The sequence below is a fragment of the Metabacillus idriensis genome (genome assembly GCF_050483325.1).
In the GTDB taxonomy this organism is placed as follows: domain Bacteria; phylum Bacillota; class Bacilli; order Bacillales; family Bacillaceae; genus Bacillus_P; species Bacillus_P idriensis_A.
Genome location: NZ_JBCMYF010000031.1, coordinates 1 through 57,671, shown reverse-complemented (window position 1 = coordinate 57,671; position 57,671 = coordinate 1). Strand labels below are relative to the sequence as shown.

At 42.3% G+C, this 57,671-nt stretch carries 44 protein-coding genes and 3 pseudogenes (1 of these 47 running past the window's edge); 32 read left to right on the top strand and 15 right to left on the bottom strand.

Going from position 1 to position 57,671, the window contains the following annotated elements; translation table 11 throughout:
* The 7 genes from ABEQ24_RS17590 to ABEQ24_RS17560 form a co-directional block, all read left to right on the top strand.
* On the top strand, positions 1-1,074 hold the 3' portion of the coding sequence (locus ABEQ24_RS17590; protein WP_430008007.1) for a glycosyltransferase family 4 protein. 168 nt of this gene lie to the left of the window's left edge; 1,074 of the gene's 1,242 nt are visible here — the last part of the coding sequence; its start codon lies beyond the left edge, outside the window; the stop codon is at positions 1,072-1,074.
* Between the two features lie 105 nt (positions 1,075-1,179).
* Positions 1,180-2,559 (top strand): sugar phosphate nucleotidyltransferase, encoded by a 1,380-nt coding sequence (locus ABEQ24_RS17585; RefSeq protein ID WP_430008006.1) that lies wholly within the window; start codon positions 1,180-1,182, stop codon positions 2,557-2,559.
* A gap of 3 nt (positions 2,560-2,562) precedes the next feature.
* Entirely contained in the window at positions 2,563-3,654 is a 1,092-nt protein-coding gene (locus tag ABEQ24_RS17580; RefSeq protein ID WP_430008005.1) for a glycosyltransferase, read from the top strand.
* 1 nt (position 3,655) lies between these two features.
* Positions 3,656-4,636, top strand: coding sequence for a UDP-glucose 4-epimerase GalE (galE, locus tag ABEQ24_RS17575; protein WP_430008004.1), 981 nt, complete (start codon positions 3,656-3,658; stop codon positions 4,634-4,636).
* A 77-nt stretch (positions 4,637-4,713) separates the two neighbouring features.
* Positions 4,714-6,447: a phospho-sugar mutase gene (locus ABEQ24_RS17570; RefSeq protein WP_430008003.1), complete on the top strand. Its 1,734-nt coding sequence runs from the start codon at positions 4,714-4,716 to the stop codon at positions 6,445-6,447.
* Positions 6,448-6,491: 44 nt separating this feature from the next.
* Entirely contained in the window at positions 6,492-7,442 is a 951-nt protein-coding gene (gene manA / locus ABEQ24_RS17565) for a mannose-6-phosphate isomerase, class I (protein WP_430008002.1), read from the top strand.
* A 206-nt stretch (positions 7,443-7,648) separates the two neighbouring features.
* Positions 7,649-8,086, top strand: coding sequence for a hypothetical protein (locus ABEQ24_RS17560; RefSeq protein WP_430008001.1), 438 nt, complete (start codon positions 7,649-7,651; stop codon positions 8,084-8,086).
* A 372-nt stretch (positions 8,087-8,458) separates the two neighbouring features.
* Here the strand turns inward: ABEQ24_RS17560 and ABEQ24_RS17555 are convergent, their stop codons facing one another.
* From ABEQ24_RS17555 to ABEQ24_RS17530, 6 genes and pseudogenes are all read right to left on the bottom strand, one after another.
* Positions 8,459-8,914, bottom strand: a complete 456-nt coding sequence (locus tag ABEQ24_RS17555) for a DUF4274 domain-containing protein (RefSeq protein ID WP_430008000.1) — start codon at positions 8,912-8,914, stop codon at positions 8,459-8,461.
* A gap of 342 nt (positions 8,915-9,256) precedes the next feature.
* Positions 9,257-9,718, bottom strand: coding sequence for a YrhA family protein (locus ABEQ24_RS17550; RefSeq protein WP_430007999.1), 462 nt, complete (start codon positions 9,716-9,718; stop codon positions 9,257-9,259).
* A 2-nt stretch (positions 9,719-9,720) separates the two neighbouring features.
* A complete protein-coding gene (locus ABEQ24_RS17545; RefSeq protein ID WP_430007998.1) occupies positions 9,721-10,251 on the bottom strand; it encodes an HNH endonuclease signature motif containing protein in 531 nt (176 codons plus the stop codon).
* 41 nt (positions 10,252-10,292) lie between these two features.
* Positions 10,293-10,433 (bottom strand): annotated as a pseudogene (locus ABEQ24_RS17540) (hypothetical protein); the annotation flags it as partial.
* Positions 10,434-10,523: 90 nt separating this feature from the next.
* The gene (locus ABEQ24_RS17535) at positions 10,524-11,033 is read right to left on the bottom strand and encodes an ankyrin repeat domain-containing protein (protein WP_430007997.1); all 510 of its coding nucleotides are present in this window, start codon (positions 11,031-11,033) and stop codon (positions 10,524-10,526) included.
* 22 nt (positions 11,034-11,055) lie between these two features.
* Entirely contained in the window at positions 11,056-13,029 is a 1,974-nt protein-coding gene (locus tag ABEQ24_RS17530) for a T7SS effector LXG polymorphic toxin (RefSeq protein ID WP_430008065.1), read from the bottom strand.
* A 646-nt stretch (positions 13,030-13,675) separates the two neighbouring features.
* On the opposite strand from ABEQ24_RS17530, the gene ABEQ24_RS17525 reads away from it, so the two are divergent.
* Positions 13,676-16,408 carry a cell wall-binding repeat-containing protein gene (locus ABEQ24_RS17525; protein ID WP_430007996.1) on the top strand — a complete coding sequence of 911 codons (2,733 nt, stop codon included), beginning with the start codon at positions 13,676-13,678 and terminating at the stop codon, positions 16,406-16,408.
* 462 nt (positions 16,409-16,870) lie between these two features.
* Here ABEQ24_RS17525 and ABEQ24_RS17520 read toward each other — a convergent pair.
* Positions 16,871-17,026, bottom strand: a pseudogene (locus ABEQ24_RS17520) (YrhA family protein); the annotation flags it as partial.
* A gap of 205 nt (positions 17,027-17,231) precedes the next feature.
* Here ABEQ24_RS17520 and ABEQ24_RS17515 point away from each other — a divergent pair.
* The 5 genes from ABEQ24_RS17515 to ABEQ24_RS17495 are packed head-to-tail and all read left to right on the top strand — an operon-like array spanning position 17,232 to position 25,332.
* Positions 17,232-20,453 carry a dynamin family protein gene (locus tag ABEQ24_RS17515; RefSeq protein ID WP_430007995.1) on the top strand — a complete coding sequence of 1,074 codons (3,222 nt, stop codon included), beginning with the start codon at positions 17,232-17,234 and terminating at the stop codon, positions 20,451-20,453.
* Positions 20,454-20,456: 3 nt separating this feature from the next.
* Positions 20,457-22,358: a dynamin family protein gene (locus ABEQ24_RS17510; RefSeq protein WP_430007994.1), complete on the top strand. Its 1,902-nt coding sequence runs from the start codon at positions 20,457-20,459 to the stop codon at positions 22,356-22,358.
* On the top strand, positions 22,355-24,151 hold the full coding sequence (locus tag ABEQ24_RS17505; RefSeq protein WP_430007993.1) for a dynamin family protein: 1,797 nt from the start codon (positions 22,355-22,357) through the stop codon (positions 24,149-24,151). Before ABEQ24_RS17510 ends, ABEQ24_RS17505 begins: the two co-directional genes overlap by 4 nt.
* Positions 24,129-24,518: a hypothetical protein gene (locus ABEQ24_RS17500; protein ID WP_430007992.1), complete on the top strand. Its 390-nt coding sequence runs from the start codon at positions 24,129-24,131 to the stop codon at positions 24,516-24,518. Before ABEQ24_RS17505 ends, ABEQ24_RS17500 begins: the two co-directional genes overlap by 23 nt.
* Before the next feature lie 22 nt (positions 24,519-24,540).
* Positions 24,541-25,332: a hypothetical protein gene (locus ABEQ24_RS17495; RefSeq protein ID WP_430007991.1), complete on the top strand. Its 792-nt coding sequence runs from the start codon at positions 24,541-24,543 to the stop codon at positions 25,330-25,332.
* A gap of 307 nt (positions 25,333-25,639) precedes the next feature.
* On the opposite strand, the gene ABEQ24_RS17490 is transcribed toward ABEQ24_RS17495, so the two are convergent.
* The 7 genes and pseudogenes from ABEQ24_RS17490 to ABEQ24_RS17460 form a co-directional block, all read right to left on the bottom strand.
* Positions 25,640-26,077 carry an SMI1/KNR4 family protein gene (locus ABEQ24_RS17490; protein ID WP_430007990.1) on the bottom strand — a complete coding sequence of 146 codons (438 nt, stop codon included), beginning with the start codon at positions 26,075-26,077 and terminating at the stop codon, positions 25,640-25,642.
* Positions 26,077-26,166 (bottom strand): annotated as a pseudogene (locus ABEQ24_RS17485) (hypothetical protein); the annotation flags it as partial. The gene ABEQ24_RS17490 and the pseudogene ABEQ24_RS17485, both read right to left, overlap by 1 nt.
* 347 nt (positions 26,167-26,513) lie before the next feature.
* Positions 26,514-27,533 carry a LacI family DNA-binding transcriptional regulator gene (locus ABEQ24_RS17480; protein ID WP_430007989.1) on the bottom strand — a complete coding sequence of 340 codons (1,020 nt, stop codon included), beginning with the start codon at positions 27,531-27,533 and terminating at the stop codon, positions 26,514-26,516.
* Between the two features lie 31 nt (positions 27,534-27,564).
* Positions 27,565-28,248, bottom strand: a complete 684-nt coding sequence (locus tag ABEQ24_RS17475; protein WP_430007988.1) for a DUF624 domain-containing protein — start codon at positions 28,246-28,248, stop codon at positions 27,565-27,567.
* 12 nt (positions 28,249-28,260) lie between these two features.
* A complete protein-coding gene (locus ABEQ24_RS17470; RefSeq protein WP_430007987.1) occupies positions 28,261-29,106 on the bottom strand; it encodes a carbohydrate ABC transporter permease in 846 nt (281 codons plus the stop codon).
* Between the two features lie 22 nt (positions 29,107-29,128).
* Complete coding sequence (locus ABEQ24_RS17465) at positions 29,129-30,067, bottom strand: carbohydrate ABC transporter permease (RefSeq protein ID WP_430007986.1); 939 nt, start codon at positions 30,065-30,067, stop codon at positions 29,129-29,131.
* A 60-nt stretch (positions 30,068-30,127) separates the two neighbouring features.
* A complete protein-coding gene (locus ABEQ24_RS17460) occupies positions 30,128-31,387 on the bottom strand; it encodes an ABC transporter substrate-binding protein (RefSeq protein ID WP_430007985.1) in 1,260 nt (419 codons plus the stop codon).
* A gap of 225 nt (positions 31,388-31,612) precedes the next feature.
* On the opposite strand from ABEQ24_RS17460, the gene ABEQ24_RS17455 reads away from it, so the two are divergent.
* The 18 genes from ABEQ24_RS17455 (at position 31,613) to ABEQ24_RS17370 (ending at position 52,666) form a co-directional block, all read left to right on the top strand.
* A complete protein-coding gene (locus ABEQ24_RS17455) occupies positions 31,613-32,560 on the top strand; it encodes an MTP-1 family protein (protein ID WP_430007984.1) in 948 nt (315 codons plus the stop codon).
* A 29-nt stretch (positions 32,561-32,589) separates the two neighbouring features.
* Positions 32,590-33,660 (top strand): BtaManbiosPhlase, encoded by a 1,071-nt coding sequence (locus ABEQ24_RS17450; RefSeq protein ID WP_430007983.1) that lies wholly within the window; start codon positions 32,590-32,592, stop codon positions 33,658-33,660.
* A 64-nt stretch (positions 33,661-33,724) separates the two neighbouring features.
* A complete protein-coding gene (gene manA, locus ABEQ24_RS17445) occupies positions 33,725-34,675 on the top strand; it encodes a mannose-6-phosphate isomerase, class I (protein WP_430007982.1) in 951 nt (316 codons plus the stop codon).
* A gap of 253 nt (positions 34,676-34,928) precedes the next feature.
* Positions 34,929-35,954 (top strand): LacI family DNA-binding transcriptional regulator, encoded by a 1,026-nt coding sequence (locus ABEQ24_RS17440; protein ID WP_430007981.1) that lies wholly within the window; start codon positions 34,929-34,931, stop codon positions 35,952-35,954.
* A gap of 104 nt (positions 35,955-36,058) precedes the next feature.
* A complete protein-coding gene (locus ABEQ24_RS17435) occupies positions 36,059-37,375 on the top strand; it encodes an extracellular solute-binding protein (RefSeq protein ID WP_430007980.1) in 1,317 nt (438 codons plus the stop codon).
* 74 nt (positions 37,376-37,449) lie between these two features.
* Positions 37,450-38,370 carry a carbohydrate ABC transporter permease gene (locus ABEQ24_RS17430; RefSeq protein ID WP_430007979.1) on the top strand — a complete coding sequence of 307 codons (921 nt, stop codon included), beginning with the start codon at positions 37,450-37,452 and terminating at the stop codon, positions 38,368-38,370.
* 5 nt (positions 38,371-38,375) lie between these two features.
* Entirely contained in the window at positions 38,376-39,230 is an 855-nt protein-coding gene (locus ABEQ24_RS17425) for a carbohydrate ABC transporter permease (RefSeq protein ID WP_070875339.1), read from the top strand.
* Positions 39,227-40,474, top strand: coding sequence for a CehA/McbA family metallohydrolase (locus ABEQ24_RS17420; RefSeq protein WP_430007978.1), 1,248 nt, complete (start codon positions 39,227-39,229; stop codon positions 40,472-40,474). The genes ABEQ24_RS17425 and ABEQ24_RS17420 overlap by 4 nt, the downstream gene beginning before the upstream one ends.
* 30 nt (positions 40,475-40,504) lie before the next feature.
* The gene (locus tag ABEQ24_RS17415) at positions 40,505-41,467 is read left to right on the top strand and encodes an aldo/keto reductase (RefSeq protein WP_430007977.1); all 963 of its coding nucleotides are present in this window, start codon (positions 40,505-40,507) and stop codon (positions 41,465-41,467) included.
* Positions 41,468-41,487: 20 nt separating this feature from the next.
* Positions 41,488-42,252 carry a sugar phosphate isomerase/epimerase family protein gene (locus tag ABEQ24_RS17410; protein WP_430007976.1) on the top strand — a complete coding sequence of 255 codons (765 nt, stop codon included), beginning with the start codon at positions 41,488-41,490 and terminating at the stop codon, positions 42,250-42,252.
* 7 nt (positions 42,253-42,259) lie between these two features.
* The gene (locus tag ABEQ24_RS17405; RefSeq protein ID WP_430007975.1) at positions 42,260-44,377 is read left to right on the top strand and encodes a DUF5054 domain-containing protein; all 2,118 of its coding nucleotides are present in this window, start codon (positions 42,260-42,262) and stop codon (positions 44,375-44,377) included.
* A 16-nt stretch (positions 44,378-44,393) separates the two neighbouring features.
* Positions 44,394-45,416 (top strand): inositol 2-dehydrogenase, encoded by a 1,023-nt coding sequence (gene iolG / locus ABEQ24_RS17400; RefSeq protein ID WP_430007974.1) that lies wholly within the window; start codon positions 44,394-44,396, stop codon positions 45,414-45,416.
* 17 nt (positions 45,417-45,433) lie between these two features.
* A complete protein-coding gene (gene iolD / locus ABEQ24_RS17395; protein WP_430007973.1) occupies positions 45,434-47,299 on the top strand; it encodes a 3D-(3,5/4)-trihydroxycyclohexane-1,2-dione acylhydrolase (decyclizing) in 1,866 nt (621 codons plus the stop codon).
* A gap of 20 nt (positions 47,300-47,319) precedes the next feature.
* Positions 47,320-48,231 carry a myo-inosose-2 dehydratase gene (gene iolE / locus ABEQ24_RS17390; protein WP_430007972.1) on the top strand — a complete coding sequence of 304 codons (912 nt, stop codon included), beginning with the start codon at positions 47,320-47,322 and terminating at the stop codon, positions 48,229-48,231.
* A gap of 16 nt (positions 48,232-48,247) precedes the next feature.
* A complete protein-coding gene (iolB, locus tag ABEQ24_RS17385) occupies positions 48,248-49,054 on the top strand; it encodes a 5-deoxy-glucuronate isomerase (RefSeq protein ID WP_430007971.1) in 807 nt (268 codons plus the stop codon).
* Between the two features lie 17 nt (positions 49,055-49,071).
* On the top strand, positions 49,072-50,076 hold the full coding sequence (gene iolC / locus ABEQ24_RS17380; protein ID WP_430007970.1) for a 5-dehydro-2-deoxygluconokinase: 1,005 nt from the start codon (positions 49,072-49,074) through the stop codon (positions 50,074-50,076).
* A 16-nt stretch (positions 50,077-50,092) separates the two neighbouring features.
* A complete protein-coding gene (locus ABEQ24_RS17375; RefSeq protein ID WP_430007969.1) occupies positions 50,093-51,556 on the top strand; it encodes a CoA-acylating methylmalonate-semialdehyde dehydrogenase in 1,464 nt (487 codons plus the stop codon).
* A 216-nt stretch (positions 51,557-51,772) separates the two neighbouring features.
* Entirely contained in the window at positions 51,773-52,666 is an 894-nt protein-coding gene (locus tag ABEQ24_RS17370; RefSeq protein WP_430007968.1) for an ROK family protein, read from the top strand.
* 73 nt (positions 52,667-52,739) lie between these two features.
* On the opposite strand, the gene ABEQ24_RS17365 is transcribed toward ABEQ24_RS17370, so the two are convergent.
* A complete protein-coding gene (locus ABEQ24_RS17365; protein ID WP_430007967.1) occupies positions 52,740-56,792 on the bottom strand; it encodes an Ig-like domain-containing protein in 4,053 nt (1,350 codons plus the stop codon).
* Between the two features lie 218 nt (positions 56,793-57,010).
* Here ABEQ24_RS17365 and ABEQ24_RS17360 point away from each other — a divergent pair, with 218 nt between their 5' ends.
* The gene (locus ABEQ24_RS17360) at positions 57,011-57,280 is read left to right on the top strand and encodes an excalibur calcium-binding domain-containing protein (protein ID WP_430007966.1); all 270 of its coding nucleotides are present in this window, start codon (positions 57,011-57,013) and stop codon (positions 57,278-57,280) included.
* The last annotated feature ends 391 nt before the right edge of the window (positions 57,281-57,671 follow it).

The following is a 57,671-nucleotide window of genomic DNA, read 5'->3' as shown; positions in this document are numbered from 1 at the left end:
GAGGACTATTTTGAGAACATAAAAATCATTCGTATTCGCTTACCAAAAGTTGATAAAAAGTCCAAGTTAAGCCGGATGAAATATATATTCTCATATTTTGCTTTAGCTAACATAGCTTTACTTAAAGAAAAAAGCGTAGATGTAATTTACACAATTTCCCAACCTCCTGTTTTGGGAGGTCTGATTGGCACCATTGGGAAATTTCTAAAGCGTTCGAAGCATATTTATAATATCCAAGATTTTAATCCCGAGCAAGCAGCTGCCATTAGCTATACCAACAAAGAGTCCATATTTAAAATAGCTAAGAAAATTGATATGTTAAATTGTAGTTATTCGGACAAAGTTATCTTGGTCGGTAATGATATGAGTGAAACACTTAACCACCGGTTTTCCGGTAAAAGAGTACCTGATCATGTAGTTATCAATAACTGGACCAACGAAGAAGATATCATTCCATTGGAAAACAATGAACCTGAGATTCAACAGTTCATACAGAAAAACGGATTGTTAGGCAAGTTTATTGTAATGTACTCTGGCAATATAGGGTTGTATTACGATTTAGAGAATATTATTAAGGTTACTGAACACTTTAAAGAAAATAATGAAATCGCCTTTGTATTTATTGGGGAAGGGGCCGTTAAGGGTGATATGCAGTCGTTTGTTCAGCAAAAAGAAATCTCGAATGTTCACTTCTTACCTTACCAGCCAAAGGATTTTATAAAGTACTCCTTGAATGCAGCAGATGTCCATTTAGTGGTAAATCAAAAAGGAATCAAAGGAGTTTCAGTTCCTAGTAAGATTTATGGTGTAATGGCATCAGGGAAACCAATTTTAGGTGTCTTAGAGCAAGGTAGTGAGGCGTATATGCTTATTACTAAAAGTAATTGTGGTGTGGTAGTTGAGCCGAAAGAATATGAAGAAATTATTCAGGCTATACAAAATCTCTATGAGATGAACCGTAATGATCTGAAGGAAATTGGTCTAAATGGCAGAGACTATTTAGATCAACACCTAAAGAGAGAAATATCAATCAATAAATATCGCAAAGTCTTAAAAGAGGTATCTGAATCCTGATTGGACATTAGTCAAGGATGCTGTTAATACATTAAAACATAATATAGTGTAACATTATAGAGGTCAGGCTTTGCAAATGCCTGATTTTTTTATGGAGGAATTTTTATGAAACTAGTACTACTCTCAGGCGGCTCAGGCAAACGCCTTTGGCCCCTGTCAAATGACACACGCTCCAAACAGTTTTTAAAAGTGCTGGAGGACCAGGAAGGTACACGCCAATCTATGGTGCAGCGTGTATGGAATCAGTTGGAGACCGTTGGATTATCTGATTCTGCTGTGATTGCAACATCAAAGACTCAAACTGAAATGATTTATACTCAATTGGGTACGGATGTACCGTTAATTATTGAACCGGAACGAAGAGACACTTTCCCTGCGATTGCTCTTGCCGGTTCTTTTTTATTTTCTGAGAAGCATACGGACTTGGATGAGACGGTGATTGTGCTGCCGGTTGATCCGTATGTACATGACAACTTCTTTGAACGAGTAAAGGTATTGGACAATGTATTGCAAAGCTCCGGTGCTGACTTGGCATTGATGGGAGTAAAACCTACGTATCCTTCTTCTAAATACGGCTATATTGTGCCCGAAAGTGAAGAGGATGGTTTTTATCATGTTGAGCGTTTCACGGAAAAGCCGAGTGAGGAAAAGGCTGTAACGTTGATCGAGCAGCACGCTCTCTGGAACTGCGGTGTATTTGCATTTAAACTGCGCTATCTGATTGACATTCTTGAGGCGAAGCAGCTGCCGATTACGTACGATGTTCTTTCTGCTCACTACAGTGATCTGCCAAAAATCAGCTTCGATTATGAAGTTGTAGAGAAGGCCAAGCACATTGTTGCTGTTCCGTATGAAGGATACTGGAAGGATCTTGGTACCTGGAATACCCTTACTGAAGAAATGGCTACTGCCCAAATCGGAAAAGGGATTATTTCGAATGATTCAGAGAACACACATCTAGTAAATGAATTAGAAATTCCTGTTACAGTCGTTGGATTATCAGATGTGGTGGTTGCTGCCAGCCCCGACGGAATTCTGGTTGCAGATAAAGCATCAAGTCCGAAAATTAAGGATTTGATTGGAGTTTTTAATAACCCTCCTATGTACGAAGAGCGAATCTGGGGCTGGTCGAAGGTTCTGGATTATGCAAAATATGAAAACGAAGAAATGGTGACGAAACGCATTTGCATTAATGCTGGAAAAAATTCGACTTACCATTATCATAATCTGAGGAACGAAGTATGGACGATTGTCCGCGGTGAAGGAGAACTTGTTCTAAACGACAGCATCCGCCGCGTAAAAGCAGGAGACATCATTCATATTCCTGTTGGGAAAAAGCATGCAATTCGTGCCATTAAAGAGCTCGAGTTCATTGAAGTGCAGACAGGAAAAGAAGTGGTCGATACTGACTTTATCCGGTTGTATGCTGACTGGGAAGAAATTCTTCTTCACTACTACAGCTCACAGGCACAGGTTATTGTCTAAACGATGAAGACCATTGTTTATTATATTTCTGAATATGGCTATGGACATGCCACCCGTTCCATAGCCCTTATTCGGGAGCTGATGAACCAGAGTGAAGTAAGAGTTGTGATCTGCAACTCCTTCGCCATGGATTTTATAAAGGATTCTGTGCACGAGTGTGGTGAAAGGATTGTTTATCATCGTGTTTCGACGGATGTTGGTTATATCCTGAAGGAACAGTCTTTAGATATCGATACAGCTGCTCTTAGTGAAGCGTGCAGATACTATTTAAAAACTCTTCCAGGCGTTGTTTCTGCAGAAGCTGCGTTTTTACGAGACTATGACGTTGACCTTATTATCTCTGATATTTCCCCGCTTGCTTTTGAAGTGGCTGAACGCTTGCAGGTACCGTCACTGGGGATATCAAATTTCACCTGGCATACGGCTTATAAGAATGTCATCAATCAAGAGCTGTTGGCGGCTTTTGCTGACAGTTATGATAAGATGGATTATTTTTTCTCATTAGCAGGAAGTGCTGAGCCTCAGTGGGGCGTTAAAGACAATCAGTCATTTGGCTTTTTTAGCAGGAGAGTAAATAAAGCAGAAGTTACAAAGATACGTGATTCTCTCGATCCTAGAGGCGGTAAGCATCTTGTATTTCTGCCAATTGGGATGAAAATTAATTTGGGTGATATCACGAACCTTCCCCTTTGGGAGCGAGAGAATTGTGTTTTCGTAGTATCGAGCAATATGACGATTGACCATCCGAATGTACATAAAATCCCTTCATCCTATACAGAGGTTCAAAACTATGTGGCAGCGGCTGATTTAGTCATTTCAAAAGCGGGATGGGGAACAATCAGCGAAGCGGCTGGAAACGGTACTTCACTGACTATCATTAACCGTCCGGGTATGGAGGAAGACCAAAATACCATTGCATTTTTGAAGGATCACCGTTTTTGCTCGTTGATTACTTGGGAAGATTTGTATGATTTAAACATAGAGGAACACATTAAAAAAGAGAGACTTGAACACCTGAATGAAGTCGGTCTGCTGGCTGAGGGTGTAATAGATATTCTTGAGACAGAAGCGAACGCTGAAAAGGAGGGGCTGTAGCATGATCTTAGTCATCGGGGGAGCAGGCTATATCGGGAGTCATGTAGTAATAGAACTGCTGAAAACAAAAGAGGTGGTTATTCTTGATAATCTTTCGACCGGACATCGATGGGCAGTGGACGAAAGAGCTGTTTTCGTAGAAGGTGATCTCGGCAATAAAGAAGACTTGAATGCTCTTTTCTCTCAGTATCAAATCGAGGCTGTTATGCATTTTGCTGCAAGCAGCTTAGTGGGTGAGTCGGTAACCAATCCAATGAAGTATTATATGAATAATGTTTCTTCCACACTCACGTTGCTTCAAACAATGCTGGAGTTTGGAATCAACAAATTTATCTTTTCATCAACAGCAGCTACGTATGGTATTCCGAATGTAGACATGATTACGGAAGAGACTGTGACAAATCCTATTAACCCATACGGCCAGTCGAAATTGATGGTGGAACATATTCTTTCTGATCTTGCTAAATCGAATGATCTGAAATATGTTGTACTGCGTTACTTTAATGCAGCGGGTGCCTATGAGTCAGGAGAGATTGGTGAAGAGCACGATCCGGAAACGCACCTTATTCCAATAATCCTGCAGCACCTGCTTGGACAAAGAGAAAGCATCTCTATTTTCGGTTCAGATTATGAGACAGAGGATGGCACGTGCATTCGCGATTATATTCACGTAACAGACCTGGCCAATGCTCATATCCTAGCACTGGAAGCGCTGCTTGAAGGAAAGAAAGAGACGGCTACTTATAACCTTGGCAATGGTCTTGGCTATTCGGTTAAAGAAGTAGTTGAAATGTGTGAGAACGTAACTGGTAAAAAGGCAAATGTTGTAATGGCTGACCGAAGAGCTGGTGATCCGGCGAGGCTTGTTGCATCTTCGGACAAGATATACGAAGAGCTTGGATGGAAAACAGACTACTCTCTGGAAAAAATCATTTCAACCGCCTGGAACTGGCATATAACAAGAGTGCCGGTAAAGGGCTAAATCTTTTAAGGCTGCATCCTACCGATGCAGCCTTATTTACTTGTGTCCAAAATTGATAAATGTGAGGCAATGAACCAATGAAATGGAACGAACAACTAGAAAAATGGCTGGCTTTTGATCAATTAGAGGAAGACTTGAAAACGTCTCTTCTTCAAATCCAGCATGACCCTAAACGAGCAGAAGATTCCTTTTATAAGAATGCAGAATTCGGAACCGGCGGCATCCGGGGAGAGCTTGGTCCTGGTACGAATCGATTAAACACGTATACCATCCGCAAAGCAACAGAAGGGCTCGCCAAGTATATTGAGGATCAGGGTGAGCTTGCAAAAACAAGAGGAGTTGTCGTTGCGTATGACTCACGGCACAAATCTCCTGAGTTTGCTTTGGAAGTAGCGAAAACTCTGGGCCATCACGGCATTACAACTTATGTCTTTGATGAGCTGCGTCCTACACCTGAGCTTTCTTTCGCCGTTCGCTATTTGAATGCTTTTGCTGGGATTGTCATCACTGCTAGCCATAATCCACCTGAATATAACGGGTTTAAAGTGTATGGAGAGGACGGCGGTCAGATTCCTCCCGGAGCAGTTGATCAGATCAGTGCATACATTGATGCCATTGAAAATGAGCTGCTGATCCCTGTTTCAGATGAGCAAACCTTGCTTGATAAGGGATTACTGGTTTATATCGGTGAAAAGGTTGATACTGCCTACCTAGAGCAGCTGAAAACGATTCAGCTGAATGAAACAGCAGGAAGCGACTTAAAGATAGTGTTTTCTCCTTTGCACGGAACGGCTAACAAGCTTGTGAGAAGAGGATTGGAGGCCTTCGGTTTCGAACATGTAACAATTGTAAAAGAACAGGAGCTTCCTGATCCAGACTTTTCAACGGTTACTTCTCCGAATCCAGAAGAGCATGAGGCGTTTGAGCTGGCGATTCAGTATGGCAAAGAGATTGATGCCGACATCCTTATTGGGACAGATCCTGATGCCGATCGTCTGGGAGTTGCGGTTAAAAACAGTGATGGTGAGTATGTAGTACTGACGGGGAATCAAATGGGAGCCTTGATGCTTCATTACTTGCTGTCTCAGAAAAAAGCCAAAGGACTGCTTCCAGCAAATGGAGTGGTGGTTAAAACCATCGTGACGTCTGAAATCGGACGTGCTATTGCTGAAAGCTTTGGCCTTCCGACAATCGATACTTTGACAGGCTTTAAGTTCATTGGAGAAAAAATCAATGAATTTGAGAAATCTGGCGAGTATACCTATCAATTTGGCTATGAAGAGAGCTATGGCTATTTAATTGGGGATTTCGTACGGGATAAAGATGCTGTTCAGTCTGCGCTGTTTGCAGCTGAGGTTGCTGCTTATTATAAATCAAAAGGAATGACTTTGTTCGAAGGCTTGCTTGAGATTTTTAAAGAGTACGGGTTCTACCAGGAGTCACTTCAGTCGCTGACGCTGAAAGGAAAAGATGGCGCTGAGCAGATCCAATCTATCATGACCTCTTTCCGGGAAAATCCACCTTCTGAAATTGCAGGATTGAAGGTGAAAGTTGTTGAGGATTATGAGTCAAGCAAAAAAGTTCATATTGGCGGCGGTAATGAGACTATCAATCTGCCAAAGTCCAACGTCCTGAAGTATTATTTGGAAGACGAATCATGGTTTACTCTTCGTCCGTCTGGCACTGAACCTAAGGCAAAGTTTTATTTTGGCGTGAAGGGTAGTTCACTTGAAGAAAGCAAGAAGGCTCTTCATATGATCCAAGAAGCTGTGATGGATAGAGTGAACAGCTTAGTTTCCGCTTCAGTATAGCAGTTCGTATTCGTGAAAATGATTGATAGAAAGAAGGAACAAACGTGACACAGTCACCATTATTTTTAACCCCTGTTTTCCAGGAACGCATCTGGGGAGGGACTTCACTGCGAGACAAATTTAATTATGAAATTCCATCTGATTTGACAGGTGAGTGCTGGGCAATTTCTGCTCATCCTAACGGACAGAGCACAATCGCATCAGGCGAACATGCGGGCAAGACACTCGGACAGCTTTGGGATGAGAACCGCGAGATTTTCGGGGGAGCAGAAGGAACGAAATTTCCTCTGCTAACAAAGATCCTCGACGCAAACAACGACCTCTCCGTCCAAGTTCATCCGAATGATGACTACGCTCACGCAAACGAAAACGGAGAACTCGGCAAAACCGAATGCTGGTACATCATCGACTGCAAAGAGGGAACCGATATGATTTACGGTCACACGGCTTCTTCAAAGGAAGAGCTAGTGAGAATGGTGGAGAATGAAGAGTGGGATTCTCTTCTTCGCCGTGTGAAGATAAAGCCGGGCGACTTCTTCTACGTGCCAAGCGGAACGATTCACGCGCTGTGTGAAGGCACGCTTGTGCTTGAGACGCAGCAAAGCTCAGATACAACGTACCGTGTCTATGATTATGACCGTACAGACGACAGGGGTGAGAAGCGGGAGCTGCATTTGGAGAAGGCGATTGAGGTAAGTACGGTTCCGCATGTGGACAGTCTTGCTGAGCAGAAGATAGAGGAACTTGATGGCGTGACCATAACCACTTTTGTCAAAGAGCAGTATTTTACGGTGTATAAGTGGGATATTCTAGGGAAAGCAAGCTTTACTCAAAAGCATCCGTTCCAAATCTGCAGTGTCATTGATGGAGAAGGAATCCTGCACCACGGCGAAGAATCCTATCCGCTGCCAAAGGGAACTCATTTCGTCCTGCCGGCGGGGATGGAGGCGTTTGTGGTTGAAGGGGATTGCAAGTTAATTGTGTCGCATGTGTGATGATGTTCCACGATCTGCTGAGCAGTAATGTGTTAGCAGAAGCAGGGACAGTCCAACATTTTAGTCAAAAGTGTGGAAACTAATAATCTTATCTGTACAGAGAACCTTAGCGGGTTCTCTGTTCGCTTTTTACTGCAATAGTTATAACTTGTAAGGGTAATGGTACAAATTACCTGCCTCATATACATTCGTGAGGGGGAATGTGTATGATTGAAATGGTAGACTTTTATAAAATAAGTACTCTCTATTTTCCTCACGTTACAAAAGTATTTATGAAAAGAATGACCTCCACTCATGCTCAGCTTTCTGATTATGACCTTATTCTCCCGGTTGAAAAGCACCCAGACAGAGAAGAATACATTCTAGTTGGTCGTTATGATTGCTACGAATATATATCTACTTTTCATAAAACGAAAGAAGTACTTTGTATTATTGAAGAATTTACAGAGAAAGAAACACAATACTTTAAGATCTTACGAAGGCTTCATAATAAAGGTGATTCAAATAAGAAAAACAAAAAATTACTATTGAATAGGCTTGAGCACCAAAATTTTTCAAAGATTAATAAAATGACGGGATTTTCTAGAAGTGAATTGAAAGATTATCGAAAAAACATTAAATTGGATTGCGGGTCTCAAATATAATGCTTCTATCAAAGATTTCCTTTACGTTAAAGCTGGACTTCACTATAAAGACAGTAATAGGTTGACTGATGAAAGAAGAAAGTTTTTGCAGAATTTTTTAAAACATGCAAATCGTTTCGATCAGCTGCCAGATTCCAAAAAGATTGATATCCTATCCAAAGCTATCAATTTCAAAAGGAATTGTAATTGTTTCATTTGCAAAATGAAATAGACAGGTACTTAAATTGATTAACAACTTAAGACTCTTTTGGTCATCAGTACTATTATAGGTTTTAAATGCTTTGTAATATGGTTTTGGAGCCACTAAAGTTGCAGTCAAACAAAGTTAAATAACTCTTGAGAGAGCTAAAGCCAATCAAGGTTTAATTTATATTAAATTTCAGGGATATTAACCATTTTTCCTGGTGACTTATTAATAAAAACATCGGGAATATTTGGGTTATTCTTCTTCAATTTATACTTTTGAATTTTTGTTAACTCAGGTTCAAAAGAAATATTCTGAGACTTAAAATTAAGGTTTAGTACTTTGTTATATGTCTCCATCAAAAATTCTTTCCACTCCTCTGAAGAAGAGTTTAACACTTCGTCTGAATTCTCTAACATCCGATAGCCGTCTGCGTAATGAAACATTAATAATCCGGTACCTAAATCACAATTTTGATTAGCCAAAATGATTTTTGGAATATCAAAACCATTATTCCAATTATAATTAAAAGCAAAGCCATGAAGTAGTAATGGCTTTTCAATGCTAGACAGCTGATTAACAACAAAGGATTTATCAGTATTATAAAGTAGCTGTTCAAGAAATTTGATATCTTTCTGTTCCATAGGAGTACCTCCTTCTAGGGGCATTTAGATTCACCCCTTTGCCCCTCAAAACTTTTCCATTCTTCGGGAATTATGTTGACTAATATATTCGCAATTTGTGGGTAAATTGCTCCATATTTTTAGTTTCAATCTATTATACCTCCTGTGTAGTTAGTAAGCCTGTCTGAATATTTTTCACCATCAATCTTGTAAAGTGTAAAATTTTATCATGCAAAAACTGTCATTTTTATTCTGGCGTTTACAAAAGACACAGCTTCCTATAGTGGGCAGCTGTGTCTTTTCAAAAAAGGATACATTATATTCGTGTATTTAGTTTCAAGAAACACAAATCAAATAGATAAATTATGAAAGGGATGTTTCAAGTGCATCATCAAACATGGAATCGAAATTGTCAAATGACTGAATGACAGTTCCTGAGGGCTTATCAAGTTCTAACCATGTTCCTTTATTCAGGTCATAACAATACCATACTGTATCGGAATCACCAAAAAATACATATTGCTTTTGCCAATCATTTTCATGCCAAGTCAAATTCGTTTCAATAAAACCATCGATATTATCATCAATTTCTTTTTCTAGGAGAATTTTATCTACTCCGTATACCACTAATCCATTAAAGTCTAGTCCATTCGCTTTTTTTAAGAATTTAATATATGACTCGAAAAAATGTATATTTCCAAGTTCTTTCTGTGTATTTTCCTTTAGTTTTTGTATTTCTGTATCTAATGCAGGATTTCTAAGGGAACTTCCGTACTTTTCTTCAATTCTTGAAATCTCGATCAATAATTCTTTCCACTTTGGCATATTCATTCGTCCTTTCTATTAAATGGCTTCGGAGGGTAAATCTCATGGTTAAACATTGGCCATTTTATCTTCTTGCTCTCTGTGGGAAGTAACTCTCTAGTTAAAGAGTTTTGCTCATTTGTAACTGCTTTATGAAAAGGATCGTTCTTTATTAAAACTAAATTACTGAAATCATTTGTACCGCCGTCATCTAATGGTCGGTTGTGATGTACTTGCCAGCCTTTTGGATTAAGTCCATCTTTCATTCTGGCGATGTCATTTTCACTTAATCCTGCCTCTATTAAATATTCTACTCTAACAGGATCATTAGCAAATCCTTTAAGAAAGTTTTTTCTGACTGAACTGTTAAATTGATTTCTTAGTAAAGCTGTTTCTTCTGGGAGTCTCTTTGTATAAATGATTTCCTTTAATTTCACATCTTTCAGATGAACTTTTTCTCCTTTTAGATTCCCGATAAAATAATGATCATTTTCACTTTTACCCGTGCCCCTAACAGCCGCGCTGCTCCTCGCCCAAGCAACAACCTTACTCAAAGACCTATGCTCCAAACCAGGCAACCCCATATTAATCCCCAAACGACTGGGACAACGCCGGCGGTGGCCATGGCTCCGGCGGTATGCGTTGGGCTTCTCTGAGTTTTTCCGCCGGCAACGGGTAACGGGTCGACGCCTTCTGTGGCACGCTTAAAGTCATAGAAGAAGGATACTTCGCCTGTTCAAGAAAGAGAAAAAACACCTGATTGCTCAAATGGCAAACAAGTGTTTTAACGTATTTCTATAATCAACTTAATAGAATCCTGTTTAAACTATTCTAACTCCTCCATCTTTTGCTTTAAATATGCTGCGATTTCAGTTTGACCAAATTCTCTCGCATATTGATAAGCGTTCATATCTTTCATACTCTCTCCAGTATATCGAATAGAAATATCTATACCTGAGTCAACTAGATACTGAACTACTTTTTTATGTCCCCCATAAATTGCTCCGAATAATGGGTTCCTTTTTGCTAAACTCACATCTAATTTGGAACCATTGTCAATTAAAAGCTTCACTATCTCCATATGTCCTTCTCCTGATGCCAAATTTAATGCAGAAGCATCAAAAGTACCACCTCTAGCATTTATATCAATGCCTTTATCAATAAGAAATCTAACTATTTCAGCGTTTCCTTGCTTAGCAGCTACGTGTAACCAAGTACCAAATGAAGTCATTGTGTTAAGAACTTCCTTATCATCCCCTATTAATTTTCGTACTTGCTCAATATCATCAGATTTAATTGCCTTTCTAATGGGTTTAATTACACTTATTTTATCCATGACATACCCTCCATAATTATAATTATCTTCTACTAGCTAAAATTCCCAATTCTTCAAGAACTTCTATAATATCTTCAGAGTCTCCACCTTCAGCTTCTACAGCTTTTAATTGACTCACCACGTTTTCCAAAGCATCCAAACTATGTTGCCCTGTAACTGCATTGGGTGCCCATACAAGATTTTCTTTACCGATTATCGGGTCTATTCCATACCTTCTTAATAAATCTTGCCCTTCTTGGACAAGTTTTTGCTGGGTTTCACCAAGCCCTTTTTTAAATAAAATATGATGGGCATGTGGATTAATCATGGCCAATGGTGGAGGCCCAATTAATTTTTTGAGATATTTTCCAAAATCAATTTTTATTAATGCTTCATTGTATTCTTTTGTAATTCCTAACTCAGACATCTTTTTTCTAATCTCCGACAGCTCATCTACACTAAACGAATTATTTTGAATAGCATTTTTTAGCTTAGTCATTACAGCAGTGTCGACATTCCCGTTAACAACTATTTTCTCAAGATAATCTTCCAATGTGTAACTCGTGCCTCTTACAGCCGAACTACTCCTCGCCCAAGCAACAATCTCACTTAAAGACCTGTACTCCAAACCAGGCAGCATATTCATCCCCATACCTGCTGCCTGTCTTGCTGGAACCGGAATCGGAACCCGAACACTCCCAACTCTCTTCCCAACATCCCTCAAAATCGCATGTGCACTCTCAATCTTCCGGTTCACATACTGATTGCTGAACGGCAGCATATTCCCGTTTTTAGCAGCAAGTTTGTCCCATCCATAGGCTGCTCCTCCGACTCCGAGTATTCCGAGGGCCTGCATGAGGCTCTGCTGTCTTTGCTGGTCTGAAAGCTGGTTGCCGAACATGTCTTTGCCAAGGACAGCTTCGCCTAGTCCGTTCGAGGAGACTAGGCCGTATATGCCCATTTCGGTTTTCTGCAGTGTGCTGAAAGATTTGGGTGTTTTATACGCGTCCAGGGCATGATCGGCAGCGTTGTAGGCTTTGACGCTTTTGTAGATGGCGCTGCCGCCTTTGAAGGCTCGTCCGGCCCAGCCTACGACTGGGATGACTCCGGCGGTGGCCATGGCTCCGGCAGTGATGCGCTGGGCTTCTGTGAGTTTTTCGCCGGTAACGGGGTCGACGCCTTCTATGGCACGCTTATAGTCATAGTAGCCTGATACTTCGCCGGTGAATGTTTTGGTTGTATCCCAGACTTTTTCGTACCATGGGCGGGCTTCTAGTTCTTGGACAATTTTCATTTGTTTTCGTGCTTCTGCCTGTTCTGCTTTGAATGTCAGATATTCCTTTGAGCTATTCTCGATGTCAGATTTCATCTTGTAGATGTCGCTGTTTTTGTAGGCTTTTGCGTCAAAATGAAGGGGGGTGATGCTGGTTCCTTGTCTGGAGGATTCGAGCAGCTGCCCAAATAGTCCTGTCAGGTAGTGCTGATCGTTGTCTGAGATGGCGTATTCTGCTGTCAGAGTCTGATCGAGCTGATTGACGGCGTCGACTGTCTGCCTTCTCTCTTTTTCAGCTTTGGCCATATGGTCCTCAAAGGCGTCAGCTGAAAAAACTGGCAGGGAGATTAAGTCATCAATACTGTGCAGAATGGACTTGAGGGCGTTCTGCTGACCTTCCACCATTTCCCTTGCGCGGTCCCGGGCTCTCGGAATGTTTTCTTCAAGAAAAGGCAGTTGGACGAACGTGCTGCCGGAAAGCTTGGCGTCTTCCGTGTCGCCCTCAACCCCTTTGAAAAAAGCAATGTTTTTATCGATCAGCCGGATCCATGCTTCTGCGACGTCTGCCTGGGCAGAATAGAAGCCTTTTATTACTTCAGCCCCTTTTCCCTGAAATTCATCACCTGAGTTTGCGATGTCTAAAAATTGGTTTTTCAGGTGATTCACCTGTCCCTTCAGATTTTCGTATTGGCGGGCACGCTTTTCCATTGCTGACACAAGTGTTTTGGCTTCGTAAACCTTGATGATTGCCGCCTCCTTTTGAGGACGTTGCTTTGTCCTGATTCTTATTTCATTGAAAAGTACACGCGTGTCTCATATGTTCAATTGAATTAGTGGACTTAAAAAGCAATAGGATATGAATCTGATTCAGCAATTACGGGAGTTGAAGTGGATTACTCCTAAATCTATTTTCCATATTTTATAGTATAAGGTAGATAGTAGGATGGCTGAATAGGACAATCGGCTTTAATTTCCCTTTATAGAACATTTAAATAGGAATGGAAGTTGATATCAATTAATAGAACAAACATTAATAGCACAAAAATAGCACAAACCATGGGGGTGGCTTGTGCTGCTGATGTTCGTATGTTTATTAATGTGTATTCTCAACTTTCAGTGCTTACTGTATCATCAGAAACTTCCGCTGCAGATTCCCTCTTCACAAGCTGCGCGGGGAGCAAAGTCTTCAGAAACGGCTCTTCCTTATTATCCATCCGCCAAAGGCCCCTCGTGGTCTGCACAAATTACATGCCATGACCTACATGTTTATGATGCCATAATCAAGTAGTTCTAAAATAATGTAACTAAAGAACTATTTAACTGTAAATTTAATGCTATAATTACTCTTAGTTAAGCCAACTATGAATGAAATTGGAGTGTGAAAGATTGAATGTTTAATAGTAAAAAAATGTATCGTGCGCTAGGAACGATATTGCTGGGTGCAATGGTTTTACCTGTGATTACAGTTCAGGCAGCTGAAACCCTATCTCCTCCCAAGACTCCATCTAAAACGGAGGTAATTCAGAAATGGGAAGAGTTAGACAAAGTCAGGTACTCTGATTCAACTCCTTATGAAGAAAAACCTTCAATCATTGCTCCGTATAAAGCAGGCGTTTTAAACGGGCAGTACATAGAGCAAGGGATAAGAACAGCTAATTTCTACCGTTATATGTCAGGTCTTCCTATGAATCTTGCAGATGATCAAGTGTTAAATAATCTTGCCCAGCACGGGGCTGTTTTGTCTGCCAAGAATGGCTATATTAGTCACAGTCCGCCGAAGCCGGCTGATATGCCCAGCAGTTTTTATAGCAATGCTGCATTTTCTTCGTCTACAAGTAACCTTGCTATGCTGAGCTGGAATCCAGCGATAAATATGCTTTCTCATACGGTTGATAAGTATATGGAAGATTTCAATGTTGAGTCAGCCGGTCACAGAATGTGGATTCTTTCTCCGTACGTTTCTGCAGTGGGTTTCGGATTAGCCGCTGATGAGAATCAGCAAGCGGGATATTCCGACATGAATGTGTTTGGCTACAGACTTCCGGCAGCTTCCTATTCCCCTTTTGACTATTTTGCCTATCCATCAAACGGCGATTATCCAAAGGAGTATTTTAAAGCTGATTATGCCTGGTCCATCGGAATTGATCAAAATTTGCACACACTACTTGGGGATCTTGAGCAGTTAAAGGTAACGTTAACGCGGAAATCGGACAATAAAAAGTGGGAATTTCCTTATAGCAGCGATCGCCTGAAAATCGGTAATGGAGCGGGAAAACTAAATACACTCATCTTCAGGCCGCAACTTGACTACATAAAAGATGGGGAAGAGTTTACAGTCGATGTGACAGGTATCAAAGATTTATATGGCAATTCCTATTCCATTTCTCACAAAACAGGATTTTTTGATTTAATAGAGGACCGTGCTTACGGGGTTGTAGCGGATGCAGAAACAAACAAACCGCTGTCCGGGGCTGCAGTTGAATTTCACCGTGTGACCCCAACAGGAAATTCGCTGTATCGAACACTTTCTACCAATTCAATAGGAGAATACGATTATACAGGATTCCCGCTTGGTGAATATGAACTCGTGATTAAAAAAGAAGGGTATGCCAAGACATCCTTCAGTGGAATTCAGATTGAAAATGAAGCGGATCGTTTTGATGATTATCTCGGAAAGATAGACCTGGATCGTTATTCTGATCAAGTTCCGCCTGATGTCCCGAAAGTAAATGCCATTACGGATAAATCGGCATCTGTGACAGGAACGGCTGAGGCAGGTACTCTCATTACAGTAAAGAAAGGCACTGCCGTCTTAGGTAAAGCAGGAGCAGACGCACAGGGGCGGTATTCGGTACAAATACCAAAACAGGCCGCAGGAACTGTGATTCTGGTAACAGCAACAGATGATGAAGGCAATGAAAGTCCGGCAGTCAGAGTAACAGTAACGGATGCAACAGCACCTGCTGCGCCTGCAGTGAACAGCTTGACGGATCTTGATAATCGGATAACGGGAACTGCTGAAAAAAGTGCAACAATCATTGCAAAAACAGCAGGAAAAGAGATTGGACGATCTGTTGCCAATGCTAGCGGACAATTTCAGATTGCAATCAATAAGCAGACTGCCGGCAGCACCATTGAACTATCGGCCACTGATGCAGCAGGCAACAAGAGTGCAGCCATCACTATCCAGGTAGCTGATCAAATGCCGCTGACAGAAAAACTGATAGGCAGTAACCGCTATGATACAGCGGTCAAAATTTCAAATGCCGGGTGGGAAACGTCAAACACGGTCTTTTTAGTAAATGGATGGGCAATTGCAGACGGATTAACTGCGACACCGCTGGCTTCAGTTCATTCGGCTCCCGTACTGCTGGCAGCGAAAGATTCCATACCGGCATCAACGATAGAGGAAATCAAACGGCTGAAAGCAAAAAAGATTGTGATCATTGGGGGAACGGGGGTTATTTCTCTTAATGTAGAGAAAGATTTAGTGTCAAAAGGGCTGAATGTTGTCCGTATCGGAGGCAAAAATCGCTATGACACTTCTCTTATCATCGCCCAGGAGCTGGACAAACTGTCAGATGTCCACACCGCTTATTTCGCATACGGTTTTGGTGAACCAGATGCCCTTTCCGTCGCCGCTCAAGCAGGACAAACAAAGCAGCCCATCATTTTAACAAAGAAAACAGAAGTACCCGCAAATATCTATAAATGGCTGCAAGAAGAACGCCTGCAAAACGCATACTTTATCGGAGGAACAAGTGTCGTCAGCGCGGAAATCATGAAAGAAGTGAATGAAATCACAGACAAAGATGTGCTGAACAATCGTTTAAGCGGCTCCAATCGTCAAGAAACTAACGCAAAAGTCATAAATGCTTTTTACAAACAAACAGATTTGCCAACGATTATGGCGGCACATTCAAATACCGACAAGCTTGTCGATGCCCTGGCAGCAGGCCCTTTAGCCGCAAAATGGAATGTCCCAGTTCTGCTGGTATCAGACACTGGACTGCATCATACCCAAATCAGTGCCATTGAAGGCGTTCAAACAGCAAAGGTCCATCAAATTGGCGGAGGAATTGATGCTGCCATATTGGATCAATTAGTAGAACTAATGAACTGAGAGATCTTTAGGCAAGGCGCAGCTGCTTTGGGCAGGTGCGTCTTTTATATGCTATTCATATAATCTTTTGGTGATATACAGAAGTAATGAACTGTTCATTTGAAAAACATAAAATCTTACACGATGAGTGTCCATGATAAAACTTAAACGAATAAATGCAGGGTTTCTAAATTTAAAGGACGAGGAATGTGGAGGAGAGGTATTAAATAACAGCAAAGTGGAGCAGTCAAACTCCCGATTTTTATAAAAAGAATTTGAATGGAGACAAATAAGTAAAGAGTTAAGAAAGATTATATTAAACGGCTGATTAAGGCAGGCTGCAAGGATATTGGGGATTTCTCCGAATCTGGTGTTTAAGGAAGGAAGCGTGAGAACCTTCACACTGCTACCTTCTATTCTAAGCTTAATTTTAGCGCATCTTCCAGCATTAAATTAAAATCTTGAATCTCCAAAAAAGACTTACTGTTTTTTCCATTCATTCTCATACCAGATTTCATTTGTTTCAATCAATTCATAAATCTCTTCTGCTACTTGATTTTTATTAACTCCATAAATAACTAAGCCATTGAAATCCAATCCATTCGCTTTCTTTAAAAATTGTATATACTTCTGCAGGAGCTCTCTTGTTATTAACTATCTTTTGGGTTGTTACATCTTTAATAACTACCTTTTCTCCCCTCAATGTCCCTTCAAAATTACCCAGCAAATCCACTTTTCGCATTAGGTCTATTTGTTTATTAAAGTATTTTTTCTTAATAATAGTTCCTTATTCCTAACAATTTTATTAAAATAGAACTATTACAATATCAGGAAGGTTTGCGAAATGATAACATCATTGGAAGATTTGAAAGAACCTGTTCTTGCGTCACTTGAAAAAATTCATAGATTACTGAAAGATAAAGAGGATTTACGTAAGACTTCGGGAAAAATAGAGAAAATTATAGATGACTTGCAGGAGCCGCCGGTTGTCATGATTTTCGGGGAATTCAATGCAGGTAAATCTACATTTATAAATGCATTGTTAGGGGAAAAGATTTTGACTTCAGACGTTATACCGGCAACTGCGGTTGTAACGAAGTTGAAGTACGGAAGCCGGAGGGAACTGGTTGCCCATTTTAAAGACGGTTCAAAGAAGGTGATGCAATCTTCCCAGCTTGAACAACTGTCTTCTGAGAGAAAAGAGCAGCAGAAACTAAGGGAATCGCTTTACTATCTGGAGTTAAAGGTAAACCATCCTCTTTTAAAAACGATGAGTCTCGTCGATTCTCCGGGTTTGAACTCAGGACATGATCACCATACAGCGGCTACTGAGATGTTTATGGACATGGCGGATGAGGCTTTTTGGGTATTTTGGTACAAGAATGTTGGGCTGTCGAGTGAAATGGAGTCGATCCAGCAGCTGATTTCTAAGGGCATTAAACCTGTTGGAATTGTGAACGGAATTGATCAGCTGGACGATGAAACAGACAATCTTGATCAATATCTTGAGTACATTAAAACAAGGCGTCTTCAGGGAGTACTTGATAAAGTCATTGGTCTCTCTGCCTTGGAAGCGCTTGAAGGGCAGGTGACCGGAGACAGAGACCTCCTTGAGCTGAGTAATTGGGGAGAATTACAATCTGTCTTAGGTCAAACGAAAGGGAGAGATGACGTAAAGAAAGCCAAACTGCTTGGCCGGATTACGGAAGCATTTGGTGAAATTGCTAAAGTTCTTACGGCGAATCTAAAAAAGTATCAGTCTGCCGGAATTGAGCGGTCTGTAGTTGAAATAGTAAAAATCGCAAAGGATTTAAGGAAGCTTGATAAAGAACAAGCCAATCTCACAATCTGGATGGAACAGTTGTCAGTGGCAAACAGCCTTTTTAACGGGAAGGGAAAGATTGTAAACCTTGATCAGATGGACAGAGAGATGGAGCACTTTGCATCCGTTTATACAGAGATTAAAGGAACGGACTCCGTTATCAAAAATGTCATGGGAAAGTGGAATTCTTTAAGGTCAGCTATTATTTCTCAGAAGGAGCTTGCTGGGCAGTATACGGGGGAATTTGCTGATGTTTCCAGCATGAAAGAAGAGTTAACAGATCATTGGAACCACGTTAAGCAGTCCAGATTCTTTAAAGGGAAAAAGATGTCTGCCATGCAGGAGAAAACACAAGAGTATGAAAGGCAGCTAGGGGATTTGCGGGAAATGAAGCTGAAGGTGGAGAAGGGAAAAATGGACTTGGAAAAGTTGAACTCGTCTTTTCTGCAGTCACTCCAGCATCGTGTACGGGATCTCAGGAATGATCAGGCTGAGAATATTAATCGGTATCTGAAAAAAAGAAATCATCTCTATCTTGGAATGAAAGCTGCGACAAAAGACGTACGTTACGAACATGTGTATCAACTCTGTGCTCTGACTGATTTCCTGGAAGATGTTTTGGACATTGCGGATGAAATTGGAGAAGGTGCCGGCTGGTTTGTTTTAAGACGGGATGATTATCTTTCAAGCGGCACTTCCATCGATTTTAGCCGTTTTGAACAAGCCTATGCTTATGTGAAAACAATAAATGCTGATTCAAACATAGCTTTGGCAGAAAAAAGGCTGACAACCTTTGCATTTCTGGGTAATCCTCTCTTCGGCAAAACCGCTGAACCAGAAAATCTTCCTTTTGACCTTGTAAAGGAACATAAAGCGCACCGCCGTTCTCATAATGAAAAGCTTTTTGTTGGAGCTTTGCTGCTCATTCCGCTCATAGGGGCCATCGTGGATGCTCAGGAACCGGACGTGCAGGGAGTTTATGAGGAATACAATGAAAATGATTTTGAAGAGAATGCAGAGGCAGAAGAGATGCTTGCTGTTGAGGAGCCAATAGAAGAAAATACAGGATGGCAGCAGATAGAAGACGGACAGATTGAGGAACTTATCGGAAGTCTCCAGGAAATGGTTCTGTCAAACGGCCCCTCCGGATTGGATTCTGAACGATTCGGTTCGGAGACCGAACTAGAGTCGTATCGGGAGTATGTTTCAGGCGCAGGAGATGGAAAAAGTCTCGAGAACCTTGATTACGACCTGATTTCTGTAGACCGGTCAGACCCGGACACTCTTGTGGCAGTCATTCAGGAGAATCAAACGTTCAGCAATGCATTCACAAAAACGGTTTACGAAGTAGAAGCCACATACAGCATGAACCTGGATGAATACGGACAGCTCTCGATTGTTTCTTTTTCATATGAGATTGTGGACACAACTGAAGAGTCATTGATTAAGGTAACACAATCTGATTTGGAGTCTTTTTTCAGCTACTATTTGGAAGATGCTGAAATGGAATACAACACAAATGCTGATTCAACTTCTAAATACTTGAGCATGGATGCTTCCATTGCTCCCCACTCTTTTGCAGATGGGCTTGAAGGGTATATTCTTTCATTTGTAACAGCAGACATAGTGAGCTTCGAAAAGGTAACTGAAAATCAGTACAAAGTAAACACTTCTGAAGAATTTATTCTTGTTAATTCTCAGAATAAAGAAGAAATCAGTGTAAAAGATGAACGGGAGTACACAGTGGGATTATCCGAAGGAAGTCTTGGAGAATTGCTAATCTATCATGCCTCGCAAACGAACACGACTCAAGCTGTCGTGAAAGAGCCGGCTTATAACCTGCTCGTTAAACCAGAGGATGTGCAGTCAGCAATAACCAAATTTCAGAAATCCTACATTGATGCATATAACTTGAATGACTTTTCTTATGTCCGTTCGCTGTACGATGGGGAAGGCAAAGCTGTGATAGAAGCAGAAAGCAGGATGCAGACGCTGAAAGAGAGTGTGGAAACGATGGAGCTTGTCACCTATGTTCCTCATAATGTCACTCCGGTGGACCAAGATTTTTACAGAGTAGATGTAACAAGACAGCTGAACTACATACAAATCGACGGAATTGTCCGTTTCGTTGAATTTGAATCATCCTATTTGATGAAAGTGACACCGGACGGGGAAATTCTTCTGAATGACATTTTTTCATCTGAAGTAATCCAGGACAAAGTGATAGAAGATGGAGAGATGTAAATCATGTTTGAAATCAGCCACTACACCAAAATGAAAAAAGATGTCCTTTTAACTCTTATAGAGTTGAAAAGTGTACTCATGGAAGACCGGCAGCAGGATTTATCTCTTAAACTAGATGAACTTGCACGCCAGACAGCGGACGATAAGTTCCAGATCGTCGTAGTAGGTGAATTCTCGAGAGGGAAGTCGACTTTTATCAATGCGCTTCTTGGGAAAATCATTCTTCCGTCAAGTGTTAAACCGACAACTGCCATTTTAAATAAGGTCGCTTACAGTGAAGAACCTGAGATTAAGCTGAACTACCATGGGAAAAAGAAAACGGAAACCATATCAGAAGAACGGTTTAAAGAGCTCACGGCCCCATTGGAACCTATCTTTGGGGATGAAAGGTCAGAAAAGGAATTTAAAGAACAGGCGGAGCAAATTCAGGCAATTGCCTACGCGGAGATTGGCTATCCGGTCCCTTTTTGCAAAGATGGTGTGGAAATTATTGATACACCGGGGACAAATGATCTTGATGCGGCAAGAGAGGAAGTAACCAACCGAATTATTCCGCAGTCGGATGCGGCTGTTTTTATCCTTTCTGCAACGAAAATTCTCTCCTCTTCTGAGATGAGTTTTTTGAAAGACCGCCTGCTCGCAAGTGACATTCAAAAAGTCTTTATCGTCATTAATTTTAAAGACGAACTGCGGACTGAGGAAGACCGTCAAAAAGTAGTAAAGTACGCAGAAGAGCATTTGAGAGAAGTTCTTGGTCATCCGAAAATACACCTGATTGCAGCCAAACAGGCATTAAATGCAAGGAGACAGGCTGGCGGGGAGGTCCTGACTGCAAGGAGAAGGCCGGTAAGGGTCTGGCCGCTTGAAGAGACAGGGGTGCCCGAATTCGAATCGCATTTGGCAGACTTCCTTCAGTATGAACGGGGTGCAGTGAAGCTGTCAAAGCCGGTTGCAAGGGCAGAGCGCATCATTAAAGAGCAGCTTGCAAAACTAAAGGTGGACAAGATAAGCTTTTACCAGAATATTGATGAACTGAAAGAACGCGGGAAGCAGCTTGAGCAACAAATCCAATCTCTCGGCAAAAAAACAAAAGGTGCATTGGCAAAGCTTGAGATTGAGCTGCAAAAACAGGAAGCAGGGATGATGGACTGGTACCGCGGCCAGTTAAAAGATCTGTCACGTGCTGCACATCAAACGTTTGATGAGAACAGTCATTTATCTGTTTCGCAGCTATCAGGCCTTATTGAAGCAGCCATTGCTCCAATGGAAAAAGCCATCCACCTTGGAAGGCAAAAGAGAATGAAAGAAGCCATTGCTTCTGCTTCAGCTTTAATCAGTCTTGAGCTTGAAAAGGATTGGACGGACGTGAACAAAGGATTCACTGACCTCATACAGGTGAAAGAACAAAGTGAAGGATTTGTCCTGCAGCAGACGTTTTCAGGATTTTTGGCAGAGGCGGCAGAGGAATTGGGAGATGCTGTTTTTACCAGTAAAAGCCTTGCAGGATCGATTCTTGCCGGAGTAGGTCTTATTGCTACAGGTCTGGCTGCAGGGGTTGCCTGGCTGTTTGGAGCCTTTGATGATCGAAAAGGAAAATTGAAACGGCAGATTGATCAGCGGTTTACGATCAATCAGGCAGAAAAAACGGCAAGATGCAAGGCGGAGTGGAAAGATACCGCTTCAGCCGTCATCAAAACCTATAAGCAGTCCATCGCTTCTGAAATTGCAAAAAAACAAGCTCATCTGGAAACGGTTATTAAAAATTCGGATATGAAGGAAGATGACATTCTGGAGCGGTTACAGCAGATAAATGAAATGGAAACAAGGCTGCAGTCCATAATGACTGATCTGCAGCATCATAGAGAGGGCTTCTCATTAAAAGAAAAGGCTGGTGCTCTCAGATGACGGCCAAGGAAAAGATCCTTCAGGAAATTCAGAACATCCTTGATGCTTTCAATCCAGGTGAAGACCGCTGGAAGCATGCTTTGACGGGTCTTCAAACGCTAAGAAAAGATATCCTGGAAGCATACAATTCGATTGTAGTTGTCGGAGAGTTTAAAAACGGGAAATCGACGTTTATTAACGCTTTGCTCGGTGAACATCTGCTTCCGGTTGACGTAACTCCGACAACTGCGGCCCTGCATGTTTTAATGTGGGGAGAAAACCGGAAGCTCCATGTTGTGAAAAGAAACGGACAGACAGAAACAGGTACTCTCGACGTTTCAGCCCTGCAGCAGTTTTCTGCAGGATCTCATTCTCAGGAGGATGAGATTAGCTATCTTAAAGCAGAAATCCCGGTAAACATCCTTAAAAACAGGGTGGTGCTGATTGATACTCCAGGTGTGAATGACCTGAACGAGCACCGGGCTGAAATCACGCACCAGTTTATTCCTAAGGCAGATATTATCTTTTTTATGTTTTCTGCAACCGATCCGTTAAAGCAGACCGAGCAGATCTTTATTAAAGAGCATGTGATGAAGTACGGCAGTGGAAAAGTGGTCTATCTTACTAACTTTATTGACCGCCTGGAGGAAGAAGAGCTGGAAGAAACCATGACCTACCTTTCCAGAAGGCTGACATCGGTCACCGGCGATAACTCTCCAGTGATTATTCCAATCTCTTCTCTTGAGGGTCTTGATGCAAAGCTCCACCAGGATGAGGAGCTCTATGAATCCTCGGGCATGAAAGAAGTGGATGAGGTTATACATGCCATTCTTTCGTCTCCTGGCAGGGAAGAGGAAAAGAATCTCAGATACAAGGCCCGTTTTGAATATGAACTGAATATCCTTCAGAACAGGCTGGATATGGAACGGGAAATTGCTTCCAAAACAGCGGATGAGGCTCAGGAACAGCTTTTCGCTGTACAGCAGTGGCTGAATCAGGCTGAGAACAGGGATGCGCATCTGACGTCATACATTCACGAGCGGGAGGGAGAAATTCTCTTTCTCATCCGAAAATCGCTTGCCCATTTCGAGAACCGCATAAAAGAAGATGCTGAAGACCGTATTCATTATTTTCAAGGGGGAGACCTCCATACATTCGTCCATTCGCAGCTCTTGCTTCATATCAAATCACAAGTGAACAGGTGGCTTGAAGAATACGGAGAATACATTCACCACCTTCTTCATAAGCTTGAAGCTGAGGTGGCAGCAGGATTGAGCCGATCCTTTTCAAAGTCTGTCAAAATTGAATCCTATCAGGCCGATCGTTTTACATACCGCCAAATGAATGACTTATCAGTTCCTGAGGGCGGAAATTCAAATGTAAAAGCGGGACTGATGATTGGCGGAGCCAGTGCCTTTGCTCTTGCCCTTGGAGGAGGTTTTCTCATTCCCGTGATCGGAATGGCCGGCCTGCCGTTTTTACAGAAGACTCTTAACGAAAATAAACTTCAGCAGCTGAAACCCGAACTGAAGCTTCAGATGGATGCCTACCTTTCTGCTCTTGTACAGGACTTATACACATACCTGTCCGAAAAAGTTGTGGAAGCCATCGATCAATGCGTGACCCAGTCCCTTGCTGCTTTTCAGAAAGAAATCTATGCCATGACGTACATGATGGAAAAGAAACTGAACGACAGCACGCAAAGTAAAGAACATACAGATGCAGAGCTTCAGGCAATCGATGATCTTTCTAGCATGCTGACTAACTCAAAAGAAACCGTAGGAGGATACCATGAACGAATTTCTAACCGGTGATCCGGCACCTTTATCCGAACTGTTTGATGCTGATTTTTCACAGTCTCAAAACACTTCCCTGCTGGTAGGGAGTGAAGGACCGGCTTTTGTTGGATACACTGTTTCAAATCTAGTAAACATTCAGGATTTCTTTCAGCACGAAGATCCACTAAAACAGGCTTTTAAAATGTCATATGATCCTTTTCACTTCCATACCGTAGAGCCTCATCTGGTAAAGGGTTACTTCAGACAGGATGGAACCTACGTGGAAGGTTACTTTAGAGATCGTGACGGCAATACCTCCGTCAATTTGACAGCTGAATCAGGCGGCGGATACATAAGGTCCAATCCGGATGGGGTGAAGTGGAATAATTTGAACGGGGGTTAAAGGACAGGGGGTGTTTTTTCTAATGAGAAATACAGTGGTAATCGCTATGATAGTGGGTTTTGTACTGGTATTAACGGGTTGCAGCGATAATGACACTGCGGAGAAAATGCAGGAAGCTATAAATAATAACGATTATTTTACAGCTAAACAAACCTATGAGGATGCCAGTGAAGATAAGTCGGAAGCACAAAAAGAAAAATTAAATCAAGCGGTTTCAAACATGCTAGTAAAAGAATTACAAAAGGATTTTAAAGCGGTTGAAAAAGACAGCGGCAAGGAAGCAGCTTTTTATCACTCATTGAGTGAAATTGAGGAAATTGGAATTGACAGTGAAACGTTAACAGACAAAATCAACTCATATAAACAAGAGCTTGAAATTGCAGAGGGCGTAAGGACAGATGAAGCTGCTTCAACAGCAGAGACTGACTCATCCAGTACTAATGATGATTTTGAAGTCAGATTTAACTATGAAAGAAAGATTACAGCTGAATTTCTGGAGCTAATTGAATTATGGGGAAACGTTAATGACGGATCAGAAAAATTGAACAGACTGGGTTATCAACAAAGTGTACAAGAGCTGTCATCCAGGTTACTGGCTGATATTGAGTATTACCGTACTGCTATTTCCATACCGGAAGACCAAGAAGAAGTCTATCAGTTTTACTTTGGGTATCTGGATGAAATTGAGCAAGCCATAAAAAAATTAGATAAAGCCAGCTATTCAAACGACAACTCCCTGTTCAAAGAAGTGCGGATCCATATTCTCGCTGCTTCTGATTATCATGATAGCTTTACAATTAGCTCAAGAGATTAGCAGGCTTATCTAAGCAGCGGAACGGTTCTTACGCTTCAGAAAAAACCGGCAATTCACAAAAAGGTGTCGAATATTACTCCAAAAGAGAAATACGACATCTTTTTGTGTGTATAGAGTGGAAGGTTAAGCGATCTGTGGATTATCCAAAGACCGGCTGCAAATATATTTGAGAATTCTCAGAATATTTGAGGCTTGAGCTGGAAGGAAGCGGGGAGAACCGTCACCATGCTTCCCAAATAAGATATATTGAATTTAAAAAACCTCGAAAGGTGTAAAACCAATCAAGGTTTGAGTATTATGGTTGATCTTAAGGTAGTAATTCCAAATAATATTTATCATTTTCTTCTATTTTTCTTAAAAATTCTTCAAGAGAAGACGCAATTTGGATATCGTAATAGTAAACTGGACTCCTATTACTTTTATTTAATTCTATTGACATTAAAGCTGATTCACTGCCTTCAAAGAATATAAGTTTGTCGTTTTCAAATTCTTCATATATATCTATGTCGGGATAAAACTCAAAATCATTAACTCTTAACCTAAAATCCCTTACTGAATAAGGATCCATAATACGATTAATATTAAACTCTGATCCTTTAATAAATCCGTAGCCGACCTCAATATAAAAATTAATTAACTCCTTAGGAAACGTTAAATTAAGTTCCTTCTCAGCCGCTTCTATTTCGTTTTCAGTTACTGGATAAAAAGTGTTTTCCTGATTTGTCTTAATAAATTCATAGTTCATTACTTTTTACCTCCTTTAAATAGTTTGTTGGCTGGTGAACCTGCTCCGTGAATACCAGCTTGGTGCTCATTTGGGAATTTTGCAGGCCTCCTTTTGAGGACGTTGCTTTGTCCTGATTCTTATTTCATTGAAAAGTACACTCGTGTCTCATATGTTCAATTGAATTAGTGGACTTAAAAAGCAATAGGCTATGAATCTGATTCAGCAATTACGGGAGTTGAAGTTGATTACTATATTTTCCATATTTTATAGTATAAGGCAGATAGTAGGATGGCTGAATAGGACAATCGGCTTTAATTTCCCTTTCTAGAACATTTAAATAGGAATGGAAGTTGATATCCATTTATAGAACAAACATTAATAGCACAAACCATGGGGGTGGCTTGTGCTGCTTATGTTCGTATGTTTATTAATGCGTATTCTCAACTTTCAGTGCTTACTTTCTATCATCAGAAACTTCCGCCACAGATTCCCTCTTCACCAGCCGCGCAGGCAGCAAAGTCTCCAGAAACGGCTCTTCCTTATTATCCATCCGCCAAAACAGCTGCTCCACAGCTTTTTTCCCAAACAGGTTGAGATCAATGTCCATAGTTGTGATCTTTGGATTGGCAATCCTGGATAACTGCCCGTTGTCAAAACAGCCTACGGATACTAGATCTGGCACAGTATATCCTAAGCGCTGCAAGGTTGACATGGTGAGAAAGCCAAGGCCGTCGTTGACGCAAAACCAGGCGGTTGGTTTTTGGTCAAGGTTTGATAGGAAGGTGTGGATGTTCACTTCGTCTTCGTCAGCCTGAAGGTACATCCATTGTTTGTCTGGTTCGATTCCGTGTCTTCTTAGTGCCAGTTGATAGCCTTCCCAGCGTTCCTGGTAGCTTGGGGAGTAATCGATGTTGCCGATGAACCCAATTTCTCTGTGGCCAAGGTCAATGAGATGCTTGACTAGTTCGTATCCGCCGAAACGGTTATTAGTCAGGATGGCATCTGCATGGTTGAGCGGATCGTGGTGATCGATCATTACGGTTGGAATGCCTGTATCCAGAACTTTGTTAATATAGTCTGTGGTGAGATGGGAAAGGATTAGGATTCCATCAACCGCACGATCTTCTATCACCTCAGGCAGCTTCAAGGTTTCTTTCTCTTCGTTGTCCACGGAGAGAATGAGAAGGTTCATGCCTCTTGATTTTAATTCTTTTTCAATGCTGAGATAGATTTCACCGAAAAAGCTTTTGAACGAAAATGCCCGTACGGAAGCGAGGAGGGCGATTGTGCCTGTCTGCCCGCTGTTTCCGTTTTTTCTTCCGCTTGGATAGGCGTATCCAAGCTCTTCTGCGGTTTTTTGAACTAATAGTCTTGTTTCCTCACTTACTCCCGGCTTGCCGGTCAGTGCCTGTGAGACGGAGTTTTTCGAGATCTTCAGTTGATCCGCAATGTCCTGCATAGTAATTTTTTTCATTCTAACACCTACAAATCGACAATTTCTTTAATTATCTTTTCTCTTTTTCTAGTAGTTTTCCCTCTATCTCTTCAAACATCTTTTTATGAATCCGCATGATGACATAGAAGAATGGGCTGATTAGTAATGTAATGGCGTATATTTGGAAGAAATAGATACTTGCTCCCCAGATTGCCAGAGCGCTCATAATGAAAAGGGTGTTTTTCAGTTTTAAAAAAGTAAGGCCGATTGACGTTCTCACGGCTTCCAGTCTGCTGATGCAAAAGCGTGACAGCAATGGGTACAGATAAAACATCATGATGATATTCATGATGAATAGAACGTATAAAGCTGAGATGAAGAGTTCGCTTGCTCCGCTCAATAAGATGAGATCGGCTGTAATAACCAGACTTATGAACAGCTGGAAGCTCCATAGGATAAAGGATGATTTGAAGTTCTCCTTTACTAAACGGAAAAAATCACTTGTTACGGATAGGCAGCCCTCTCTCATCAGCTTGCCCATGGTTCCGAACAGCGCTGCTGCAAATGGGCCGACTGGCAGCAGTGTTCCATAGAGAAGAACCCATAATAATATGTTCTTAGTATCCCATTCTATCATCAGGATGACCAGAGCCGGTAGCAGAGCGATTGAAAAGTAAAGATTGCTTACTAGAAACCAGTACCCATATTGCATCCATTTATAAAAGAAGCCGGTTTGGTTTAGTTGTTTAATCATTTATAAAACCCCTTAACCTTTGATTCCTGTGACAGATATGCCTTCAACAAAGTACTTCTGCAGCGAGAAGAAGATGATGATTGTTGGCACTAAGACTAATACGGAAGCCGCCATTAATGGTCCCCATTCGACTTTTGTCATGCCGTTGAACATGGCAAGTCCAAGCTGCAGCGTAAACTTATCCGAGCTGTTCAGATACATGAGCGGGCCTAACAGATCATTCCATGAGCCTTGGAAAGAGAAGAGCGCAATGGTGATTAATGCCGGCTTTGATAACGGCAGAAAGATTTTATAGAAAATCTGGAAGCGGCTGGCGCCGTCGATTACGGCTGATTCTTCCAATTCTTTTGGAATGGATGAGAAAAATTGACGCAGCAAGAAAATGAAGACTGCCTGGCCGCCTAGAAATGCGGGTGCAATTAACGGATAAAATGTATCAATCCAGCCAATTTTACTGAACATGATAAACACAGGGATCATGGTTATTTCCCCGGGCAGCATGATGGTTGAAAGCAAGATGAAAAACCATATGTTTTTCCCCGGGAAGTTAAAGCGGGCAAAGCCATATGCTACAAAAGCGGATACAAATACTTCTGCAAACATTCTGAACCCGGTGATAATGACTGTGTTCTTTAAATATAAGAAGAAAGGGATATCTGTTACCGCACGTTTGTAATTCTCCCACTGCAGGGTTTCCGGGAACCACTGAGGCGGAATCTGGAAGACGACATCACCTGATTTTAACGATGTTGAAATCATCCAGAGGAGAGGGAGAATGGTTGCAATTGACGTAAGGATCAGGAATGTGTAAACAAATGTATGCTGTATTTTTTTTCTTTGAGGAATCGATAAGTTCATTAGTTCTCACCTGCATCTTTCATTAAGCATCAACGTTTGGTTTCTTCGTTGAGCGAAATTTGCGTTTTTTCTTTTTAGAGCCCTCTTGGACTTCCCCCTGATAGAAGACCCAGACGGATGATGATTTGAATACAAGAATGGTCAATACGAGGATAATCACGAACAGGACCCACGCCATAGCCGTTGCATAGCCCATTTTGTAGTAGTTGAACGCATTTTCATAGAGATACACCATGAAGAATTGTCCTTGGTTGCCTGCACCGCCAATAATGTAAGCATCATTGAATTTTTTGAAGGAACCGATGATGCCCATGACCAAGTTGTAGAAGATAACCGGACTTAACATTGGAATCGTAATATGCCTGAATTTATGAATCCAGTTTGCGCCATCGATATCAGCCGATTCATAAAGACTCGCAGGGATATCCTGAAGCCCTGCTAGATAGGTAAGCATTCCTCCGCCGGCACCCCAAATGGCCATCATAATATAAGAAGGGAGCACCCAGCTTGGATCCCCAAGCCAATTCGGTCCGGAAATGCCGATGTATGAGAGAAGAAGATTAATTAATCCATACTCAGGATCCAGGATCCAGCGCCAAAGCAAGGCGATGGAGACACCGGAGACAATGGCCGGCATATAAAGGGCTGTCCTGAATAGATAGACTCCTTTTACTTTAATGTTTACAACGGCTGCTATCGTCAGAGAAGAGACGATGCCAAGCGGGATGGCAAAGGCGGCAAACACAGTCGTTACTTTTAATGAGTTAATGAAATTTGGGTCGTGAAATAAGGCAATATAGTTATCAAAGCCAATGAAGCTTGGTGCCGTAAACGAATTCCAATCTGTAAATCCAATGTAGAAGGCGAATCCGATCGGAAAGGCTGTGAAGATAAGAAAGCCTAATATCCAAGGAGAAATAAACAAGTAGCCTTCATATTTGCCAAGGAAGTTTTTCATCATATCAACCTCTTTTAAGAATGGACCCCCAACTGATGAATCCAGTCTGAGGGTCCGTTCTTTTTATTGTCCTAAAATTTTTCTTAATTCTGCAGCAGCATCTTTAGCTGCCTGCTCTGGATCTTTTTTATTTAATAGAATAGGTTCGTATAATTGGAGCCAAATCGCATTATCAATTTCATTTTGCTTTGGCTGGTTATTGAATCCTCGTGAAATTTCAGAGCCTTTTTTCATTTCTTCTAATGCATACTCTTTCTCGGGACGAATGTTTGGTACATTATCAATCTTTGATTTTACTGGGGGGAGTATCTTCCAATCATGGACTGCGCTTGTTAGATCAACTAATGCTTCTGCAGCTGCTTCTTTATCTTTTGCGGCACTGGACATAACCGTATGTGCAATCCAGCTGGATGTTACATTTTCAGTTCCCATAGGCATTTGAGTCATGCCGACTTCAAATTGCTCGCCGACTTGTTTTTCCAGATCGTCTCCTGCACCGCCAAAGAACATCGCCACTTTGCCTGTTTTGAACATTTCAGGACCGCCGGTGTTTTGAGCCTGCGTTTTGTTTGGTGTTACTTTGCTTTCATTGATCAGCTTATCCATCATTTTAATGCCTTCAATCGATTCAGGAGAGTCAATTTTCACTTCGCCATCTTGTGTAATGGTTTCTCCGCCGTATGTCCAGATCCAGTTCGCCACGTTTGGCCAGCCGTCAATGACTGTTCCGAATTGATCGTTCTTGCCATCCTTATTTGTATCTTTTGTTAACGCTGAAGCGGCTTTTTCGAAGTCATCCCATGTCCAGCTGCCGTCAGGAAGAGCAACACCGTTTTCTTCAAACATTTTTTTATTGTAATAAAGCATTACCGGCTGGTTAATCCAAGGCAGGCCGTATAGTTTATCGTCAAATTTGCCGATGTTTAAGGCGCCTTCGTAATAATCAGCAAGGTCTACTTCTTTTGTCGCTTCATCTATAGGAGCGATTACACCCAGATCAGCATACATCGGAATGTACTCTTGTGACAGCCAGAATAAGTCAGGCGCTTGTTTGGCTGAAGCCATTGTTTGTATTTTCTTATAGTAATCTGCAGGGATGCTTTGGATGGTTAATTTATAATTCTCGGACTCTTTGTTTACCTTATCTACAACTTCCTGAAATTCCTGAAGCTCTGCTGCTCCAGCCCAGGTGCCCACTTTAAGTTCTACTTTGCCATCTTTTGTTTTTTCTGACCCGGCTTCACTTGAACAGCCGATCAGGCCGATTGATAAAGCGGCAGCTGCTGATATGGCAGCAATTTTTTTGAAAAAGCCTTGTTTCATTTCAAATCCCCCTTTGTGTTGTTAGCGCTATCATTTTAGTGATAAATTTAAAATATAACGTTACAAAATTATATTTGTAATGATTATTTCACGTTTGTTAAGTAGTGTCAACCTAAAATAAGAAATCATGAAAGCGCTTGTAATGTTGAATGTATTCTTGTATATTTGGAATAACTTAACTAACTATCTTGTAACGTTACAAAAAAACGGAAGAGAGGGAACGAGATGAATCATTTAGTGAAAAACGATGTGAAAACATGTAAACAGCTTGTAGAAGAATACAAGTTTAATAGAAAGGCTGAAAATCCAGAGAAGATTCATTTTTCAGGAGTTGGAGATCAGGATGTCTACAATATAACGGCTCCTTTTGAAGATGTTGGTCAGCTCGTTATTGCCGGCCGTGTAGAGGCGAGGGACAGTGAGCATTCACAGGTTCAATTTTTTATTGAACAGAATGGCAAGTGGATTGTTCAGCCGGATTCACCGGTTTTTCAATTGCAGGACCCGTTCTTTACAAGGATTGGCGGAGAACTTGTGCTTGGCGGAGTGCAGATTTTTCCTCATCCAGTCATGAAAGATGCTTTAGGCTGGAGAACAGTATTTTACAAAGGGGAAAATATTGCGGGTCTTAAAGAGTTTGCGGTAGGACCGGATGGAATGAAGGACATTCGTTTAGTTGAACTGAAGGACGGCACTGTCGGAGTGTTCACTCGTCCTCAGGGAGATAAAGGCGGAAGAGGGAAAATCGGATTTGCTAAAGTGGCAAAATTGGATGAATTAACGATTGATTTTATAGAGAGTGTGCCGCTCCTTGAAGGGCAATTTACGGATGAAGAATGGGGCGGCGCCAATGAAGCGCACCTGCTTTCAAATGGGCTGATCGGTGTTCTTGGTCATATCGCAAGCTTCGACGATGCTGGAGACCGCCACTATTATCCGATGATCTTTGTGATAAACCCTGAGAACGGGGAGTATTCGGATATTCAGCTGATCGCCATGAGAGAGAATTTCCTGCCCGGAGAAGCGAAACGTTCTGATTTAGTTGACGTTGTTTTTAGCGGCGGGCTAGTTAGACAAGGTGATGGAAAAGCAGAACTATACGCGGGTATCAGCGATGCTGAAGCTCAAAAAGTGACGATTGCAGATCCTTTTTTGCCATTTGAAGCTTTGTGAATTGATTTCAAGAACGGGGAGAGAAAAAAATGAATGTATACCGCTATGAACAAAATCCGCTGATCGCTCCTGATGACGTGACGCCTTTTCATGATGGCTTTGAAGTGATCGGTGCGTTTAATGCAGGAGTGACGACATTTCAAGATGAAACGATCATGCTGCTTAGAGTTGCGGAACGACCGATAAGTGCGGACAGAAACATCGTGAAGGCACCTGTCATTCATCCTGAAACAAGTGATTTAGAAATTCTTGACTTTCACTTAGACGATCCAAAGTATGATTTTTCAGACGCTCGTGTTATTCGCCGCGCGGGACAGGCGCAGTTTGAATATTTAACTTCCCTGTCCTATCTGAGAATTGCTAGAAGCAAAGATGGGCGCCATTTTACGATTGATGATAAGCCGTTTGTTTATCCCTCGGATAAGCTCGAGTCGTTTGGCATCGAAGACCCGCGCATTACTGAGATTGATGGCACATATTACATCTATTTCACAGCGGTTTCGCCATATGGTGCAGGCGAGTCTATGGTTTCTACGAAAGATTTTGTCTCAACCGAACATCACGGCATGATTTTTGCACCTGAAAATAAAGATGTGGCGATTTTTCCAGAGAAAATCAATGGAAAGTATTACGCATTGCATCGCCCTGTCCCAAAAAGCATAGGCTTCCCTGAGGTTTGGATCGCTGAATCTGAAAACCTGATTCATTGGGGAAATCATCAGTATCTCTTTGGTTTAAGAGAAGGAAAATGGGATAACGGCAGAATCGGCGGAGGAGCCGTACCGATCAAAACAGATGAAGGATGGCTGATCCTTTATCATGGTGCATCAAAAGAAGACCGTTACTGTATGGGGGCAGTCTTATTGGACTTGGAAGATCCCGCAAAGGTTATCGGGAGATCTGAAGAGCCGATCCTTGCACCTGAAGCGGACTATGAGATTGAAGGGTTTTTCGGCAATGTTGTTTTCTCTTGCGGGGCAGTCGTTGAAGGGAATGTAATTAAGATGTATTACGGAGTGGCTGACACTTCTATGGCCTGTGCGGAACTGCAGGTAGACGAAGTGCTGAGTGCGATTTCAATGTTATCGCTGAATCGTTAAGTCCTCTCTTGTAAAGCTGGACTCATATTTTTTTCGAAAATAACAAATGAGGATGTGTATTCATTTGAGCCATGCACCAATTATAGTAACCCCTCTCTTCCAAGACCGCATCTGGGGAGGCACTTCATTAAGAGAACAATTCGGCTACGAGATTCCAACTGAAACCGCAGGCGAATGCTGGGCGGTTTCTGCCCATCCAAATGGCCAGAGTGTGGTTTCTGCCGGAAAATATGCCGGAAAAACGCTAGGTCAGTTATGGGGTGAGAAACGGGAACTGTTTGGCGGAGTGGAAGGAAACACATTTCCGCTGCTTACAAAGATTCTGGATGCCAACAATGACCTGTCCGTTCAAGTTCATCCAAATGATGAATACGCGAATGCGCATGAGAATGGTGAACTCGGCAAAACAGAATGCTGGTACATCATCGACTGCAAAGAGGGAGCAGACATGATTTACGGTCATTATGCTGCTTCTAAAGAAGATCTGGTTAAAATGGTGAACAGCGGGGATTGGAATTCACTGCTGCGCCGGGTGAAGATTAAGCCTGGTGATTTCTTCTATGTGCCAAGCGGAACGATTCACGCTTTATGTGAGGGTACATTAGTGCTTGAAACACAGCAGAGCTCCGATACAACGTATCGAGTATATGATTATGACCGTACAGATGATAAGGGGAACAAGCGGGAACTGCATCTTGAGAAAGCGATTGATGTGAGTACTGTACCTCACGTTGATGGCCAGAATCATCCGGCTGTTGCAAAGATGAAAGATGTAACGATTACGACTTTTGTGGAAGAACAGTATTTTACTGTCTATAAGTGGGAAGTGAATGGACAAGCGTCATTTACGCAGGATCAGCCTTTTCTGATTTGCAGCGTGATTGAGGGGGAAGGTGCGCTTGTTCACGAAGGTGAAAGCTATCCGGTTCCAAAAGGGACCCATTTTATTTTGCCTGCTGAGACGGGAGATTTTTCGATTAGCGGTCAATGCGATTTGATCGTTTCGCATATATGAGAAAGAACAAGGGTTCCGTCATCGGAATCCTTTCTCTAATTTTTATTAATCTGAATATTGACTGAATTAAAACTATTTACTATAATGAAGTCAGATTCATGAAACCGGTTCGATGCAACTAGAGGTATATTTTACATATATAGAAATATATTTTAATAGTATCTTCAATCATTCGTGAAATACTTCTTTTATATTTCATTATTTTTTTACTCTCAATGAAACCGGTTCGACGAAATGTGGAAGAGGAGATCAAATGGTCACAATAGGCGATGTAGCAAAGCAGGCTGGCGTATCTAAAAGTACAGTTTCGAATGTATTCAGCAAAAAGCGTCCGATTAGTGAGGATGTGACAAACCGTGTGATTCGGGTTGCGAAGGAATTGAATTATGTTCCAAATCACATGGCGAGAAGTCTGGCTATTAAAAAGACGATGATTATCGGTCTAAAAATGCCGACTGTCAAAGATTATGAGTTAAGCAGTTTTGAAACGAAAGTGATTAACGGGGTAGTGAAAAAGTCTTCGGAAAGCGGATACCGGGTTCTATTGGACCGGATCTATGAAGGGGATGAACAGTCGAACTTTTCAAGGGATCCCGTTGACGGAGTAATCCTATTAAACCCCCGTGAAGAAGATTCGCGCATTGCGCAATACAGGGATTCCAACATGCCGTTTGTCCTGATCGGACGGCCGGACAGAACAGACATGGATATTAAGTGTGTTGATAATAACAACATTGAAATGGCGAAAGAGGTCGGGGAGTATTTAATCGGCAATGGCCATCGCGGCATTTTGTTTTTAAATGCCTCCTATCATATGACGGTAGCAGAGGACAGAAAAGCCGGGCTGATGCGGGCCTATGATAATTACAATATGGCGTTTGATGAGGGGAATGTTGTTTATTATGATCAAACGACTTTTTCAAACGCATCTGAATATGGATATGCCTCTTTTTTAGAAAAGATAAAAGAGAAGAAGTATACAGCGGTCATTGCGGACTCAGACCGTGTTGCTCTTGGTGTAATGAGAGCCGCGAGGGAAATGGAAGTGGACATCCCTGGAGATGTTTCCTTAATTGCCTTGAGCAATAATGAAACTCTGGCTCTTGAGACGACTCCAAATTTAACGAGTGTCGAGCTGTTTCCTGAAAAATTGGGGGAAGAAGCGGCTGATGTCCTGATCAATATGCTGAACAATCAGCTTGTACCAAGAATCAGAACGATCCCTGCCAGTCTGGTCATTCGCGATTCTTGTCAAGATATGAAACATCAAGAAGTGTAATGGATGAATCATGAAAGGGGGAGAGACCTGGAATCTATCAAGATTCTACATACGTAATTGTAAGTGCTTACATTTGGTTAACCACGATTAACAGGGGGATTATGATGAAGAAATGGCTATTTTTAGTACTTGCTGTTTTGCTTGTTTTATCAGGCTGTCAATCGAGCACGGGTAGCTCGGGCGAGAAGACGGAACCTGTAAAGGCGCCGGATCGTGATTTAACGGCAGAAGGCTTGCCGGAGTTTAATGAAAAGGTTGGAGAATTAGGGAAAACGGATTTGGAAATTTGGCTTGCAGCTGACTATGCCAATACAGCTCCGATTCAAGATGCGATAAAGGAATTTAAAGAAGTATATCCAAACATTTCGATCAAAACGGTTGGGATTGAATGGGGAGATATGAGCAATAAAGTAAAACTTGCCGTTTCCAGCGGAGCGGTTCCTGATATGGCCCATGCCCATGCCTTTGCAATGGGTGCACAGGGTCTTGCTGAACCGGTAGATGATCTGTGGGAAGAGTGGGGCGAAGAGGATAAGTTTGTTCCGGGCGGTATTGAAGATACAACCTGGGAAGGTGTTAAATACGGGATGCCAATTGATGTAAATACAACAATCTACTTGTATAACAAGAAGGTTTTTGAAGAAAACGGCATTACAGAAGCTCCAAAAACGCTAGATGAGTTAGTAGATGTATCAAAGAAATTAACGGAAAAAGATGGATCCAGATATGGAATCGTGACGAGTGCCAGCGGATGGAGTTTCTTTGGAAATGTCATTGCAGCAGGAACGAACACGCTGAAGTTTGATGGAGACAAGGTGACAGCAAATCTTAATGATCCAAAGATTGTTGAAACGATGGCGAAATATACAGGCTTAGCGACAGTGGATAAATCATCTCCTGTTCCGCCGCCTCAGCAGCGCCAAACAGATCATCCTGTCGCGATGTTTGGTACAGGAAGAGCGGTGTCCTTCATTTCGGGACCTTGGGATATTGCCAGAATCAAAAATGAATTTCCTGATGCGTATAAAGATTTAGCAACGGCGAAGCTTCCTGGGGATGAAAAAGGTTCTGTATTAGGCGGAGGAAGCTTGTTTGTTCCAAAGGGATCAAAAGACAAAGTCGCTTCCTTTGAGCTGATGAAATGGTTTGTTTCAGACAAGTACGGAATTCGGTTAGCGAAAGAGCAAGGCCGCCATCCGGTGAAAACACACTTGTATGAAGATGAAATGTACAGTGATCCGTTACTGAAGCCATATGTAGAGACGCTGCAGGATGCTGTACCTTATAAATTGGAAGCGTATCCAGAAGCGAATGATGCATGGGGTAAAGCTTTGCGTGCCGTATTTGACGGAGCTGAACCGCAAAAAACACTGGACGAAGCACAGGCAATTGCTGAAAAAGCTGTGAATTCAGCTAAATAGGCAGAGGAATAGAATAGTTGATTTTGAAAGGGTATGTGCAGACATGCCCTTTCCCTTTAAAGGGAGTGAACATATTGAAAACAGAAATGGCCACGCAAATGAATACACAATTAAAAACGAAAAAAGAGTTTCATAAATTGAAAGATTATATCGGGTCTTATCTTTTTGTTTTACCTGCTCTTAGTTTCTTATTTATCTTCTCCATAGCACCTATACTCTATTTAATCTGGCTGAGCTTTCATGATTATAGCCTGCCGAATCCCGCCGAGTTTACTGGCTTAAAGAACTTTTCTCAGATGCTTCAAGATAAGCTCTTCATTAAAAGTCTCGGCAATACAATCGTCTATACAGCAGGCTCCATGTTCTTAGGCCTTAGCGGCGCGATTGCTGTTGCTGTGCTTCTTAACAGAAAGCTTAAAGGCTTGCGTTTTTTTAAAGTGTTTTATTTTCTGCCGACGATCACATCTGAAGTAATTACAGCGATGATCTTTTTGTGGGTGTTTGATAATAACTTGGGCATCCTTAACTATTTGCTGAAGCTCGCAGGGGTTGAAGCACCGCCGGCTTGGCTTTTGCAGCCGACTACAGCGATGATCATTCTGATTCTGATTGGGGCATGGAGAGGCACAGCTTATAATATTCCGATTTTCTTGGCAGCCCTTCAGGCAGTGCCGCAATCTTTATATGAAGCAGCAAGGATTGACGGGGCAAATTCCTGGAAACAGTTTATACATATTACACTGCCATCGATCACCCATATCTTAGTTTACACGATGGTTATGTCTGTTATTGGCTCATTCCAGGTTGTTGCGGTTGTTGACATCCTGACAAACGGCGGACCGATGGACAGCACGATGGTTGTCATTAAACATATCTGGCAGCAGTCGTTTGAATTTAACTATGTTGGCTACGGGGCTGCATTATCTCTTGTACTTTTCCCATTCTTGCTTGCAGTGACCTGGCTTCAATTAAAGCTATCTTCCGGAAAGGACTAAAAATGATGAAAAAGTCAAAAATCCTGAAAAACTTCATCCTGTATTTTCTGCTGTCGTTTGTCTTATTCGTGTTTTTAGGTCCATATATTTGGATGCTGATGACGGCCGTCAAGTCTCAGGGAGATGTGATGGTTTGGCCGCCTAAAATTTTGCCGACAGAATTTCATTGGGAAAACTTCTTGAGAATCTGGCAGGAAACGAATTTGCCGAGAGCATTCTTAAACAGTTTTATCGTATCAGCAATCTCTACAATCATTAACGTATTTTTAGCGTCATTGGCGGCGTTTGCCTTTGCCAGACTGACGTTTCCGGGAAGAGATAAGCTTTTCCTCTTAGTCCTTGCGACGATGATGATTCCTTCTGGATTAATGGTTGTTCCGCTCTTTTTCATGATGAAAAATGTACCGTTTGCAGGTCCGGATGGATGGCTTGATTCCTATGTGGGACTCATTCTTCCATTTGCAGTCACAGGCTTTGCGATCTTCCTGATGAGACAAAACTTCCTTGCTATCCCCAGAGAGTTGGATGAGCAGGCAACCATTGACGGCTGCTCTAAATTTCAAATTTATTGGAAGGTCATCATGCCTTTAAACAAACCGGCAATCGCATTAGTGGCAATCTTCAGCTTCCTGAGTCACTGGAACGAGTATTTATGGCCATTGACAATCGCGAGGTCGCAGGAAATGTATACGATACAGATTGCTCTAAAAGCATTCCAGGGCCAATATAACATCGATTGGCCATTAATCATGACAGGTGCAACAACTGCGGCCTTGCCGATGATTATCTTGTACTTTATTCTTCAGCCTCTATTTGAGCAAGGTTTAGGGGGACTGGGTTCGGGAGGAAAAGAATCGTGAGCCGTGTTCAGCAAATTCCCTTGTCTAAGGTGATCCATCACAGGCAGCAGGGCGAGTACATTACTTTACCGTTCTCTGTACCAGATGATATTGAAGAAATAAAGGTAGAGCTGTCTTTCAGTCAGCCTGATAAAAATATAATTGATTTGGGACTGGAAGATTCCAATGGTTTTAAGGGGTGGAGCGGCGGTGCACGCAAGGACATTTTTGTCCGTGAAGACCGTGCCACGCCAGGCTACACGTTAGGTGAGCTTCCTTCAGGCGAGTGGGGGGTCATCTTGAATGCTTACCGTGTCCCTGAATCGTGTGAGGTCGACGTTCAAGTTACGCTTTTGACAAGTGAAATGAGATGGTTCAAAGGGGATCTGCACCTGCATTCTGATCATAGTGATGGTGCCTTTACTGTAGCAGAAGTGATTGAAAATGCGAGGCATGCTGATTTAGATTTTGCTGCGTTAACGGATCATAACACGTTTAGTCAAAACGATCAGTATCCGCTTGTTGAAGATCTGGCTGTCATTCCGGGAGTTGAACTGACGACCAACCGCGGACATTGCAACTTTTATGGCGTGAAAAAGCCCTTTTCCGATTTTCGCTGTGCAACGAAGGAAGATGTTCAAGACAAGATGGATGAAGGAACAGCAAATGGGGCCGTTGTTTCCATCAACCATCCGCACTGTTCATTTTGCTCCTGGGAATGGGGCCTTGAGCATTTTGATGTGAAAATAGCAGAGATCTGGAATGGACCCTGGAGCAGCCAGAATCAAGCTGCTTTAACATGGTGGGATCTGCAGCTGCAGCAGGGGAAAAGAATTGTTGCGATAGGCGGAAGTGATACTCATCGCCTTCATGAAACGATTAAATATGGAACCCCCACAACATGGATTTATTCGGATATGCATACTCCAAGAAAGCTATTAGCCTCTTTAACCGCTGGCCAAGTGTGCATTGCCGGCCGTCCACATGCCCCTTGGATTCAACTGCAAGCCGAAGAGGCGCTAATGGGCGGTGCTTTGAAAAGAAAGCATGACAGGGAAATGATAAAAATTGTTATTCCGGAAAGTGCCGAAGGGCATTTAAAAATCATTACGGAACGAGGGACTGTATCTGAAGTTCATAAAGGTCCAGAAGCGTTTTCAAAAGATTTTGAGATTGCAGGCAGCAGTTTATATGTACGGGCTGAATTATGGGATGAGGAAACGGACACTCCGATTGTGATCAGCAATCCAATCTATTTTTCATGAGAACCCAGGAACTAATAAGGAGGCATATAGATGGAATTTCATAGTTTAAGAGGAGTTATTGATCAAAAATATACTGAGAAAGCCTGCTCGAGGTTAATAATGGGGACGGCTCACTTCTATCAATATGACAGCAGGCAGAAGGCATTCGATATGCTCGATGAGTACTTTAAAATAGGCGGAAATATGTTTGATATGGCGCATCAGTATATAGACAGCGAGGTTATCTTTGGAGAATGGCTCCATACGAAGGATCGCAGGGAGATTCATATTTTAACAAAAGGGGCACATCCTGATGATGGTGAACCAGGCCCCCGCGTAAATGCAGCAGCTATATCTAAAGATATCTCAGAAAGCTTAGAGCGATTGGGGACGGACTACATAGATTTTTATGCGCTTCATCGTGATGACGAAAGCATAGAGGTTGGCGTAATTATGGATGCGTTAAATCAGCATCTGGCTTCAGGTCAGCTTCATGCAATTGGGGCATCGAACTGGTCGCATAAGCGTATTCAGGAAGCGAATGAGTATGCGGCGGAACATGGATTAATAGGGTTTACGTTTAATAGTCCGAACTTGAGCCTTGCAAAATGCAGGGAACCAAGGTGGCCAGGCTGTATTTCAGTGGATGAGCACATGGAGAATTGGCACAAGGGCTCCCAGATGCCGCTGCTTTCATGGTCATCTCAGGCGGGGGGCTTCTTCAGCGGAAGATTTTCTCCTGATAGAAAAGACCATGAAGAAATGGTCCGTGTCTATTACTCCGAGGATAATTGGAAAAGGTATGAACGGGCTAAGGAGCTTGCTGAAGCCAAGGGTGTGTCGGCTATTCAAATCGCACTCGCTTATGTTTTAAACCAGCCTTTCCAAACGGCAGCCATCATAGGACCGGAAAATGCTGAAGAATTGAGTTCATCTGTAGCGGGTTCTACTATTAAACTGACGGCAGAAGAAATGAACTGGCTGAATTTGGTGGAACGGAAAGCAAGTGTTTAAGGAGAGGAGCGGTTCAAGGAATGAAACATAAATTCGCTGCCCAATTATATACGCTGCGAAATGAAATTCAGAATGATTTTCCAGGGACGTTAAGGGTGTTGAAAGAAATGGGCTTTGAAGCTGTTCAAATAGATGGCCTTTATGGGTATTCACCTGAGGAGATAGCGGGGGTTCTGAACGAAACAGGTCTAAAAACGGCTGGTATGCATGTTGGCTTAGACAGGCTGAAGCATGAGCTGGATGATGTATTAAAGGAAGCTGAACTGTTTCAAACAGAAGAAATCATTTTGCCGTATTTAGACGACCATTTGAAAAACGAAGAGGGATACATAAGCGTCAGAAAAGACCTGCTCGCCATCTCCGCAAAAGCAGTGCCGCAGGGGTTTCGAATCGGCTATCATCATCACGATTTTGAGTTCCAAACTCTAATTGATGGAGAATATGCACTGGATTATCTTCTTTCGCCAGCAGGCATTTTTCCTGAAATAGATACGTATTGGGTGAAAAAAGCTGGACTTGATCCATTAAGTTATATTCGCCGGTTTCCGCATCAAATGCCAATTCTGCATTTAAAGGATATGACGAGTGACGGAAAAGAAAGTTTTGCGGAAATAGGTGCAGGCTGCATCGATTTTGAACCGATTTTAAAGTGGGGAGAACAAAATGGTGCACAATGGTACGCGGTTGAACAGGATATTTGTGAAGGGAGCCCATTCGACAGCCTGGAGCAGAGCCTTGCCTATCTGATCAAACTGACAGCCAAATGGCAGACAAACGAGGGGTGACATTCATTTGAAAGAGATTGAAGTTGTACATGTCATATTTAAAACACATCTTGATATCGGCTTTACAGATTTAGCTGAAAACGTCACAAACCAATATATTCAATCCTATATACCGAAGGCTATTAACTTAAGCCGTGAGCTTGAGATGGAGAAAGGCAATGCAGGGTTTGTATGGACTACGGGCTCATGGCTCATTCATGAATACTTAAAACGGGCAAATGACGATGAACTAAAGGTCATGGAAGAGGCAATCTCTAAAGGGTATATCGCCTGGCACGGCCTTCCTTTCACAACACATACAGAATTGATGGACAAAAATCTGTTTGAGTACGGATTAACGATCTCGAAAAATCTTGATAAGAAATATGGGAAACAGACGATTGCGGGAAAAATGACGGATGTCCCGGGGCATACAAAGGCAATGATTCCTCTGCTCGCTGAAAGCGGAATCCGCTATTTGCACTTTGGCGTAAATCCAGCCTCGAAGGTCCCGTCCGTTCCTAATCTATTTGTATGGAAATCGGATGATGGATCTGATGTCATTGTCAATTATGCAGACAATTATGGGGATGTCTTAAAGATAGATGGATTGAATGAAGTGATGGTCTTTGCCCACACCGGCGACAATTGCGGACCGCCGTCGATAGAGGATATTAAACAAGAGTTTAATCAATTAAGCGAACGCTTCCCGAATGCCAGGATTATAGCGTCTACTATGGATGCCTTTGCAGAAAAACTTGCAGCAGTCAAGCATACACTTCCAGTTGTAAATGAAGAAATTGGCGATACATGGATTCACGGAGCGGGTACGGATCCGAAAAAAGTTGCGGATTATCGCGAGCTCGTCAGGCTTCGGAATACATGGATCACACAAGGCAGATTGGAAGAAGGCAGCGAAGAATGTAAAGAGTTCTCGGATTGGTTGTTATTAATTCCTGAACATACATGGGGCCTTGATGAAAAAAAGTATTTAAATGATTATAAACATTATTCAAAACAAGACTTTAAGTCGGCAAGAGAGCGCGATTTCATTTCAAAAGATGCGGTTCCTGATAAATACGGCTATATTGGTTCATTTGCGATGCATGAATTTGATAATATGTCCAAACAGCTCTTTTCAACTACATGGGAAAATAGAAGCTACAGCTTATTTGAAAGCTCTTGGAAGGAGCAAAGGGGGTTCCTTCAGAAGGCTGCGGGAGCACTTTCTACTGACAAACAACAGGAAGTGAAAGCGGCATTTGAAGCCTTAAAGCCCGTTAAAAAGAACGTAAATGGATACGGGGAAATGAGGACAGGCGCTGTTTATTCACTTGGGGAGTTCCAAGTATCTTTCTCAGATGATGGCTCCATTTCACGATTAATTGATCAATCAGGTAAAGAATGGACAAATCCAGAACAGCGTCTTGGTGTCTTTTCCTATGAATCCTTCGGGGTTGAAAATTACCAGACTTGGTTTAAGCAATATGTAGAAAATCTTGATCAAACGTACCGCTGGTCTGAAGCAGACCAAGGGAAGCCGGGCATGGAACTGGTTCAGCCGATTCCTGTTCACTCACTCTATCGCCCTGAATTAATCTCACTTAAAAAACAGCAGTCATCTGCGTGTGATAGTGTCTTTGTTCAGCTCCGTCTGCCTGCTAAAGCTGCAGAGGTATACGGTGCACCAAGAGAGATTGAAGTGATCTACACATTTTTAAAAGGTGATCAAGCAATTGAGGTTGAATTGAACTGGTTTGAAAAAGATGCAAACAGGCTTCCTGAAGCGCTTTGGTTCTCCTTCTCCCTGCAGGTGGATAATCCGAATCTCTGGAAAATGGATAAGATGGGCATCATGATTTCTCCGCATGAGGTCGTAAAAAACGGAAACCGCAATCTTCACGGGGTTCAGTCGGGGCTTACTTATCATGGTGCAGATGGATGGGCTGTTATTGAAACGATGGATGCCCCTCTTGTGTCTCCGGGAGAGAAACGATTATTGCAGCTGGATAATAAGACTCCGAACTTAGAGAACGGCTTTCATTTTAATTTATACAACAATGTATGGGGGACGAATTTTCCAATGTGGTACGAAGAAGATGCTAAATTCAGATTTTCATTGAAACTTCATTCCTATGAAAAATAAGAAGGGGCGTGCGTATATGGGCAAGCTTACGATTGGAATTATCGGAATTGGGAGGATTGGAAAACTGCATGCGGAAAATCTGCTGCGTCATCCTCTGGCAGCGGTCAAAAGCATTTCAGATGTGAGGGCTGAATCACTGAAGGAATGGGCATCTTCTGCTGGAATCACCCATGTTACAACGGACTATCGGGAGCTGTTAACTGATTCAGAGATTGATGCGGTTTTTATTTGCTCCCCGACAAGCACTCACACGGATATTATCAAGGAAGCTGCGAATGCCGGGAAGCATATCTTTTGTGAAAAGCCGATCAGTTTAAACTATGACCATTCATTGAATGCATTAGAGGCTGTTGAAGAAGCGGGCGTGAAGCTGCAAGTGGGCTTTAACAGGAGGTTTGACCATAACTTTAAAAAAATCTATGAAACTGTGAAATCTGGCACGATTGGTGCCCCGCATATTGTGAAAATCACATCCCGTGATCCTGAACCTCCGTCAGAACAATACATCCAGACATCCGGCGGCATGTTCATGGATATGTCCATTCACGATTTTGATATGGCCCGGTATGTAACCGGCAGTGAAGTAGAGGAAGTGTATGTTCAAGGAGCAAGCCTCATTGACCCTGTTTTTTCTGAATATGGAGATACAGATACGGCCGTCATGACACTGAAATTTTCAAACGGAGCGATCGGAGTGATTGATAACAGCCGGAAAGCCGTCTATGGGTATGATCAAAGAGTTGAAGTTTTCGGATCCCTCGGTTCAGCAGCTGTGCAGAATGATTTGCCGACAACAATTGAAATCAGTACATCAGAAGGTGTTTACCGCGATAAACCAAAGCACTTTTTCCTTGAACGGTATCAGGACTCATATGTTCAAGAGATTAATGCTTTTATAGATTCGATTCTGTCGGACAGTCCTATTGCGTGCAGCGGACTGGATGGCTTGAAGGCAGAACAGATCGCAAAAGCAGCGAAAGAATCCTATGAAACCGGAAAACCTGTAAAGCTCGAATCTGGTATTCAAGCAAAAAGATAGAAGATAGGAGGAACAGAATGAACACCATACGTTTAACGATGGCACAGGCTCTTGTAAGATTTCTGGATCAGCAATATATCATGATTGATGAGAACGAAACGAAATTCTTTAAAGGTGTTATGGGCATTTTCGGACACGGGAATGTAACCGGGATTGGTGAAGCGCTCGAAAGAGAAGAGCACGGTTTAACGTTTATTCAAGGGAAAAATGAACAAGGCATGGTGCACGCAGCAACTGCCTATGCGAAACAAAAAAACCGGTTAGAAGCATTTGCCTGCACAACTTCGATTGGACCTGGGGCATTAAACATGGTTACAGCTGCCGGGACGGCGACAGTAAATCGAATACCTGTCTTGCTCCTGCCTGGTGATACGTTTGCCTGCCGTCAGCCTGATCCCGTTCTTCAGCAAATCGAAGATTCATCCGATTATACCATTTCGGCAAACGATGCCTTTAAGCCTGTAAGCAAGTATTGGGACCGGATTACCCGGCCGGAGCAGCTTATGACAGCTGCCCTGCAGGCGATGCGGGTGTTGACTGATCCTGCTGAAACAGGTGCTGTAACCCTTTGTCTTCCGCAGGATGTGCAAACTGAAGCCTATGATTATCCTTCTGAATTTTTTCGAAAGCGCATTCATTATGTAGACCGGTTAAGCCTTTCACCTGCCGCGTTAAAAAGAGCCGCTGAGTTAATCTCAGTTAAGAAAAACCCGATTATCATTGCTGGCGGCGGTGTTCATTATTCGTTTGCAGCGGGCGCTCTGGCTGAATTTGCCGAGAAATTTCATATTCCAGTCACTGAAACGCAGGCCGGGAAAAGCGCGCTTCCTTGGGATCATCCGCTAAATGCAGGTGCAATTGGGGTAACGGGGTCTTTATCTGCCAATCGGCTGGCCAGAGAGGCGGATCTCATTATCGCGGTAGGCACTAGGCTTGCGGATTTCCCTACCTCTTCTAAGCAAGCTTTTCAGCATCCTGAGGCGGTACTAATCGGAATTAATGTGAATTCAATGGATGCAATGAAAATGGATGGCTTATCTGTCGTTGCGGATGCAAAGACAGCGTTGCAGGCGATAAGCGAAGAGCTGGAAAAGCATCATTACATGTCGGGGCATAGCTTGGAGAGGCTGGCTTCTTTAAAATTTGAATGGGACAGAGAAGTGGATCGGCTATTTGAGCAGGATCATGAAGCAGGCTTGTCACAAACGAGGGTTTTAGGAGAACTGACTCAGTTATTGGATGATCAATCTGTCATTGTCGGAGCGGCGGGCAGCTTGCCTGGTGACTTGCATCGTGTCTGGAGAAGCAAAACGCCGAAGGACTACCATCTGGAATACGGGTTTTCATGTATGGGGTACGAGGTTTCAGGCGCATTTGGCGTGAAGCTTGCTGAACCTGATAAAGAAGTATACGCCATGTGCGGAGACGGCAGTTTTCTCATGCTGCATTCCGAGCTTTTGACAAGCATACAGGAACACAAGAAAATTACGATTCTATTATTTGATAACAACGGCTTTCAGTGCATCCATAATTTGCAGCGCGGACACGGAAGCGATGGGTTTGGAAATGAGTTCAGATACCGCTCAGGTGAATCCAATCTATTAGCGGATGATTATCTGACGATTGATTTTGCGAAGTATGCAGAAGCTCTTGGCGTAAAAGCATACTCTGTTTCTGCTGTTGATGAATTACAGGCTGCTATAAAGCAATCTAAAGAAGAAACCGTTTCTACTTTAATTCATATGAAAGTCATTCCGGGAACGAACACGGATGGCTATGAGTCCTGGTGGCGGGTTGATGTTCCTGAGGTTTCAGCCAGTGAAAAGGTGATTGAGTCGCATAAAGAAATGAAAGAAAACGTGAAGCTTGCAAAGAAATATTAAATCGTTTGAGAGGTGGAAGAATGAGAGAAGCATTTCCGTTTAAACTGGGAATATCAGCAATAAACTGGGCCAATGAAGATGTGCTTAGACTTGGAGACCATTATTCAGGAGAAACCATCCTGAGCGAGATGGCGTCATTAGGGTATGCAGGCACAGAAATGAGCCGCAAGTTCCCGAGTCATGTACAGTCTTTAAAAGCACTGCTTGATCATAAAGGGATGAGCCTTGCCTCACAGTGGAAAGGCGTCCTCTTTTCAGATGCTGCAAGACATGAAGCGGAACTCGAAAGCTACCGGAAGCATGTTCTCTTTTTAAAAGAAATGGGCTGCAAAACGATTGTCACGTGTGAGCTCGGAGGTTCCACTATCGGTGACCCCAGACGAGGAAAAAATGAGGCGGATGTCCGACCGCTGACAGATCAGGAATGGAATGCAATGATTGATGGCCTTGAGAAGGCCGGTCAAATTTGCCGAGAACATGACATGCAGTTAGTGTATCACTATCATATGGGAACAAATGTTGAATCCAAAGAACAAATCGATCGTCTGATGCAGGAATCCGATCCGGAGCTTGTTCACTTGTTATTTGACAGCGGCCATGCCTATTATGCGGGGGCTGAACCCATGGAGATTCTTGCGGAATATGCAGATCGAATTAAGCATGTTCATCTGAAGGACGTAAGAAAGAATGTACTGGAACATGTCAGAAGCGAAGGGATCGATTTTAAAACTTCTGTTCTTGCAAATGTTTTTACTGTACCGGGAGACGGAATCCTGGATTTTAAGCCAATATTGGAATGGCTGAAGGACCAAGAATACAGCGGATGGGTCATTATTGAAGCAGAGCAGGATCCTGATGAGAAAAATCCATATACCTATGCAAGACTTTCCAAACAATATATCGATCGCATTTGGAAGGAATTAAAGCAGTGAAGGGGGAGAAATCAAAATGAAGAAGTTAATGGTTCCAAGCCATCAGCCGGATCAAAATGGGCGTGTATTATGCATTACACCGCAAAGTGCTGATTGGGAATATGTTGGATTTGAAATCTATCAATTGAAGGCAGGACAAACATTAAAACTGGCAACTGAAGACCAGGAAGCATGCCTCGTTTTTCTGAGAGGAAAAGCAAATGTCAGTACACATGAAGTGTCGTGGGAAAATGTCGGCAAACGAATGAGTATCTTCGAAAAGATTCCGCCCTTCTCCGTTTATGTTCCTTCAGAAGACGAAGTGACAGTTGCAGCAGCGACCGACCTTGAGCTTGCCGTATGCAAAGCGCCTGGAAAAGGTACATACAAAGCCAGGCTCATCAGACCTGAAGATGTGGGAGTGGAAATAAGAGGTTCGGGCAATATGGAACGTCTGATCCATAATATTTTGCCTGAACAAAAAGAGGCAGACAGCTTGCTTGTTGTAGAAGTGTTTACACCAGAAGGGAATTGGTCGAGCTACCCACCGCATAAACATGATCAAAATAATTTGCCGGAAGAATCATATCTGGAAGAAACGTATTACCACCGTGTGAGTCCGGAAAACGGCTTTATTATCCAGAGAGTCTATACAGATGACCGAAGCATAAATGAAACCATGGCGGTCAGCAGCGGCGATGCAGTTATGGTTCCAGAGGGCTACCATCCTGTGAGCACGCCGCCCGGATATGAAGGCTATTACTTAAATGTCATGGCAGGACCAATCCGCACATGGAAGTTCCATAATGATCCCGAGCATGAATGGCTCATGCCGAAAAAATAAGAACAAGGGGTGAAACAATGACTCTACTAACCTTTGACCCGAATCGATCGCTTGATTTTATCGGTGTTGGCAGACTTTGCATCGATTTGAATGCAAATGAAATCAATCGTCATATGGAAGAAACCCGTACCTTTACGAAATATGTTGGCGGTTCTCCTGCCAATATTTCAATCGGCATGTCAAGACTCGGCAAAAAAACCGGCTTCATTGGGCGGGTTGCCGATGACCAGATGGGGCGGTTTATTGTTCAGTATTTAAAAGAGAATCAAATAGACACTTCAAATGTCATCACAGATAAAAGCGGAAGTGTGACAGGCCTTGCTTTTACTGAGATTAAAAGTCCTGAAGACTGCAGCATTCTATTATACAGAGATAATGCCGCGGATTTAAAGCTAGAACCTCAGGATATAAGAGAAGATTATATCAAACAGGCTAAATCACTCTTAATCTCAGGAACTGCTTTAGCGAAAAGCCCATCAAGAGAAGCGGTTTTCTTGGTGTTAGAGTATGCGAGAAAGCATGGAGTCATTGTATTCTTTGATATCGATTACCGTCCATATACTTGGACTTCTCAAGATGAAACGGCAATCTATTACAATCTTGCTGCCGAAAAGTGTGATGTGATCATCGGCACCCGGGAAGAATTTGATATGATGGAACAATTTGAACAGAGAACAGAGGCAAATGACTGGCAGACGGCAAAGAAATGGTTCGATTATCACGCAAAAATCGTCGTGATTAAGCACGGAAAAGATGGCTCCATCGCTTATACAAAAGATGGCGGCTCTTTTGAAGGTTCTGCATTTCCTGCAAATGTGATCAAAACCTTCGGTGCCGGCGATTCATATGCAGCAGGGCTGATTTATGGATTGATGAAGGGCTGGAAGCTTCCAAAAGCAATGGAATATGGAAGCGCAGCAGCTGCAATTGTCATCTCAAGCCACAGCTGTTCCGATGCGATGCCGACTGAAGAACAGGTCGACCGGTTTATTAAGAAGCATAGACAGAGCGAAACCGTTTAAGAGAGGGGAGAAAAGAATGACAACAAGTACTCATATTCAAACACTTAAAAATTACATAGGAGGCCAGTGGATCGAATCATTATCCTCACAGACCCTGCCGGTGCCTAACCCCGCAACAGATGAAGTCATGGCATTCGTTCCTCTTTCTGCCAAGGAAGATCTTGATTATGCTGTTAAAACAGCTGAAGCGGCATTTGAAAACTGGAGTCAGACTCCTGTGCCCAAAAGAGCGCGCATTCTATTTAAATATCAGCAGCTTCTTGTTGATCACTGGGACGAGCTCGCTCTATTAATCACAAAAGAAAACGGGAAAAGCTATAAGGAAGCATACGGAGAAGTGCAGCGAGGAATTGAATGCGTGGAATTTGCCGCTGGAGCTCCAACTCTCATGATGGGGAAACAGCTTCCTGATATTGCTTCAAATATCGAATCAGGCATGTTCCGCTATCCTGTTGGAGTTGTAGGAGGAATTACTCCTTTTAACTTTCCGATGATGGTCCCTTGCTGGATGTTTCCGCTGGCAATCGCATGCGGAAATACCTTTGTCCTGAAGCCGTCTGAGAGAACACCGCTATTAGCAAACCGATTAGCTGAGTTATTTAAAGAAGCCGGACTTCCTGATGGGGTTTTCAATCTTGTTCATGGTGCACATGATGTCGTGAATGGCATGCTCGAACATCCTGGCATTCCGGCCATTTCCTTTGTAGGCTCTCAGCCTGTTGCCGAACATGTTTATAAAACGGCAGCAGCAAACGGAAAGCGGGTGCAGGCATTAGCAGGAGCAAAAAACCACAGTATCGTCATGCCTGATGCGAAGCTTGACGAAGCAGTCAGACAGATTGTCAATGCTGCTTACGGCTCTGCAGGCGAAAGATGCATGGCCTGCTCAGTAGTTGTTGCTGTTGGGGATGTAGCGGATGAACTCATTGGAAAGCTGGTTCAGCATGCAAATAAAATAAAAATAGGAAACGGGCTTGATGAAGAAGTGTTCTTAGGGCCCGTTATCCGTAAAGAACACAAAGAACGGACAGAGCGGTATATCGAAGCCGGTGAGGATGAAGGGGCAATCTTGATCCGTGATGGCCGAAAGGATACGGCCGAATCAAATGGTTATTTTATCGGCCCTACCATCTTTGATAAAGTCACAACTGATATGAAGATCTGGAAAGAAGAAATTTTTGCACCCGTATTATCGATTGTTCGGGTTAAGGATTTAAAAGAAGCCATCGAGCTATCCAACAAATCCGACTTTGGAAATGGAGCCTGTTTGTTTACCCAGGACGGCAGCAGCGTTCGCTATTTCAGAGAAAAAATTCAAGCTGGAATGCTTGGAGTCAACATTGGAGTTCCGGCTCCGATGGCTTTCTTCCCGTTCTCTGGCTGGAAAAACTCTTTCTATGGAGACCTCCATGCAAATGGTTCAGATGGAGTGGAATTTTACACGAAAAGAAAAATGGTAACGGCTCATTGGGGTATGTAAGGTCCGAAGATTCCTTGAGAAACTGAAAAAAGAAAGGACGAGAATAAATAGGTTCTCGTTCTTTTATTTGCTCCAACCATCAGGAGCTATCATTCTCCATTTGGAATGATGTTTATTGCATGCAAGTGAATCAATCTGAAGATTGGAGTTGTATAAGAGTATACTAGGCACTATCATTAATCTTATACAAAAGATTTAATGGGATGGTGGGGGAAAATGAACATTGGAGTCGATTTAGGCGGTACAAACATCCGGGTGGCAGTGATAGATGATAATGGAAGTATTATAGAAGAGCTTGGTTGTTCTACAGAAGTGCGGAATGGACCTCATAGGGCTATTGAGAAGATCATTGTCATGATTCAGGGGCTGCAGGCAAGGCATGCTGTTCAAGCTGTTGGCATTGGGGCACCTGGACCGCTGGATGCGAAGAATGGGATTATTATAGAACCGCCCAATCTTCCGGGCTGGCAAAATATCGAATTGACAAAAACAATTGCGTCGGCCGTTGATTTGCCGGTGTATCTTGAAAACGATGCCAATGCGGCTGCACTTGCAGAAGCACTGATCGGTGCTGGCAAAAAAGCAGACAGTGTCTTTTACATTACCGTTTCTACAGGAGTCGGAGGGGGATATGTATATGACGGCAAGGTTATTTCAGGTGCTCAGGGAAACTGCGGAGAGATTGGAAATATGATAGTAGATCCCCATGCAATCGGTGCTCCAAACCTTAATAAGGGAGCATTAGAGGCTCTTGCAAGCGGGACGGCAATCGGGAGAAAAGCGGAGTCTGTCTTTGGGCCGGGCCATGGTGCTAAAGAGGTGTTCCTGCTTGCTAAAGAAGGCAATCAGGAGGCAGCAGCAATCATTGATGAAGCCCTTAACTACTTGGCCATTGGGATAGCCAATATCGTTCATACTTTAAATCCAGAAGTTATTGTTCTTGGCGGCGGAGTCATGAAATCTAAAGACTTAATGCTGGATCCATTAAAGGGGAAAGTGCTTCCTCTTTTATATCCCAGTCTTAGACCGCATTTGAAAGTAGAGCTTGCATCTTTGGATCAGAAGGCTGGAGTTGTAGGAGCTGCGATGGTTCCTGGACAGTACCTATAAGGATGTTTGCAGTGCTGATATGAAAAATAAAAAAGATGGCTGGAATTAATAAATCTCCAGCCATCTTTTTTAATTATCGAACGATCATATCCTTCTTGCTGCTTTTATTCCCAGCCTTATCTTCTGCATACACAGATAATGTGGTTCCTTTTTTCTGTGCTTTAATCTTCACTCTGTATACTCCTGATTTTGAACGTACAGTAGTTTTTCCAAGGCTTGCAGTCCCATTATAGACATATACCGTTGAGCCAATTTCCGCTTTTCCTGTCACAAATGTAGATCGTGAAGAAAGTTTCTTTACGGCAGGCGTCTTAGGTGCTGTTTGATCAGCGACTTTCATGATGAGTATCGGGCTTCTGTTCCCTTTATCTTTTACGGAATAGAGGAATAGAATGGATCTTGCTTTTTGTTTCTCTTTAAGCGTGATGGAGAAGCTGCCGCTGCTGTCCGCTACTGCGGTACCAATAGTTTTACCGCGATTTTTCAAATAGACGGTTGAGCCGGCATCTGCTTTTCCGGTAATAACAGTGGTATTATCGCCTACTGTGGTTACTGTTGGTTTTGCAGGCATTGTTTTTTTAGTAACTTCTACAGTAGTCGAAGGACTTTGGTTGCCGGCTGCATCCTTCGTATAAATGGTAAGAAGAGTTCCGGAAGTTAGTTTCGTTTTGATATCTGCTGAAAAGTCTCCTGTGCTATTTGCTTTTGCTTCTCCAAGAACAGCAGTTCCATTTTTAACAGTAACAGCAGAGTTAGCTTCCGCTTTACCAGTAACAACCGTTTGATTGTCAGCTACTGGATCAACAGTAGGCTTATCTGGAGCTGTTTTATCCACTACTTGAATTGAAACAATTGCACTTTGATTGCCAGCCGCGTCTTTTGCATAGATGGAGAGAGTGGCCCCAGCTTTTTGCTTTGTTTTAATGTCTGCTGAAAATACCCCAGCACTATTTGTTTTTGCTTCCCCAAGAGCAGTGGTTCCGTTTTTAACAGTGATGGTAGAATTAGCTTCGGCTTTACCAGTAACAATCGTTTGATTGTCAGCTACTGGATCAACTGTAGGTTTAGCAGGTGCCGTTTTATCTGCTACCTGAACAGAAGCCGCTGCACTTAGGTTGCCAGCCGCGTCCTTTGCATAGATGGAGAGAGTGGTCCCGGCTTTTTGCTTTGTTTTGATGTCTGCTGAAAATACCCCAGCATTATTTGTTTTTGTTTCGCTAAGAGTGATAGTTCCATTTTTAACAGTAACAGTAGAGTTAGCTTCCGCTTTACCAGTAACAACCGTTTGATTGTCGGCAACTGGATCAACTGTAGGTTTAGCGGGTGCCGTTTTATCCGCTACTTGAACAGAAACCGCTGCACTTAGGTTGCCAGCCGCGTCTTTTGCATAGATGGAGAGAGTGGTCCCGGCTTTTTGTTTTGTTTTGATATCTGCTGAAAATTCTCCGGCATTATTTGTTTTTGTTTCGCCAAGAATTATAGTTCCATTTTTAACAGTAACAGCAGAGTTAGCTTCCGCTTTACCAGTAACAATCGTTTGATTGTCAGCTACTGGATCAACAGCGGGTTTATCTGGAGCCGTTTTATCTGCTACCTGAACAGAAACCGCTGCACTTTGATTGCCAGCCGCATCCTTTGCATAAATGGAAAGAGTGGTTCCGGCTTTTTGCTTTGTTTTAATGTCTGCTGCAAATTCTCCAGCATTATTTGTTTTTGTTTCGCCAAGAATTATAGTTCCATTTTTAACAGCAACAGCAGAGTTAGCTTCCGCTTTACCAGTTACGATTGTTTGATTGTCACCTATAGGATCAACTGCAGGAATAGCAGGAGCGGTTTTATCTTGTACTTTTATTGTTATTTCGCTGCTCTTATTGCCGGCAGCATCTTCTGAGTAGAGGATAAGTGTTGTTCCGGCAGGTTGTTTGGCAATTGCTGCACTAAAAATACCAGATGAATTTGCAGCGGCAAGGCCGAGAGCTGTGCTGCCTTTTTTTACATATACCTTAGAACCGGCTTCTGCTTTTCCGGTAACAGCTGTTTGATTGTCGCCGACTGGATTCACCTGTGGTACGGGCGGTGCTGTCCGATCTTGAACGATGACAGTTAATTCTTGGCTATTGTTGCCGGCTGCATCTGCTGCGTAGACTTTCAATTCAGTACCGGCCTGCTGTACTTGAATGCCAACACTGAATTCGCCGGTTTCATTTGCAAAATCGTTTCCAAGTGTTTCTGTTCCTTTTTTTACATAGATCATTGCGTTAGGTTCTGCTGTTCCTGAGACTGCATGATCGTGGTCTGAAACTGGATTGACGGCAGGTGCTGCAGGTGCAGCAGTGTCTTGCTCTTCACCGCTGATGAAGGTATAAGTGACGTCGGTTCCTTTATCTGCAGGAATATCCGCTGTATTTGTCTTTTTTACAAGGGCTCCGCCACCTCTTAGATAGGTAGAGGATCCTCCGTAAACTCTTTCACTTAAGGCGTCAAAAGCCGGTTCGCCTTTGAAGCCATATTCACCTGTTTTGTTTTTTAATAATAAGGCTCCGCGGAAATTCGTCATAAATTCACCGAAGCTGAGTGCTGGATCAATGTATTTTTGTACCGCATTTTCAACTGCACGGTAGTCGCTGTTTGGATCTTTTAGAATATCCTTGAAAATACGATTTCCCTGATTAGCCTGAATTCTTACGTATTGCCCGAATAAATAGGAAAGGGAATAGTTTGACAAGGTATCACCATATCGATCCCAGTATAAGAGAGAGTGTCCATTTTTAATAGAATTGGATGCATTATAGTAATCAATTCGGCTGGTTAAAGCCTGTCCTGTGTAGATTTGTTCTGCTGCCATTGAAAGAGCTTCATTCAGCCATGTATCCATGTTTGTATTTCCTTCAATGAACACATTCTGATTGTAATTGACCATGTGCTGAAATTCATGGGCCAGTGTTTCATAAGAATTTTCTACAGCTTTATAAGAACTCATTCCCATTAACGGATAGGTATCAATGTAGAAAATCTCTGATTGATTCGAGTGGGTCATATTGTACAGATCGCCGCCATAGAAGTAGCCGCCAATATAGCCGCCGCTGCCTGTAAAGCCATCCTGGATATCAAAAACTAAAATATTGATCTTTCCATCCCCATTTACATCTGATTCAGGGGCAAAATGGCTGACGACTGCAGGGTGGATGCTGCTGTCAAATTCGTCAGACAGCTTTTTGGCATCAGCGGCAGAAATCTGATTATCATGCACCCATATGTTTGTTTTTGAACCACTGTGCAACAAGGATGCATGAATTTGATAATCCTGATTGTTACTGAAATTTGTTACCCAAAACGGTTTTTGATCTCCTGTCTGGTAATCTGGCATTTTCTCAGTCTGCTGTTTGGAGAACATTTTGTCTTTGTTTTTCTTGATGTTAAAAGGTTTATCTGCATCGATTTGATAGGCGCCAAGATCCAATTTTTTATCAAAGGTATATTTCTCATTGTTGATTTGGAAAGAACCAGTGCTTTGGGATCCTTCTGCATAAGTTGATTCATTGCTGATAATGACGTAATCATCAGAACCGGAGTCGCCCGTAAAATCCGGATTTTTCACTTTGAATCTTGCAGTATCTGAATAATAGGTGTCACTTAAGGAATTGGAAGTACCTACCCTGACATAAACATACTCTTCTTCTGCGTATAAAGATTTTGGCAGAGTCACACTTAAAGTAAGGGTGCCGCTAAAGGATAGATAGAAATAAGCCTGGGTCAAATACGTCAATGAACCATTATCTTCTTTATAAAACTCAAGCGTAGTATAAGGTTCTTGACCGCTGTATGCATCTATCTGGTAGAGCAGTGAAAGCTTTAATTCATCTGAAAGACTCGTTAATGAATTAAATGTAAATGAATGAAAAGCGCTGAAGCTGTCTACTAAAGTACCGATGTAATCGTTGTTTTCCACGAGAGGATAATCATCCGGATTATAGGAAGCACTCTTGCCGGATTTTTCTTTTCTTGGTTTTTCATCAGCGTTTAATTCAGCTGTAAGTTTCTTGGGTGTTTCTGCGTGGACATAGCCAGTGGTAAGCGGTCCTGCTAAAAGAAAGCCAATGATCAGCAAACTAATAAACTTCTTCATGAAAATTTCTCCCTGCCATTTAGGTATAAAAACATAGGTAAATAAGATTATTATAACTTTAGTAGTTTACTATATTTTCCCTGTGAATTTGCAACTTAAGAAGGATAAATTATTCGACATATGTTGGTTTTTGTCGAAAGGAGTTAACATTGGATTGTAATATTTAAATTTATCTATTAAGATAAGAAAATATTGATTATGAGAGGAATGAACTATAAATGAAGAATATATTAACATTTTTGCTTTCTTTAGCACTAGTCCTTGGTTTTTCTTTTACAGCAGCAGATACCGTTGATGCAAAGGCTAAAGCGAAAACGTACAAAAACTGCACAGAATTGAACAAAGATTATAAGGGCGGAGTCGCACAGTCTTCTAAAGTAAAAAATAAAGGCGGAAAAACGAAATACAAACCGTTTGTTTCAAAAGATCTGTATAATGCAAATACAAAGAGTGACCGTGATAAAGATTTAATTGCTTGTGAGAAGTGAACGTGTTTGTTGAGAGGCTCGGACATAACAATCATCTCCTGAATGAAAGCCGAACATTGAAGTGTGCGAAAACCATTTAAAAAAATGGCTATTTTCGCATAGATTGTTGTCTTTCATGATAAATAATGTCCGTTCCTTTCCGCTGCAGGAACTTGCTTTCCGCGGGGAGCGTGGAAGCCTCCTCGGCGAGCCTGCGGGGTCTTCCATTTCGCTCTATTCTCCCGCAGGAGTCAAGTTTATCCGCTGCAATCCACTTAAGGTTTCTACCATTTTGTCAAAGAAAAAAATCCGAACTAAAACGAAATTCAAGTTGGAATTTCACATAATAGTTCGGATTTTTCTTTGGTTGGAAACCTTTTGTCCCAGCCTCCTTCTTACGATTAGTCAAGTG

Bases quoted from the DNA above. Each gene is read 5' to 3' on its own strand.
- ABEQ24_RS17585 (WP_430008006.1), top strand. From the start codon at position 1,180: ATGAAACTAGTACTACTCTCAGGCGGCTCAGGCAAACGCCTTTGGCCC.
- ABEQ24_RS17580 (WP_430008005.1), top strand. From the start codon at position 2,563: ATGAAGACCATTGTTTATTATATTTCTGAATATGGCTATGGACATGCC.
- galE (WP_430008004.1), top strand. From the start codon at position 3,656: ATGATCTTAGTCATCGGGGGAGCAGGCTATATCGGGAGTCATGTAGTA.
- ABEQ24_RS17570 (WP_430008003.1), top strand. From the start codon at position 4,714: ATGAAATGGAACGAACAACTAGAAAAATGGCTGGCTTTTGATCAATTA.
- ABEQ24_RS17560 (WP_430008001.1), top strand. From the start codon at position 7,649: ATGATTGAAATGGTAGACTTTTATAAAATAAGTACTCTCTATTTTCCT.
- ABEQ24_RS17555 (WP_430008000.1), bottom strand. From the start codon at position 8,914: ATGGAACAGAAAGATATCAAATTTCTTGAACAGCTACTTTATAATACT.
- ABEQ24_RS17550 (WP_430007999.1), bottom strand. From the start codon at position 9,718: ATGCCAAAGTGGAAAGAATTATTGATCGAGATTTCAAGAATTGAAGAA.
- ABEQ24_RS17535 (WP_430007997.1), bottom strand. From the start codon at position 11,033: ATGGATAAAATAAGTGTAATTAAACCCATTAGAAAGGCAATTAAATCT.
- ABEQ24_RS17525 (WP_430007996.1), top strand. From the start codon at position 13,676: ATGTTTAATAGTAAAAAAATGTATCGTGCGCTAGGAACGATATTGCTG.
- ABEQ24_RS17515 (WP_430007995.1), top strand. From the start codon at position 17,232: ATGATAACATCATTGGAAGATTTGAAAGAACCTGTTCTTGCGTCACTT.
- ABEQ24_RS17510 (WP_430007994.1), top strand. From the start codon at position 20,457: ATGTTTGAAATCAGCCACTACACCAAAATGAAAAAAGATGTCCTTTTA.
- ABEQ24_RS17505 (WP_430007993.1), top strand. From the start codon at position 22,355: ATGACGGCCAAGGAAAAGATCCTTCAGGAAATTCAGAACATCCTTGAT.
- ABEQ24_RS17500 (WP_430007992.1), top strand. From the start codon at position 24,129: ATGAACGAATTTCTAACCGGTGATCCGGCACCTTTATCCGAACTGTTT.
- ABEQ24_RS17495 (WP_430007991.1), top strand. From the start codon at position 24,541: ATGAGAAATACAGTGGTAATCGCTATGATAGTGGGTTTTGTACTGGTA.
- ABEQ24_RS17490 (WP_430007990.1), bottom strand. From the start codon at position 26,077: ATGAACTATGAATTTATTAAGACAAATCAGGAAAACACTTTTTATCCA.
- ABEQ24_RS17480 (WP_430007989.1), bottom strand. From the start codon at position 27,533: ATGAAAAAAATTACTATGCAGGACATTGCGGATCAACTGAAGATCTCG.
- ABEQ24_RS17475 (WP_430007988.1), bottom strand. From the start codon at position 28,248: ATGATTAAACAACTAAACCAAACCGGCTTCTTTTATAAATGGATGCAA.
- ABEQ24_RS17470 (WP_430007987.1), bottom strand. From the start codon at position 29,106: ATGAACTTATCGATTCCTCAAAGAAAAAAAATACAGCATACATTTGTT.
- ABEQ24_RS17465 (WP_430007986.1), bottom strand. From the start codon at position 30,067: ATGATGAAAAACTTCCTTGGCAAATATGAAGGCTACTTGTTTATTTCT.
- ABEQ24_RS17460 (WP_430007985.1), bottom strand. From the start codon at position 31,387: ATGAAACAAGGCTTTTTCAAAAAAATTGCTGCCATATCAGCAGCTGCC.
- ABEQ24_RS17455 (WP_430007984.1), top strand. From the start codon at position 31,613: ATGAATCATTTAGTGAAAAACGATGTGAAAACATGTAAACAGCTTGTA.
- ABEQ24_RS17450 (WP_430007983.1), top strand. From the start codon at position 32,590: ATGAATGTATACCGCTATGAACAAAATCCGCTGATCGCTCCTGATGAC.
- ABEQ24_RS17440 (WP_430007981.1), top strand. From the start codon at position 34,929: ATGGTCACAATAGGCGATGTAGCAAAGCAGGCTGGCGTATCTAAAAGT.
- ABEQ24_RS17435 (WP_430007980.1), top strand. From the start codon at position 36,059: ATGAAGAAATGGCTATTTTTAGTACTTGCTGTTTTGCTTGTTTTATCA.
- ABEQ24_RS17425 (WP_070875339.1), top strand. From the start codon at position 38,376: ATGAAAAAGTCAAAAATCCTGAAAAACTTCATCCTGTATTTTCTGCTG.
- ABEQ24_RS17415 (WP_430007977.1), top strand. From the start codon at position 40,505: ATGGAATTTCATAGTTTAAGAGGAGTTATTGATCAAAAATATACTGAG.
- ABEQ24_RS17410 (WP_430007976.1), top strand. From the start codon at position 41,488: ATGAAACATAAATTCGCTGCCCAATTATATACGCTGCGAAATGAAATT.
- iolG (WP_430007974.1), top strand. From the start codon at position 44,394: ATGGGCAAGCTTACGATTGGAATTATCGGAATTGGGAGGATTGGAAAA.
- iolD (WP_430007973.1), top strand. From the start codon at position 45,434: ATGAACACCATACGTTTAACGATGGCACAGGCTCTTGTAAGATTTCTG.
- iolE (WP_430007972.1), top strand. From the start codon at position 47,320: ATGAGAGAAGCATTTCCGTTTAAACTGGGAATATCAGCAATAAACTGG.
- iolB (WP_430007971.1), top strand. From the start codon at position 48,248: ATGAAGAAGTTAATGGTTCCAAGCCATCAGCCGGATCAAAATGGGCGT.
- iolC (WP_430007970.1), top strand. From the start codon at position 49,072: ATGACTCTACTAACCTTTGACCCGAATCGATCGCTTGATTTTATCGGT.
- ABEQ24_RS17375 (WP_430007969.1), top strand. From the start codon at position 50,093: ATGACAACAAGTACTCATATTCAAACACTTAAAAATTACATAGGAGGC.
- ABEQ24_RS17370 (WP_430007968.1), top strand. From the start codon at position 51,773: ATGAACATTGGAGTCGATTTAGGCGGTACAAACATCCGGGTGGCAGTG.
- ABEQ24_RS17365 (WP_430007967.1), bottom strand. From the start codon at position 56,792: ATGAAGAAGTTTATTAGTTTGCTGATCATTGGCTTTCTTTTAGCAGGA.
- ABEQ24_RS17360 (WP_430007966.1), top strand. From the start codon at position 57,011: ATGAAGAATATATTAACATTTTTGCTTTCTTTAGCACTAGTCCTTGGT.